Below are 56,922 nucleotides of genomic sequence, written 5' to 3' on the forward strand. Positions count from 1 at the left end.
CCGGGGGGCCCCCGCCCCCCCCCGCGGGCGCACCCGCCCCGGCCCCCCCGCCGGGGGGGGGGGCCCCCTGGCCCGTTCGGAGTAGCGGGGGCAGGATTCGAACCTGCGACCTCTGGGTTATGAGCCCAGCGAGCTACCGAGCTGCTCCACCCCGCGTCGGTGAGACCACCCTACACCCGGTCGCGGGGCGGGGGTGCACCGGGTCGGCACACCCCCGCCCGCACACCCCGCCCGCGCGGCTCAGCCGGTCGGCGTGGCCGGCGCCGCGGCCGCGCCCTGGGCCGCCTCGTAGGCCTCGACCGCCCGCTGCAGGTCGGCCAGCGCCTGGCCCTGCGCGGCGAAGTCGCCGCTGCGCTGGGCCTCGGCCAGCCGCTGCAGCGCCGCGTCGAGGTCGGCGACCGCCTGGTCCAGCGCCGTGTCCGACCCGTCGGCCGGCGGCGTCGTCGGCTCGGCCGGGGCGGTCGGCTCCGCGGGCGTGGTCGGCTCGGCCGGCGTCGGCTCCTCGGTGTCCGGGGTGGTCCCGGCGTCGTCGGAGTCGGTCGCGGTGTCCCCCGCCCCGGCCCCGAAGACCTGGTCCAGCGCGTCGGAGAGGGTGTCGGCGTACCCGACCCGTCCGCCGTAGTTGACCAGCACCTTGCGCAGCAGCGGGAACGAGTTCTGCCCGGTCCCCTCCACGTACAGCGGCTGCACGTAGAGCAGGCCGTTCTCCCCGATGGGCAGCGTCAGCAGGTTCCCGAACACCGCCTGCGAGTCCTCGCTGTTGAACAGCGTCAGGTCCCGGGCGACCTCGTCGTTGGTGTTGAACGACTGCTGCACCTGCTGCGGCCCGCGGAAGGGCGTGTTGCCGGGCAGCCGGAGCACCTGGATCGAGCCGTAGGTGTCCGGGTCGCTGGAGGCGGAGATGAACGCCGAGAGGTTCTGCCTGCGAAAGGCGTTCAGCGCGCTGGTCAGCTGGAACGTCGCGTCCGGCTCGCCCGGCCGCGCGGCGAGGATGTAGTACGGCGGCTGCGCCTCCTCGGTCTGCGTGTCCTGCGTCGGGTCGGCCGGCACCGCCCAGCGGTCGTTCTGGCTGTAGAAGTCGCCCGGGTCGCTCACGTGGTAGCGGGTGAGGACGTCCCGCTGCAGCTTGAACAGGTCCTCCGGGTAGCGGACGTGGCCGATGAGCTCGTCGCTCATCTCCGACCGCTCCTCGATCACGCCCGGGAACGCGGCCATGTAGGCCTTCAGCACCGGGTCGTCCTCGTCCCACTCGTAGAGCCGGACGGTGCCGTCGTAGGCGTCCACGGTGGCCTTGACCGAGTTGCGGATGTAGTTGAACTGCTCGTTCGGCAGCGCCGCGGTCCCCTGGCCGGTGAGCGCGTCCTGCGCCGCCTCGCCGAGCTCCATCCGCTCGGAGTACGGGTAGGCGTCCGACGTCGTGTAGCCGTCGAGGATCCACTGCACGCGACCGTCGATCACCGCCGGGTAGGGGTCGCCGTCGACGGTGAGGAACGGCGCGGCCTTCTCCACCCGCTCGCGCGGGTCGCGGACGTAGAGCACCTTCGAGGCGTCGTTGACCGCACCGGAGAGCAGGAAGTTGCGCTCGCGGTAGTAGATGGCGAACGTCAGCTGCCGGAAGAAGCTGCCGATCGCGACGCCGCCCTCGCCGTCGTAGGTGTTGTTGACCTCGCCCTCGGAGCCGTCCTCGGGCCGGTCGAACTCGCGGGCGTCGGCCCCCTCGGGCGCCCCGACGACGGAGTAGTCGTCGATCAGCTCGCCGTAGTAGATCCGGCCCTGCTCGACCTCGATGTCACCGGTGGTGGGCAGGTCGCGGCTGGTGAAGTTCGGCTCGCCGCCCTCCTGCCCGGTGACCACCTGGTTGGCCGGCGCGGCGACGAACCCGTTGCCGTGCGTGTAGACGGTGTGCCGGTTGATCCAGGTGTCCTGGTTCTCCGACAGGCTGCCGCTGTCGAGCTCGCGGACGGCGACGACGTAGTCGCGGGTCTCGCCGTCGATCGTGTACCGGTCGATGTCGAGCTTCTCGGGGAAGCCGTACACGTTGCGGATCTGCTGGCGCGCGGTGAACGTCCCGGCCAGCACGTTCGGGTCGAGCAGGCGGGCGTTCGGGATCGTCGCGTCGTCGTTGCGCAGTTCGGCCAGCGCGGCGTCGGTGTCGACGTCCTCCCCGGTGTTCTCCTGGGCGAAGTCCGTGTACTCGACCTCGGTGAGGTCGTAGGCCTCGCGGGTGGAGGCGATCGCCCGCTCGATGTAGTCGGCCTCGCGCTCGTTGGCGCTCGGGCGGACGACGAACTGCTGCACGATCGCCGGGTAGGCCACGCCGATCACCAGGCTGGACAGCAGCAGCAGGACCAGCGCGGCGGCCGGCAGCCGGAAGTTGCGGACGACCACGTTGGCGAAGAACGCGACGGCGCAGAACGCCGCCGCGAACACCAGGATCGTCTTGGCCGGCAGCAGCGCGTTGACGTCGGTGTAGCTCGCGCCGCTGAACAGCTCGCCGCGGTCGGAGTAGACCAGCCCGTAGCGGTCGAACCAGTAGGCGACCGCCTTGAGCGCCACGAACAGGCCGAGCAGCACCGACAGCTGCACCATCGCCGCGCCGGTGAGCTTCTGCCCCGGCGTCTGCAGCCGCAGGCCGCCGAACACGTAGTGGGTGAGCAGCGAACCGATCAGCGCCAGCAGCACGATGGCGAAGCCGAAGCTCAGCAGCAGCCGGTAGAAGGGGTACTCGAAGACGAAGAACGACAGGTCGAGGCCGAACTGCGGGTCGACGTCGCCGAACGGCGTCGAGTTGCGGAAGGTCAGCCAGGTCTCCCAGCTGCCCTGCGCGGTGAACCCGGCGAACAGGCCGACGACGACCGCGACCGCCGACAGCACCAGGGTGCGGCGGGGCTCGAGCGACTGCCGGTAGCGCTCCAGGTTCTGCTGCTCCAGCGACATCGGCCGGAACGCCGGGCGGAACCGGTAGGCCAGGTAGACCGCCAGCGCGGTGAGCCCGCCGGTGGCCACGCCGGCCACGGCGAACAGCAGTGCCCGGGTCTGGAGCTCGGTCCAGAAGACCTCGGTGTACCCGGTCTCGTCGAACCAGAGGTAGTCGACGTAGACGTTGGTCAACGTCCCGATGGCCGTGAACAGCACCAGCAGCACGGCGATGGACCCGATGACCACCTTCGCGCGCCGCGACAGCGTCGGCACGGACACGGGGGGCCGCATGGCCACGAGCGGTCTCCTTCAGTTGCAGGTGCGGCGGGCCCCGGGGGGCGCCGTCGCGGTGTGGCGACCGCGTGCGGTCGGACGTGTGGGGCGCCGGTCGGCACGGGCGCCGGGCTGGCGCACGAGCGGCCGGTGTCGCCCCTGACCAACGCTCGGCGCGGCACCGGGTTCCCCGGGGAGCCCGTGCTGGCCGACAGCATCCCCCACGCGGGCCGTCCCGGGACGGGTGGCGGTCAGCAGCCGGCGGGAGTGCGCCCCTCCCGCACGTCCTCGAGGGCGGTCAGGGCGTCGTCGAGGGTGGCCACCCGGGCCAGGGTGAGGCCGGTGGCCGGGGACCCGAGCGCGTCCGGGCAGTTGTCGGCCGGGACGAGGAACAGCTCGGCGCCGATCTCCTGGGCGGCGACCATCTTCAGCTGGATGCCGCCGATCGGGCCGACGGTCCCCTGGGCGTCGATCGTGCCGCTGCCGGCCACCACGGCGCCCTCGGTGAGGTCGGTGTCGCCGACCAGGTCGAGGATGCCGAGGGTGAGCATCAGGCCCGCCGACGGGCCGCCGACGTCGGCGACGTCGATGTCGACGTCGAACGGCGCCGAGGGCTGCTCGCCCACCACCACGCCGAGCACCGAGCCCTCGCGGTCGGAGGACCCGCCCGTGGTGACCGTGGCCGTGCCCGCCCGGCCGAGCCGGGTGTAGGCGACCTCCACGGTCGTGCCGGCCGGGATGGCGGCGAGGACGGCGGCCAGCGCGTCGGAGTCCGGCGTCGGCCGCCCGTCGACGGCCTCGATCGCGTCGCCCTCCTCGAGCAGCCCGTCCGACGGGGAGTCGTCGCCGGAGAGTCCCCGGACGACGACCTTCACCGGGTACCCGAGGTGGCCGAGCGCCGCGGCCTCGGCGGACTCCTCGGAGGTGAGGAAGGCCTGCCGGTTGGCCTGCTCGATCTCGTCCTCGGTCTGGTCCGGCGGGTACACCGACTCCTCGGGCACGACGCTGATCTCGTCGTCGAACCAGCCGCGGACAGCCTCGACCAGGCTCAGGCCCGCCCGGCCGACGCCGACGGTGGTGAGGTTGAGGTTGCCGGTGACGTCGTTGCGGTCGCGGCCGCGGACGGAGATGACCGGGTCGCCGTCGATGTCGCCGAGGGTGTTGAAGGTCGGGCCGGGCACCTGGGCGACGTAGGGCACCGGCAGGGCCGCGCCGAGGACGCCGGCGACCAGCAGCAGCACCACACCGACGGCGAGGACGGCGATCCGACGGGTCACGACCGGCCAGCGTAGAACCTCGGGCTGGCAGCGTCCGCCGAGAGCGGACGCCGGAGCCCGCGCTCGGGCTCCGGCGGGGTGATCACGCGTCTACCGTGGGGGCATGAGTGACGTGCCGTTCGGATTCGGGCTCCCCGACCGCGACCCCGAGCGCCGGGACCAGCCCGGTGCCGGCGACCCGTTCGGCTTCGGCGCCCTGTTCGGGTTCGGCGGACCGGGCGGTGCCGGGGGCGGCACCCCGGAGGAGCTGCTGGGCAAGATGCCGCTGTTCGCCGAGCTGCAGAAGCTCATGAACTGGTCGGGCGGGCCGGTCAACTGGGACCTCGCCCGGCAGGGCGCGATCAGCTCCCTGGCCACCGGCACCCAGCCGACGTCGGAGGCCGAGCGGGCCGCCGTCACCGAGGCGGTGCGCCTGGCCGACCTGTGGCTGGACCAGGTCACCGACCTGCCCTCGGGCGCCGACCGGGCGCTGGCGTGGTCCCGGGTGGAGTGGGTCGAGCAGACGCTGCCGGCCTGGGGCGCGCTCATCGACCCACTGGCCGAGAAGGTCGTGGCCGCCATGACCTCCGCGCTGCCGCAGGAGGCCATGGCCGTGGCCGGCCCGCTCGCCGGGATCATGGGGCGGATGGGCGGCCTGATGTTCGGCGCCCAGGTCGGGCAGGCCCTCGGCCGGCTCGCCGGCGAGGTGCTCACCGGCACCGAGGTCGGCCTGCCGCTGCCCCCGGCCGGCTCGGCGGTGCTCGTCCCGCAGAACGTCGCGGCGTTCGCCGGGGGCCTGGACCGCCCGGCCGACGAGGTCCGCCTGTTCCTCGCGCTGCGCGAGGCCGCGTCGCTGCGGCTGTTCGCCCACGTGCCGTGGCTGCGCCAGCAGCTGCACGACGCCGTCCACGCCTACGCCCGTGGCATCACCATCGACCGCGAGGCCATCGAGCGCGGGCTCAACGACGCGATGGGCTCGATGGGCGGCGGCTTCGACCCGTCCGACCCCGAGGCGCTGCAGGAGCTGCTGGGCAGCGGGCTGCTCGAGCCGGAGGAGACGCCGGAGCAGCAGATGGCGCTGCGCCGGCTGGAGACGCTGCTGGCACTGGTCGAGGGCTGGGTCGACGCCGTCGTCGCGGCCGCGGCCGGCGAGCGGCTGCCCGGGCACGGGGCGCTGGCCGAGACGATGCGCCGCCGCCGCGCCTCGGGCGGCCCGGCCGAGCAGACCTTCGCCACGCTGGTCGGCCTGCAGCTGCGGCCGCGCCGGCTGCGCGACGCCGCCACCGTCTGGGGCGCCATGGCGCAGCAGCACGGCACCGGGGCCCGCGACCGGCTCTGGTCGCACCCGGACCTGCTGCCCACCTCCGACGACCTCGACGAGCCGCTGGACTTCGTCGCCCGCCAGGGCCTCGACGACGAGCTGCGCGCGCTGACCGACCCGACCGAGGACACCGACGGCGGCAGCGGCGACAGCGGCGACAGCGGTGACAGCGGTGACAGCGGCGAGGGCCCGGACGGGGACTCCGCCACCCGCTGAGGACACCCCGCGAGGAGTGGGGGCCGGAGGCTCCCGCGATCGCGTGGCGGTCGGCCCCCCTCGCAGGTCGCCGCCGCGAGCCTGCCAGCGGCGGGGGCGAGGGGTCCTCCGTCAGTCGACCAGGTCGCCGTGGTCCTCGCGGGCGCCGTCGGCCCGGGCCGACTCGACGCCCTCGAGGAAACCGCGGGCCCGCTCGGCCTGCGGGTAGCGGGCCACCAGCGCCCAGAAGCGCGCGTCGTGGGCGGCCTCGAGCAGGTGCGCCAGCTCGTGCACCAGCACGTAGTCGACGACGTACTCCGGCATCGACCGCAGCCGGCTCGACAGCCGGATGCTGCCGTCGGCGGGGGTGCACGAGCCCCAGCGGCGCTGCTGGTTGTCCACCCACCGCACGCTGGTCGGCTGCGGCACGCCGTCGAGGTGCGCGGCCGACAGCGCGCGGGCGCGGCTCATGAGCTCGTCGTCGCCGCCCAGGGAGCGGCGGCGGCGCTCCTCCCGGGTCTGCAGCTTGGCCACCATCTGGGCCACCCAGCGCCGCTCCTCGGCCGGCGTGAACGCCGCCGGGATGAGCACGATCGTCCGCCCCGACTCGCGGTAGGCGGTCACCGTCCGACGGCGGCGCGCGCTGCGGCGCACCTCGACCGGCCCGTCCGTGGACAGGGGGCCGCGCGAGGGGGCGGGGGTCGATCCGGGCACGGGAGGACGGTAGCCACCGGCCGCCGGCGACGCGCGGAGGGGCGCCACCCGCTCGGGTACGAGTCGCACGGACGGTGGACAGCCGGAGCCCGTCGGCGACGCGCCCCGTCCACAGCGGCGCCAGACGTGTCCGCGCAGGTGACGGGCGTGGAACGGGCCGGCGACGGGCGGGTGGGCACCGGCCCCTCCCCCGGCTGCACACAGCGACACGCCGCGGGGTCCCCACCGTCTCCACAGTGCTGTCCACAGGCTGTGGGCACCGCGGCGGGACGGGCTCCCCGGCCGGACGGGTCGGACGGGACCGCCCGGGTAGCGTTCGCGGAGGCGGCGCCCGGACGGGTGCCGAGCAGCTGGAAGAGGAGGCACCGTGGCGGAGAGCTACAACGGCTACTGCGTGAAGTGCAAGGAGAAGCGGGACTTCGACGGCGAGGTCAAGGTCAGCGAGTCCGGCCGCCGGATGGCCCAGGGCACCTGCCCGGTCTGCGGCACCAAGATGAACCGGATCCTCGGCAAGGCCTAGGCACTGCCTCCTGACGGCGGCGTCCCGCACCGCGGGCGCCGCCGTCGTCGTCCCCGGACCCTGTGGACGACGGCAGCGGGAGCCGGGCCGGTCCTGCCACCCTGCGCGGGTGTCCGACACCGCCCACCCCCTGCTGCCCCCGGGCACGCCGCTGCTGCGCCGCTCCCCCGACGCCGTCCAGGTCGGCGGGGTCGAGCGCGACGGCGTGCTGGTCGGCTCCGCCCCGGCCGCGGTGACCGCCCTGCTGCGCGGCCTCGACGGCCGGCGCCCCCAGCGGACCGTGCTGGCCGACGCCGCCGGCGACGGTCTCGACCCCCGCGCGGTCGCCGCCCTGCTCGACCACCTGCGCGCCACCGGCACGCTGGTCGACCTCGAGGCCGCGGACCTGCTGGCCTCCGACGCCGGCCCGGCCGCCGCGGCCCGCACCGCCGCGGAGCTGCCCGCCGCGCGGGACCCCGACGGCGCGGTGCGCTGGCACGCCCGGCGCGCCGCGACGGTCGTGGTCGAGGGCGCGACCCGGGTCGGCGTCCCCCTGGCGACGCTGCTGGCGGCCAGCGGCGTGGGCCGGGTCGACGTCCGCGACGACGGCGTCGCCACCGCGGCCGACGCGGTCGCCGGCGGGCTGACCGCGGCCGACGAGGGGCGGGCCCGCTCGCTCGCCGCCGCGGACGCCGTCCGCCGCGCCAGTCCGCTCACCGACCTGCGCCCGCTGCCACCGGGCGCCGTCCCCGACCTCGTCGTCCTCGCCCGGCCGTGGGCGGCCTCCGACCCGCTGGTCGCCGGGTTGCGGGACGCCGGCGTCGCGCACCTGGTCGCCGCCGTCCGCGGCGAGACCGGCGTCGTCGGGCCGCTGGTGGTCCCCGGCGTCACCGGCTGCCTGCGGTGCGCCGACCTGCGCCGTCGCGACGCCGATCCGCACTGGCCGGTGCTCGCCGCCCAGCTCACCGCCGCCGACGTCCCCGGCGGGTCCACCCTCGCCTGCTGGGCGACCGCGCTGGCCGCGGCGCAGACGGCGCTGGCCTACCTCGAGGGCAGCGGCAGCCCGGCGGCGCTGGCCGGCACGGTCGAGCTGGCGCCCCCGGGGTTCGTGCCGCGGCTGCGCCGCTGGTCGCCGCACCCGTCCTGCGGGTGCGGCGACGTCCGCCCCTCCGGGTGACGCCCACCGCGGCTCCGTCAGCGGCCCGGGCTCCGCGTCGGGGACAATGGCACGGTGACCGACGACGCACGGGGGATCCCCAGGGGCTCGATCTCGCGCACCGCGCGGCTGGCCTCGCTCCCCCTGGGTGCGGCCGGCCGCGCCACGCTGGGGATCGGCAAGCGGCTGTCGGGGCAGTCGTCCGAGGCGGTCGCCGCGGAGCTGCAGCAGCGCACCGCCGAGCAGCTGTTCGCCGTCCTGGGCCAGCTCAAGGGCGGGGCGATGAAGCTCGGCCAGACGCTGTCGGTGTTCGAGGCCGCCGTCCCCGAGGAGGTGGCCGCCCCCTACCGCGAGGCGCTGGTCAAGCTCCAGGAGGCGGCACCGCCGATGCCGGTGCGCACCGTGCACGCGGTGCTCGCCCAGCAGCTCGGCGGCACGTGGCGCACCCGCTTCCGCGAGTTCGACGACCAGCCGGCCGCGGCCGCCAGCATCGGCCAGGTGCACCGCGCCACCTGGCGCGATGGCCGCGACGTCGCCGTGAAGATCCAGTACCCGGGTGCGGCCACCGCGCTGATGGCCGACCTCAACCAGCTGTCCCGCTTCGCCCGGCTGTTCGCCGCGCTGTTCCCCGGCATGGACGTCAAGCCGCTGATCGCCGAACTGCGCGCCCGGGTGATCGAGGAGCTCGACTACGGGCTCGAGGCCGACGCGCAGCGGCAGTTCGCCGCCGCCTACGCGGGCGACCCGGAGATCGTCGTCCCGCGGGTGGTGGCCAGCGCGCCGAAGGTGATCGTGTCGGAGTGGCTGGAGGGGCTGCCGCTGTCACGGGTCATCACCGAGGGCACCCGCGAGCAGCGCGACCGCGCCGGCCACCTCATGGCGGTGCTGCACTTCTCCGCCCCGCAACGGGCCGGACTGCTGCACGCCGACCCGCACCCGGGCAACTTCCGGCTCGTCGACGGCGGCCGCCTCGGGGTCATCGACTTCGGCGCCACCGCCCGGCTGCCCGACGGGCTGCCCGAGCCGATCGGCCGCCTGGTGCGCTGGGCGCTGGAGGGCCGCGCCGAGGAGGTGCTCACCGACCTGCGCGCCGAGGGGTTCGTGCGGCCGGGGATCGAGGTCGACGCCCAGGCCGTGCTGGACTACCTGCGGCCGATGCTCGAGCCGGTCGAGAGTCCGGGCTTCCGCTTCACCCGGGCCTGGATGCAGGAGCAGGCCGCCCGCCTCGCCGACCCCCGCAGCGAGGCGAACAAGCTGGGCCGCCAGCTCAACCTGCCGCCGGCCTACCTGCTCATCCACCGGGTGACGATCGGCTCGATCGGCGTGCTCTGCCAGCTCGACGCCGCCGCCGACTACCGCGGCGTCCTCGAGGAGTGGCTGCCCGGCTTCAAGGCCTGACCGGGGCCCGACGGTCCCCGACCGGGCCCGGGACGACGAGAGGCCGGGCTCCCGACGCACCGGGAGCGTCGGGAGCCCGGCCTCGACCGGGAGGGCCCGGCGTGCTGCCGGGCCCCTGAGGGGGCGCCGCCGTTCAGCGGACGGCGGCGCTGGCCCGCGCGGCACGCCGGCTGGCGTACTCCGCGCGGCGGGCCCACCGGCGGGCGGCCCGCAGCCGGCGCACGCGGCCGGCGGCGTCGGCCTCGGCGCGCAGCTCGCGCAGCCGCGTGGTGGCCAGGTCGTACTCGTACGTGGTCATCTCGGGTCCTCGGTGCTCGTCGGGCGTCGGTGCCCGATCGGATGGCTGTCGCTGTCGGCTGTCGCCGTCACGGCTCACGCCGCGACGACCTTGCGGGGACGGCCCCGCGGGCGCTTGCGCGGGATGACCACACCCCGCTCGAAGATCTCGCCGCCCCAGACGCCCCACGGCTCGCCGCGGTCCAGGGCGCCGGCCAGGCAGGCGTCGCGGACCGGGCACTCCCCGCACAGGACCTTGGCCTGCTCGAGCAGCGCGGGGCTCTCGGCGAACCACAGGTCCGGGTCGTCGGTCCCGCGGCACGGCAGGGGGCGCCGCACCGGAGCCGGGGCCAGGGGGACGTGCGGCGTCCTCGGGGTGGCGCCGCCGGTCCGGGGGAGCCCGGGTCGGCGGTGGGACGTCGGGCGGTCGATCGTCTGCTGCACTGCCGCTCCTCCTCGTACTCGTCGTCTGCGCGGCCGGCGGGGGCCCGCCGACCGGGTGGTCGGGGCCGGGTGCCGCGGAGGAAAGACGAAGGCCGCGGATCCCGGGGTTCGGGTTCCGCGGCCTCGAGGAGGACCGGTCGAGCGGCTAGCTCTGCGGTCTCCCCGGGGAGTGGATCCCGAGGGTGTGGCGCTGCTTGGAGATGTGGGTGCGGAGGGCATCGGTGCCGCCGACGCCGGGGCCGAACTCGCCGCCGGTGGGCAGACCGGTCCCCTGGACCGGAGCGGTGGGCGCAGCGACGGCGGTGCCGGTCAGGTCGAACGGCGTCATCGACCGGACCACGGCGTAGCGCGGCCGCGCGGACGGGACGGCGCCGGTCAGGGCCGGACGCACGTCGAGGGCGCCCCAGGCGGAGACCCCGGCGGGGGCGAGGACGCAGCGCATGTCGATCATCGGTACCCCTCCTCCCGGGGTCGGAGTCCGGCGGTCGGGCCGGGCTCGGTCTGGCGCGCCCGCGGTCGTCCGTCGGGCGCAGGCAGGACAGTAGGGAAGGTCACCGCAGCGGCGCAACGCAATTAACGGGCGCGTCCTCCGATGGCGTGGGACGCGCCGGTCCGGCCGTGCGGTGGGCACGGCCGGTGACCGGTCAGCCGCCGACGGTGGCGAGGACGTCCTCGCCGTACATCTCCAGCTTGCGGGCGCCGATGCCGGGGAGCCCGGACAGCTCGCGGATGCTGGTCGGCTTCGCCTCGGCGATGGCCTGCAGGGTGGCGTCGGTGAACACGACGTAGGCGGGCACCGAGGCGGCCTGCGCGGTGCTGCTGCGCCAGGCGCGCAGCCGCTCGAAGATCTCCCCGGCCTCCCCCTCGAGCACGACCTTGGCCCGCTTGGTCCTCCGGGGCGGCGGCGGGGCCGACGGCGTGGAGCCGGGCACCAGGCCGTCGAGGAAGCGGCTGCGCGGCCGGGCCCGCTTGGCACCGGGGTTGCGCGCCAGCGACCAGGAGAGGGTGAGCTGCTCGCGGGCGCGGGTGACCGCGACGTAGAGCAGCCGGCGCTCCTCCTCCACCGCCTCCGGCCGCGACAGCGACTGAGAGATGGGCAGCACGCCGTCGACCAGGCCGACCACGAAGACGGCGTCCCACTCCAGGCCCTTGGCCGCGTGCATCGACGCCAGCGTCACGCCCTGGACGGTCGGCGCGTGCTGGGCGTCGGCCCGTTCGGCGAGGTGGGCGACGAAGCGCGGGAGGTCGGTGGTCGGGTCCTCGGCCACCAGGTCGACGGCGAGGTCGACCAGCGCGGCCAGCGACTGCCAGCGGTCGCGGGCCGCTCCCCCGGCCGGCGGGCGGTGCTCCACCCAGCCGGTCGAGGCGAGCACGTCGCGCACCGTGGGCACCAGCGCGCCGGGCTCGTGGCCGCCGGCGGCCGCGCCGCGCAGCAGGACGACCGCCTCGCGGACCTCGGGCCGCTCGAAGAACCGCTCCCCGCCCTTGAGGACGTAGGGCACGCCGGCGTCGGCCAGCGCCGACTCGTAGACCTGGGACTGGGCGTTGATGCGGAACAGCACCGCGATCTCCGACGCCGGCGTCCCGCTCTCGACGAGCGCGCGGCAGGCCTGGGCGACCGCGGCGGCCTCGGCGGGCTCGTCGGTGTGCTCGAAGAAGCGCGGCTCGGGGCCCTCGGCCCGCTGGCCGAGGAGCTTGAGCCGGAAGATGCTCTTGCGTTCCGGCGCCTGCCCGATGAGCTTGTTCGCCAGCCCCACCACCTGCGGTGTCGAGCGGTAGTCGCGCTCGAGCTTGACCACCGCGGCGTCGGGATAGCGGTCGGCGAAGCCCAGGAGGTAGTCGGGGTCGGCCCCGGTGAAGGAGTAGATGGTCTGGTTGGGGTCGCCGACGACGCAGACGTCGGCCCGCCCGCCCAGCCAGGCGTCGAGCAGCCGCTGCTGCAGCGGGTTGACGTCCTGGTACTCGTCGACGACGAAGTGGCGGTACTGCGCGCGCACCTGCCGGGCGACGTCGGGGTGCTCCTCCAGCGCGAACGCGGTGACCAGGAGCAGGTCCTCGAAGTCCAGTGCGCCGTCGCGCTGCTTGGCCGACTCGTAGGAGGCGTACACGCGGGCGACGGCGGCGGCGTCGAACGGCGGCTCGCGCCCGGCGGCCGCGGCCCGGGCCGGGTAGTCCTCCGGGGTGGCCAGCGTGGTCTTGGCCCACTCGATCTCGCTGGCGAGGTCGCGCAGGCTGGTCCGGTCGGTGGTCAGCCGGTTGCGGGTGGCCGCCGAGGCGACGACCCGCAGCTTGTTCTCGATCAGCGGCGGCAGCGGGCCGCCGAGCACGCGCGGCGCGAAGTAGCGCAGCTGGCGCATCGCCGCCGCGTGGAAGGTGCGGGCCTGCACCCCGCCGACGCCGAGACCGGCCAGCCGGGTGCGCAGCTCCCCGGCCGCACGGGCGGTGAAGGTCACCGCGAGCACCTGCTCGGGGACGAACGCGCCGGTGTGCACGCCGTAGGCGATGCGGTGGGTGATCGTGCGGGTCTTGCCCGTCCCCGCACCGGCGAGGATGCACACCGGGCCGGTGACCGCCGAGGCGGCCTCGCGCTGCTCCTCGTCGAGCCCGGCCAGGACCGCCTCGGCGCCGGCGGAGGTCCCCGCGGACCCGGGGGTCGCCAGGGGCGCGTCGGCTGTCCGGGGCATGCGGCGGTTCCTCCGAGGGCACAGGGGACGGCGGCCGGCGGACCGCTCCTGCGAGTGTCCCAGCCCGGGACGACAGACGGCGGGGACACCCCGGCGCCTGGGGACGGCCGGTGCGCCCGGGGACGGGGAGGCCGGGAAGAGGCGACGGGCCCGCGGTGTTGGCCCCCTGGGACGTCGTCGCGTCCCCGCCCCGATCCCTGGAGGACCCCGAGTGACTGCCGCGCCCGCCGCCGTGACGATGTACACCACCACCTGGTGCGGGTACTGCGTGCGGCTCAAGAAGCTCATGCAGGTCGAGGGCATCGGCTACGCCGAGGTCGACATCGAGCGCGACGCCGCCGCGGCGGAGGTCGTCATGAACGCCAACGGCGGCAACCGCACCGTCCCGACCCTGGTCTTCGCCGACGGCAGCGCGCTGACCAACCCGAGCATCGACCAGGTCAAGGCGCGGCTCGCGCAGCAGTCGGACGCCTGATCGGCGGGTGCTGCAGGGGCCGCGGCCCCCGGCGGTGCATCATCGTCCCCCGGCGGGTCGCGACCGTGGCACGCCGACGTCCCCCCGGCCCACCGGCCGAGCACCCGCGGGAGCCGCTGTCGTGACCTCGGACGCCGTGCACCTCCCCGTGTCCGCAGCGACCTCGGAGGAGCCGCCCGCCGACCGGCCCTCCGTCGTGCTCGCCCGGACCGGCCGCGGCTGGAGCGTCCTGTCCCCCGGCCGCGCCGACGACGTCGCCGACCTGCTGGAGGGGCTGTCGCTGGCCGACCTCGTCGCCGAGGAGCTCGACGGCCCGGCCGATCCCGACCGCGCGACGCGCCGCGCCGCCCGGGGGACGGCCGACGCCGGGCCGGACGGCGACCCCCGGGACGCCCGGATCGCCGCGCTCGAGCGGACCGTCGCCCAGCTGGAGCACGCGCTGGCCTCCCGGGTCGCCACCGAGCGGGCCATCGGCGTGCTCGCCGAGCGGCAGGGCACCACGCCACGGGCGGCGTTCGAGGCGCTGCGCACCCAGGCCCGGTCGCTCGGGCGGCCGGTGCACGAGCTCGCCCGCGAGGTGCTCGAGCCCCTCGACGGGGTGGCCGCCGAGCCGGCCGCGGCCCTGCCGCCGGTCCCCCGCCGCCCGCCGGGCCGGCGGGTCCCGCACGCGCCGGGCCGCCCCGGCCCCGCCGTGCCCGCGGACGGCCGCCGCTGAGCGGTCCGCAGCCGCTGACCCCGGGCGCGCTGGCCGACCGGCTGGCCGCCCTCCTCGCCGACGTCGGACCGGAGCCGGGCGCGGCCGCCCTGCGCGTCGCCGTCGACGGGCCCGACGTCGCCGAGCCGGAGGGCCTGGCCCGGGCGGTCGCCGAGCGGCTGCCCGCGCTCGGCCGGCCGGCCGTCGTCGTCCCGGCCGCCGGGTTCCTCCGGCCGGCCTCCCTGCGGTTCGAGCACGGCCGCACCGATCCCGACGCCCGCTACACCGACTGGCTCGACGCCGGCGCGCTGGCCCGCGAGGTGCTCGACCGGGTGGGTCCCGGCGGGCCGGCCGAGTACCTGCCGGTCCTGTGGGACGTCGACCGCGACCGCGCCGCGCGGGCCGGCTACCGCCCGATGCCGTCGCGGGGGGTGCTGCTGGTCCCCGGCCCGCTGCTGCAGGGCGTGGGGCTCGCCTTCGACGTCGTCGTGCACCTGCGGGTGGCGCCGGCCGCGCGCAGGCGGCGCTTCCCCGCGGAGCAGGCGTGGGAGCTGCCCGCCTTCGACCGCTACGACGACGAGGTCGACCCCGTGCTGCTCGCCGACGCCGTGGTGCTGGCCGACCGCCCCGAGCACCCCGCGCTGGTCCTGCAGGGCCGCTTCGCCTGACTCAGTCGAGCTCGCCGGCCACCCAGCGGTCGATGATGTGCCGGGCGATCGAGACCGGCGGCGGCAGCGCGGCGGGCCCGCGGCCCGAGCGCAGCTCCTCGCGGGTCCACCAGCGGGCCTCCTCGATCTCGGTCGGGTCCAGCCGCAGCTCCAGGTCCCCCTCGGCGCGCGCCACGAAGCCGAGCATCAGCGACTGCGGGAACGGCCAGGGCTGGCTGCTCACGTAGCGGACGTCGGTGACCGCCAGCCCGACCTCCTCGGCGACCTCGCGGGCCACCGCGCCCTCGGCGGACTCCCCCGGCTCGACGAACCCGGCGAGGATCGAGAACCGCCCGGGCGGCCACACCGCCTGCCGGCCCAGCACGCAGCGGTCGCCGCCGTCGTGGACCAGCATGATCACCGCGGGGTCGGTGCGGGGGAACAGCTCGGTGCCGGTGACCGGGTCGCGCTGCACCCAGCCGGCCCGCTCGATCGTCGTCGCGGCACCGGACAGCGGGCTGAACCGGGCCCGCTCGTGCCACTCCAGGATGCCGACGGCCTCCGCGAGCAGGCCGGCGTCGAGGTCGCCGAGGTCGGCGCCCACCTCGCGCAGCCCGGTCCACAGGTCCACCGGGCGGCCGTTGACCGTCAGCGCCCGCTCGCCGCGGACCGCCGCGTAGGGGACGCCGCCGGCCTCGCCGAGGTACACCGCGCCCGCCGGCAGGGCCGGCTGCTCGTCCCACACCAGCTCGGGGCCGCCGTCGGTCTCGCGCACCGGGACGGCGCGGCGCTCGTCGACGGTGAGCACCCGCACCGGCCGCCCGCGGCTGGGGTCCTCCAGCGACCGGCCGAGGTGGTCGCGGTCGTGCGCCGAGCGGGACAGCACCGGCACCGTGCCCGTCGTGTCGGGCGTGCCGGCCGGCCAGAACCCGCGCACGGCCTCCGGCGAGGCGACGTCGTCGGGCGTGCTGCCGCCCGGCGGGACGCTCACGCCGGGTCCGGCGCGGCTGCGGCGCTGGCGGTGACGTCGACCGGGCCGAGGGCCCGCAGCGCGTCGGTGACCCGCTCGGCGTCCCCGACGACGACGGCGGTCAGCGCGGCCGGCGCCAGGTGGCGGCGGGAGGCCTCCTGCACCTGCTCGACGGTGACCTCGGCCAGCGCCCGCTGGTGCTCGGCCAGCCACTCCGCGGACAGGCCCGACCCGGCCAGCGCGGACAGCGTGCCGGCCAGCCCGGCGTGCGTGGCGGTCGACAGCGCCATGCTGCCGAGCACGTAGCGGCGGGCGGCGTCCAGCTCGGCCTCGGTGACCGGCGCCAGCGCCATCCGGCCCAGCTCGGCCCACGTCTCGAGGAACGCGGCGCCGGTGACCTCGGTGGCGACGTCGGCCTCGACGAGGAACGACGAGGCCGCGGCCAGGTGGTCGACGGCGCTGCGCGGGCTGTACGAGTAGCCGCGCCGCTCCCGGATGTTCTCGACCAGCCGCGAGGAGAAGTAGCCGCCGAACACCGTGCTCGCCAGCCGGACGGCGGGCAGGTCGGGGTCGGTGCGGCCGGGCGCCGGCCCGCCGAGGCGGATGTTGGACTGCACCGCGCCCGGCCGGTCGACCACCTCGAGGTGGCCCGGGGCGAGCGTCGGGGCGGGCTTGGCGCCGGCCGCGGCGCCCTCCCCCGTCCAGCCGCCGAGCGCCTCGGCGACGGCGTCGGTGGCCGCGGCGACGTCGAGGTCGCCGACGAGCACCAGCGTGCTGCCGGCGGGCAGCAGCCGCTCGCGGTGCAGCTTGCGCAGCGCGGGGGCGGTCACCTTGCCGACCAGCTCGGGCGCGGGGAGCTGCGCGGCGTAGGGGTGGGTGCCGTAGCGGCGGGCGGCCAGCGCGGTGCGGGCGATGACGCCGGGCTGGGAGCGGGCGATGGCGATCCGCTCGGCCACCCGGTCGCGCTCGGCCTCGACCTGGTCGCCCGGGTAGGCGGCGTCGGTGAGCACCTCGGCGAGCACCCCGAGGACCGGGGCCAGCCCCTCGGACAGCAGCGTGGTGGAGAACAGCAGCCGGTCGGGGTCGGCGGCCACGGTCAGCTCGGCGCCGTGGCCCTGCAGCGCCTCGGCGACGGCGGTGGCGTCGCGCCGCCCGGTGCCGAGCAGCACCGCGCCGGAGAGCACCGAGGACCGGGCGGCGTGCTGGAGGGCGCCGCGCGGGGAGGTCGCGGCGAACGGCACGCGCAGCCGCAGCTCGACCAGCGGCACGCCGGGCCGCGGCACGACGACGACGGCCAGCCCGTTGGGCAGCGTCGTCGTCGCGACCTCGGGGACCGGCTGCGGGCGCGGCTCGCCCAGCGGCGGGATCAGGCCCAGGTCGAGGACGGGGGCGCTCATCGGGCTCCTCCGGTGGCGCGCAGCTCGAGGATCGCGGCGGTGCCGGGATCGAGTCCCTTGGCGGCGACCTGCACCGCGTCGGGGGTGACCGCGGCCAGCCGGGCGGCGAGCTCGCCGGCCAGCTCGGCGCGGCCGTGGACGAGCTCGGCGCCGGCGAAGGCCAGGGTGCGGCCGAGCACCGAGTCGGCCTGGCGCAGCAGCTGCGCGCTGGTGCGGGCCTGCACCCGGGCCAGCTCCTCGGCGCTCACGCCCTCGGTGGCGACCCGGCCGATCTCCTCGTGCACCGCGGCCAGGACGTCCTCGACCGGGACGGCGGCCGGGTGGTGCACCTGGGTGGTGAGCAGCGTGGCGTCGCGGACGTCGAAGGGGTCGCCGAACAGGCCCACGTAGCTGCTCTGCGCCACGGCCAGGCGGTCGTCGTGCACCAGCCGGCGCTCCAGCCGGGAGGCGTCGCCCTCGCTGAGCAGCTCGGCGAGCAGCACGGTGCCCAGGTAGGTGTCGAGGTCGCCGACCGGGTCGGGCACCCGCCAGCCCAGGGCGACGGCGGGCGCGGGGGCCAGCCGGTCCTCGACGACGTCGCGGCGCACCGTCGTCGGCGAGGGCTCGCCGGTGTAGGGGATGGGCGGCACCTCGCGGGCCTCCACCGGGCCGAACCAGCGGCGGACCAGCCGTTCGGTCTCGCCGACGTCGAGGTCGCCGCCGATGCACAGCACCGCGTTGCCCGGTGCGTAGTAGCGGGAGAAGAAGTCCTCGGCGTCGGCGACCGTGGAGCTCTCCAGGTCGACGAAGGAGCCGTAGCCGTCGTGGGTGTTGGCGAAGCTCTCGAACGCGATCTGCGGCAGCTGCAGCCACGGGAAGGCGCCGTAGGGCCGGTTGAGCACGTTGACCCGGATCTCCTCCTTGACCACGTCGATCTGGTTGCGGAGGTTCTCCTCGGTGATGGCCGGGGCGGCCATCCGGTCGGCCTCGAGGAACAGCGCGCGCTCGAGCGCCTCGGCCGGCAGCGCCTCGTAGTAGTTCGTGTAGTCCTGGTGGGTCGAGCCGTTGAACGTGCCGCCGGCGGCCTGCACCAGACGGGCGTGCTCCATCTTCGGCACGTGTGCCGAGCCCTGGAACATGACGTGCTCGAAGAGGTGGGCGAAGCCGGTGCGGCCCTCCGGCTCGTTGCGCATGCCCACGTCGTAGGAGACGGTCACGGCGACGACCGGCACGCTGCGGTCGGGCGCGAGGACCACTCGCAGCCCGTTGTCGAGCGTGAAGCGCTCCACCGGGTGCCGCAGTGTCAGGTCGGCTCCCGCTGCTGTCACGGACCGACAGTAACCACGCGGGACGACGCCGCGCCGGGCGCCTACAGCACGTCGATGTCGGCGACGACCCGGTCGATGGTCCCGTACAGCTCGGCGTGCGTGTTGGGGATCGAGACGTAGAGCAGCGCGGGGTCGGGCCGGCCGACGTCGACGACCAGCAGCGCCGCCCGCTCACCGGTGGAGTCGTAGCCCTCGACGTCCCAGGTGAGCTGGAACTCGACCAGGTGCGCCGCGTGGCCGTCGACGGTCAGCGCCTCGTCGCGCAGCACCTCCCGCTCGTTCGGGTACGGGTAGTAGGCCGCGCGCACGCTGTCGGCCAGCGCCGTCACCGTCGCCTGCTCGCTGCCCGGGCCGGTCCAGCCGTAGCCGTCGGAGACCGGTCCCGACGTGCACTGGGCGATGAAGTTGCCGCCGTCGGGGGTCTGCTCCTGGGTGATGAAGTACTGCCCGGCGATGGTGCGGGTCTCGGGCATGGAGCCGAGGTCGTACTCGTACCAGCCGTTGCCGAGGAAGGGGTAGGAGATGCCCGCCTCCTCGTCGATGATCCGCACGGTGCCGGGCGGGAACGTCGGGCCGGCCGGCGGGGAGCCGGCGACCGGCGGGTCGGTCTCGGTGCCCTGCCCGGTGGCGCTGCCCCCGGACAGGCCGACGACCAGCGCGACGACGACCACGGCGACGACGGCCAGCAGCGATCCCCCGACCCACCAGGCCGTGCGGGGCCGCCGGACCGGCTCCGACGACGGGCCCGGCTGCCAGGACCCGCCGTCCCGGGGCGACGGGGGCGCGGCCACCGGCGGCGCCTGGACGGCGACCCCGGGTCCGGCCGGCGTCGTGACGTCGGACCACGTCTCCCCGTTCCACCAGCGCACCACCCCGGGAGCGCCGTCGGGGTCGGGGTACCACCCCGCGGGTGCGCGCGTCAGCCCAGGTCCGGTCACGGGGGGCAGCGTAGGGCGGGAGGCGCGCCGTCCCGGGCTGCCGCGGCGTGCAGGTCAGTCGTGGCCGCGGTCGGCGTCGTCGTCCCACCAGCCGCGCAGGGTGGAGAGGCCGTCCACGCCGCCGCCGCGCAGCTCGGCCACGGCGTAGGTCCCGAGGTCGTCCCACGTCCAGGCGAACACGGTGTCCCCCTCGTCGTCCACCCAGCAGGCCGCCCGGCCGACCTCGGTGCCGTCGTCGTCGAGGACGGGGAACCAGCCGGTGGGCCCGGGGGCGCCCTCGTACTCCGGTCCGCAGTCGAAGCGGTCGTCGAGCCGGTCGAGCCCCCGGGTGTCGGCGGCGAGGGCCCGTGCGGCGCCGTCGCCGTCGTGCGCCGCGTAGGTGACCGCGGACGGCCCGTCCTCCTCCGGGTCGCCCGGGCAGCTGAGCTCCCGGAGGACGCCGTCGGCGGGCTCCTCCGCGGTGCACGCCGCGGGGTCGGTGCCGGCCGCCAGTGCGGTGGCGACCAGCCGCTGGCCGGCCGCCCGGGCGTCCTCGCGGGCGTCGTCGAGCCGGAGGACCACCGCGGCCAGCGCCCCGGCGAGCGCGAGAGCGAGGACCGCGCCGAGCCCGGCGAGCACCCACGGCAGGCGGGCGGGCCGCCGCGGGACCGGTGGGCGCGGCCCGACGGGAGTGGGCGGCGCGGCCGGGTGGCCCGTCTCCTGCTGCCGGGTGACCGCGCGGGCCGGGGCGCCGTCGGCGGCCGGGCCCACCGCCGTCCCGGCGTCGCTCCCGGGGACGGGGACGCCGCTCTCGGCCAGCGCGGCGCGCGCGGCGGCGGCCATGGCCCCGGCCGTGGGCCAGCGCCGGTCGCGGTCCTTGGCCAGGCCCCGCAGGACCACCGCGTCCAGCGCCGGCGGGACACCCGGGGCCAGGGACGACGGCGGGGGCGGCGGCTCGTGGACGTGCGCGGCCATCAGCGCCACCGGGTCGTCGCCGGCGAACGGCCGCCTCCCGGTGAGCGCCTCGAACAGCACGCACGCCAGCGAGTAGACGTCGGCGCGGGCGTCGAGCGGGCCGGAGCCGAACCGCTCGGGCGCCATGTACTCGGTGCTGCCCACGGCCATGCCGGTGCCGGTCAGCGCCGGGCCGGTGGCGTCGGCCGAGGTGCGGGCGATGCCGAAGTCGGCGAGGTAGCAGAAGTCCTCACCGGGCGCCGACGCCGCCAGGTCGCCGCCGTCGGCGCGGGCGACCAGCAGCACGTTGGAGGGCTTGACGTCGCGGTGCACCAGGCCGCCGGCGTGCGCGGCGTCGAGCGCGCGGGCCACCTGGCCGACGACGTCGACCGCGCGGGCCGGGGACAGCCGCCCGGCGCGGCGCAGCAGCGAGGCGAGGTCCTCCCCCTCGACCAGCCGCATGTCGAGGAACAGCTGGCCGTCGACCTCGCCGTACCGGTGGATGGGGACGACGTGCGGCTCGTTCAGCCGCGCGGCGATGCGGGCCTCGCGGCGGAACCGCTCGCGGTAGCTCTCGTCGGCGGCCCACTGCGGGTGCAGCACCTTGAGGGCGACGTCGCGCTCGTGCTCGCCGTCGTGGGCGCGCAGCACCTGGCCCATGCCGCCGCGGCCGAGCACGCCGAGCACCCGGTAGGGGCCGAAGCGCCCGCCGCCCGCCGGCGCGGTCACCGCGCGGCCAGCTCCCGCCACAGGTGGGCCGCGGCCTCGGCGCCGCGGTGCAGCATCGGCAGCAGCACCCGCTCGTTCGGTGAGTGGATGCGGTCGGTGGGCAGGCCGGCGCCGAGGAAGACCAGCGGCGCGCCCAGCACCTCGACGAGGTCGGCCTCCGGGCCGCTGCCGCCCTCGCGGGTGAACAGCACGTCGTCCGGGGCGGTGTCGAAGGCCTGGCCGATGGCGCGCAGCAGGGCGCCCGTGTGGGGCGAGTCGAGGTCGCTCGCGCACGGGGCGACGCCGCCGGGCGGGGTGTGCACCTCGGCCGTGATCCCCTCGGGCAGGTGCTGCTCGACCCACGCGCGCAGCATCGGGCCGACGTCCTCGGGCCGCTGGTCGGCGACCAGCCGGAAGGTCAGCTTGGCGTGCGCCTCGGCCGGGACGATGGTCTTGTGGCCGGGGCCGGTGTAGCCGCCCCACATGCCGTTGACCTCGGCGGTCGGGCGGGCGCCGATCCGTTCCAGCGTGCTGAACCCGGCCTCGCCGGCGGTGGCGCGGGAGGCGGCCGGCCCGGCCAGCCAGGCGGCCTCGTCGAAGGGCACGCGGGCCATGAGCTCGCGCTCGCGGTCGGTCAGCTCCCGGACCTCCGCGTAGAAGCCGGGGAGGGTGACCCGGCCCTGCTCGTCGTGCAGCGCCGCGAGCAGGGACGCCATCGCGTGCAGCGGGTTGGGCACGCCGCCGCCGAAGGACCCGGAGTGCAGGTCGACGGCGGGGCCGCGCAGGGTGATCTCGGCGTCGGCCAGGCCGCGCATGGCGACGACGGCGCTGGGCACGTCGGGGGCGGCCATGCCGGTGTCGCTGACGACGACGACGTCGCAGGCCAGCCGGTCGGCGCGCTCGCGCAGCAGGTCGGCGAAGTGCGGCGAGCCGGACTCCTCCTCGCCCTCGACGAGCAGCTTCACCGTGACGGCCGGGGTGTCGCGGCCGGTGGCGGCCAGGTGCGCGCGGATGCCGAGCAGGTGGAAGGCGACGTTGCCCTTGTCGTCGATGGCGCCGCGCGCGTGCAGCTCGGGGCCGGCCGGGGTCTCGACGCGGGTCGGCTCGAACGGCGGGTGGTCCCACAGCTCCAGGGGGTCGACCGGCTGCACGTCGTGGTGGCCGTAGACCAGCGCGACCGGCGCGTCGTCGTCGGCGCTGGGCCACTCGGCGTAGACGGCGGGGGCGCCCGGCGTCGGCCAGATCTCGACGACGGGGAACCCGGTGCGGCGCAGCGCCCCGGCCAGCCACTCCGCGCTCGCCGCGACGTCGCCGGCGTGCGCCGGGTCGGCCGAGACGGAGGGGATGCGCAGCCAGGCGTCGAGGTCGGCGTGGAGATCGTCGAGGTGGGCCTGCACGAAGTCGCGTTCCGGGCTCGTCACGAGCGCGACGGTAGCGGCGCACCGGCACCGGATACGTTGCGACCCATGGCCGGAGAACTGCTGCGGGTGGACGTCGGTGACCTGACCTTCGACGTGCGGGCCGACGGCCCCGGGGACGGGCGGCCGGTGGTGCTGCTGCACGGCTTCCCCGAGACCTCGGCGTCGTGGGCCGCGGTGACGCCGCGGCTGGCCGAGGCGGGGCTGCGCACCTACGCCGTCGACCAGCTCGGCTACTCCCCCGGCGCGCGGCCGCTCGACGTCGACTCGTATGCGCTGCCCCACCTCGTGCAGGTCACCGCCGACCTCATGACGGCGATGGACGTCCCGGTCGCCGACGTCGTCGGGCACGACTGGGGCGCCAACGTGGCCTGGGCGCTGGCCGGCTGGCACCCCGACCGGGTGCGGTCGCTGACCGCCGTCTCGGTGCCGCACCCGACGGCGTTCACCGCGGCGTACCGCTCCGACCCGGAGCAGAGGGAGCGCTCGTCCTACATCCGGCTGTTCTGGCAGGAGGGCAAGGCCGAGGAGGTGCTGCTGGCCGACGGCGCCCGCCGGCTGCGGCGGATGTACGGGGACGCGGTCGCCCCCGAGGCGGTCGACGAGTACGTGGCCGTGCTGTCCGCGCCGGGGGCGCTCACCGCCGCGCTCAACTGGTACCGGGCGATGAGCTCGTCGACACCGGTGGACGACGTGACGGTGCCGACCACCTTCGTGTGGAGCGACGCCGACATCGCCATCGGCCGGATCGCCGCCGAGGGCTGCGGGTCCTTCGTCGCCGGCGACTACCGCTTCGTGGAGCTGCCCGGCGTGAGCCACTGGATCCCCGAGCAGGCGCCCGACCAGCTCGCCGCCGCGATCCTGGACCGCATCGCCTCCTCGTGACCGTGCGGCTGCGCGTCCCCACCGCCGAGGACGCCGACGCCTGGACCGACCTGTTCGACGACGCGGAGGTCATGCGGTACGTCGGCAGCGGCGAGGTGCGGGACCGGGCGTGGTACGCGGCGTTCGTGGCACGGCAGCAGGCGCTGGCGGTGAGCACCGGCCTCTGCCTGTTCTCCGTGCTCGTCGGGGACGAGGTCGTCGGCTTCACCGGCGTCCAGCCCTGGGCGCAGCCGTGGGGACCGACCGGGGTGCCCGAGGTCGGCTGGCGGCTGGGCCGCCGGTTCTGGGGGCGCGGCCTCGCGACGGAGGCGGCGGCGATCGCGCTGGACCGGGCTCGGGTGCTCGGGGTGCCGCGGGTCGTCGCGATGGTGCACGCGGACAACGCCGCATCGCTGGCGGTCGCCCGGAAGGTCGGTCTCACCGAGGAGGCGGTCCTCCGGGCGCCGTCCGGGGTGCCCGTGCTGCAGTACGGCACGGCACCGGCCTCGGTGAGCACCGACACCCCGGACGCCGCCCCCGACGCCTGATGCCCGCCTGAGCCGTCCGTTCCCCGTCCACGGGCCCTGCCGCGCCACGCACCCGATCGCAGGGTCCGGTGCGCACCGGCCGGGCCCGCGTCCGCTCGGGGCACGTCGCCGTGGAACGGGCGGGGAGTCAGAGCAGCCGGTAGTAGCGGACCAGCGGGAGTGCGGTGAAACCGGCGGCCTCGTAGGTCCGCCGGGCCGGCGCGTGCCCCGGGTCGCCGCCGGTGCCGATCGCGACGATCCGGACACCGGCGCGACGCAACTGGTCGACGCCGTCGTCGAGGAGCGCACGCCCGATGCCGCGCCGCTGGACCACCGGGTCGACGGCGAGCATCTCGACCTCCCCGCCGTCCGGCTCGTCGTGCGTCTCGTCGTGCACCACGACGGCGACGAAGCCGACCGGCCGGCCGTCGTCGACCGCCACCCGCACGCGCATCCCCGCGTCGCGCAGCACCCGGGCGACGGCGGCCGCCTGGGAGGCCCGCCAGTCGGGGTACAGGTGCCGGTACACCGCCCGGCCGAGGACCGCCTCGAAGGACGCGAAGACCGGCGCCCACGCGCGCAGCGACAGGGCGACGACGCCGTCGACGTCGGCGTCCTCGAGGTCCCGGATCACGACGGTCACCCCGTCAGGCTGGCCCGCACGTCAACCGGGTCCCCGGACGGCAGGACCGGGCCGGCGACCCGGTCGGTCCCCGTCGAGGTCGAGGAACTCCCCGGACTGCGGGAGGTGCCGGCGCAGCTCCTCGACGGTCAGCGGCACCGACCAGCACCGGCGTCCCGGCGCGACGAGGTGCCGAGGAGCCGCTGCAGCAGCTCGCGGGCGGGCGGGCGGGCAGCCGATCGAGCACAGCCGGTGGCCCGTCCCGGTGCGGACCTCCTCGGCGACGTACCCGACGGCGAACGCCCGGGACGGCGTCTCCAGGACCTCCGGCCGGACGCCGCCGCGGTGGTACGGGATCGCGGTCTGAACACGGCGTCTCCTCCCCCGTGCGCCCCGCCCCGGGGCCGTCACGGGTTCCGGCGTCCGCTCACGTCTCCTCCTCGGGCGGCGGGGGCAGCTCCTCGTCGTCGGGCTCCGGCGGCGGGGGCAGCTCGTCGTCGGGCTCCGGCGGCAGCTCCTCGTGGGTGGCCTCCCCCGTGACCAGGGCGAGCAGGCCGGCCTCGTCGAGCAGGTCGACCGGGCGCACGGTGACGCCGGCGGCGACGTGGTGGAAGCCCGCGCTCACCTTCTCCACCGGGACGCCGGTCAGCCGCGACCAGCCCAGCCGGTAGGCGGCCAGCTGCACCGCTGCCGCCGAGAGCTCCGCGCCCGACGGCGGCGGGCCGGTCTTCCAGTCGACGACCTCGAAGCCGCCGTCGCCGTCGGCGAAGACGGCGTCGATGCGCCCGCGCAGGGTGAGAGGACCCAGCGGCGTCTCGAACGGCACCTCCACCTCGACCGGCTGCCGGTCGGCCCAGGGGCCGGCGAGGAACGCCGCCTGCAGGGCGCCCAGCGCGCCGTCGGGCGCCGCGGACCCGTCGCCGGAGCCGGGCAGCTCGTCGAGGTCGAGCAGCCGGGAGACGCCGAAGCGCTCCTCCAGCCAGGCGTGGAACGCCGTCCCCCGGCGGGCCAGCGGCGCGGGCGCCGACGGCATCGGCCGGCGCAGCCGGCGGGCCAGCTCGGCCGGGTCGCGACGCAGCGCGACCAGCTCCGACACCGACAGGTGGCTGGGCAGCGGCACCTCGACGGTCGGCCGCGCGGTTCGGCGGCGCTCGCGCAGCAGCAGGTCGGCCTCGCGCACCCACTGCTCGACCACCGGGTCGGACGTGCCCAGCGCGGCCGCCGGGTCCAGCGGGTGCGGGGCGGCGCCCGTGACCAGCTCCGCGGCGGCGGTGAGCGCGCGGCGGCGCGGCGGGGACAGCGGGTCGGCCGGCCACACCCCGACCGGCCACTCCTCCAGCGCGGGGTTGGTCGCGTCCTCCTCCGGCCGCTCGGCCCAGGCGACGACCACGCCCGCGCCGGCGGTGCACGCCCGCCGGACGGTGTCGAGCAGCACCGAGGGCCCGTTGGGCTTCACGCCCTCGCGCCACCAGCTGCCCGAGCACAGCAGCAGGTGCTTGGCGCGGGTGACCGCGACGTAGCCCAGCCGGATCTCCTCGGCCTCGCCGAAGGCCTTCCACTCCTCCACGTAGTCCTCGAGCGCCGCGCGCACCGCCGCCTGGTCGCCGGAGCCGGGCACCGGCAGCCGGAGCTGCGGCAGCTCGGCGCGGTCGGTGGTGCGCAGGTCGACCGGGATCGCGCCGGGGTCCTTGACCCAGGAGTCGCTGGTGTCGGTGCGCGAGGGGAACTGGTCGGCGGTCATGCCGGGCACGGCGACGACGTCCCACTCCAGGCCCTTGGCCGAGTGCACGGTGAGCAGCTGCACCGACTCGGGGTCGACCGCCACCTCGCCGGGCTCCAGGCCGCGCTCGCGCTCCTCGGCGTCGCGCAGGTAGCCGAGGAACGCCGGCAGCGAGGGCAGCTCGGCCAGCTCGGTGAACTCGGCGGCGACGGCGTGCAGCGCGTCCAGGTGCGCCCGCGCCGCCCCGGGGCTCACGCCGGGCGTGCTGGCCAGCTCGGTCTCCAGGCCGAGGGTCCGGGCGACCTCGTCGACCAGGTCCGGCAGCGACTCCCCCAGCCGCCCGCGCAGGTGGGCGAGCTCCCCCGCGAGCCGGCGCAGCCGGCGGTACGCCGCGCGCGAGTAGGCGCCGGGGTCGCCGAGGTCGTCGAGCGCCTCGACGATGCTGCCCCGCTCGGAGCGCCGGACCGGCTCGTCGTCGTCCCCGTCCGGCCTGCGCGCGTGCACCAGCGCGCGGGCGCGGGCCTCCAGCGCCGCGAGGTCGCGCGGGCCGATCCGCCACCGGGCGCCGGTGAGCAGCCGGCCCAGGGCGTCGCCGGCGGAGGGGTCGACCAGGACGGTGAGGGTGGCGACGACGTCGGACACCTCGGGCACCTCGAGCAGCCCGCCGAGCCCGACGACGGTCACCGGCAGCCCGCGGGCGCGCAGCGCGGCGGCGATGCCGGGCAGCTGCTTGCGGGTGCGGACGAGCACCGCCGTCGTCGGCGGGCGGCCGCCGGGCCGGGGCGGCAGCGCGGGGTCCTCGCCGCGCCAGCAGGCGGCCAGCCGGTCGGCGAGCGCCTCGGTCTCCTCGGCCACCGTCGCGTACAGCCCGGCGAGGACGGTGCCGGGCCCGGCGGCGGGCCGGGCGGTGAGGTCCGGCAGCGCCACGACCGGCGCGGGCAGGAGCCCGGCGACGGCGTTGGCGACGTCGAGCACCGCGCCGTCGTTGCGCCAGCTCGTGGCCAGCGTGAGCCGCTGCGCACCCTTCCCGCGGGCGCCGGGGAAGGTGCGGTCGAAGCGCTCGATCGTCCCGGACGAGGCGCCGCGCCAGCCGTAGATCGACTGGCGCGGGTCGCCGACGGCGAGCACCGCGTGCCCGGTGGCCCGCCCGAACAGCGCCTCGAGCATCCGCAGCTGGCCGACGCTGGTGTCCTGGTACTCGTCGAGGAGCACGATCCGCCAGCGCGCCCGCTCGCGGCGGCCCACCTCGGGCGCGGAGACGGCGATCCGCGCGGCCAGCGCGACCTGGTCGGAGTGGTCGATCGCCCCGGCGGCGCGCTTGCGCCCCTCGAACGCCTCGACCAGCGGCAGCAGCGCCACCCGGGCGCGCTGCCGGGCGAGCATCTCGACCACCGGCTTGTAGGGGCCGCGCTTGCCCTTCGCGTCGGGGTAGCCGGCCACCTGCGCCTCCAGGCGCGCGGTCCAGGTCCGCAGCGCCGCGGGGCTGACGTCGTGCTCGCCGAGCTCGGCGGCCAGCGCCAGCACGTCCTCGGTGGTGGTCAGCGGGCTCAGCGGGACGTCGTCCATGTCGCCGGTCCAGCCGGACACGACGGCGGCCGCCTGCCCCCAGCACATGGCGGGGCCGAGCACGCCGGCGCCGGGCTCGACGCCGATCCGCAGCCCGTGCTCGGAGACCAGCGAGGCGGCGTACCCGTGGTAGGTCGACACCGTCGGCACCGCGACGGCCAGCCGCTCCCTGAGCTGCGGGTCGGTCTCGGGGTGGCGGGCGAGGGCACCCAGCCGCAGCCGGATCCGCTCGTTGAGCTCGCTGGCCGCCTTGCGGGTGAACGTGAGCCCGAGGATCTCCTCCGGCGCGACCAGCTCGTTGGCGACCAGCCAGCACACCCGGGCGGCCATCGTCTCGGTCTTGCCCGATCCCGCCCCGGCGACGACGACCAGCGGCCGGTCGGCGGGCGCGGACACCACCCCGGCCTGCTCCGGCGAGGGCGCGTACGACAGCCCGCAGCGGGCCGCCACCTCGGCCGGGTCGAGCAGCCGCCTCGGCTTCACCGGCTCGGCGACCGCCGGGCCCAGGAGGTCGTCGAAGGAGAGCTGCTCGTCGGGCGTGGGCGCGCGCCGGCTCACCGGCGTCCCCGCCGGGTCACGCGGTGACCTGCCGGCCGCGCTCGTGCAGCGGGCAGCTGCGCCGCGCCGGGCACCGCCCGCAGTGGCTGCCGGTGCGCACCTCGAAGGTGGCCGCGCCCATGCCCTCGCCGACCTCGGCGACCAGTTGCCCCGCCCACGTCTCCCCCAGCGGCACGTTCGGCGGCAGCGCGTCCTGCGCCTGCTCCTTCGCCCTCGTCCCGGTACCCACCTGCAGCAGCGAGGCCCCGCCCGGGGCGCTGCCGTGGTCGCCGAACGCGCCGGCGGCCACCGCCACCTGGTAGGCGGCCAGCTGCCCGTGGGTGTCGACCTCCTTGGCGTGCGTGCGGCCGGTCTTGAGGTCGACGACGACCAGCCGGCCCGCGGCGTCGCGCTCCAGCCGGTCCACCTGGCCGCGGATGCGCGCCCGCCCGACGGTGACGTCGAAGTCGGCCTCGGCGGCGAGCAGCTCGCGGCGGTTGGCGGTGTGCCAGCCGAGGAAGCGCTCGAGCATGTCGCGGGCGGCGACCCGCTGCCGCTGGTCGGCCCAGCCGGGGCCGAGGTCGAGGGCGTCGAGCTCCTCGGCCAGCGCGGCCCGCGCCTCGGCGGGCGGCAGCCCCTCGGCCACCTTCTGCGCGACCGCGTGCACCGCCGAGCCGACCGTGCGGTGCGACTCCGGGGCGGCCTCGGCGCCGACCGCGCCGAGCACCCACTTCAGCGGGCAGCGCTGGAAGGTCTCGATCGCCGAGGGGCGCACCCGCACCACCTGGTCGTCGGGCACCAGCGGGGCGTCGTCGGACAGCGGCGCCAGGCCCCACCAGTCCTCCGGGGAGGCGCCGGGCACGCCCTCGGCGGCCAGCCGGCGCAGCACCGCCGCGGCCGCCGAGCGGCGGGCCGGGTCGGTCTGCGGGTCGCTGACCGCGCGGCGCAGCTCGGCCACCAGCGCCGGCAGCGTGAGCGAACGCGGCAGCGGCGTGAGCGGCCGGCCGTCGTCCGGCGGGGCGACGACGAGGTCGAGGAAGCGGGAGGCGGTGGCCCCGGCGTCGGGACCGTCCAGCGCGCCCTCGACGGCGGTGACCACCAGCCGCTTCCGGGCGCGGGTGGCGGCGACGTAGAACAGCCGCCGCTCCTCGGCGAGCATCTGCGTGCGCCGGTCCACCGACGTGCCGTCGATGCCGGCCACCCGCTCCACCAGCAGCTCGGTGCCGAGCAGCGTGCCGCGGTCGCGCAGGTCGGGCCAGATGCCCTCCTGCACACCGGTGACGCACACGACGTCCCACTCCAGACCCTTGGACGCGTGCGCGGTGAGCAGTCGGACGGCGTCGGTGGCGGCGTCGCGCTCGGCGCCGGTGAGGCCCGGCAGCTCCTGGGCCGACAGGTGCTCGACGAACGCGCCGACGGTGGCCGACGGCAGCCGGTCGACGAACCCGGCCGCGGCGTCGAACAGCGCGACGACGGCGTCGAGGTCGCGGTCGGCGGCGGCGCCGGCGGCTCCCCCGGCGGCGCTGGCCCGCGCCCACCGGCCCGCCAGGCCGCTGCGCTGCCACATCGCCCACAGCACGTCCTCGGCGGACCCGTCGCGGGCGAGCGCGACCCGGCCGGCGGCGAGCACCGCGGCCACCCGGCGGGCCGGGCGGGCCACCGCCTCGGGCAGCTCCTCCAGCAGCGGCGCGTCGGCCAGCGCGGTGGCCAGCGGGGTGCCGCGCTCGTCGGCGTCCACGCCGCGCTGGGCCTGCGCGATCCGCACCGCCCGGCGCAGCCGGCGCAGGTCGAGGACCGTGGCGCCGCCGAGCGGGGACGCCAGCAGCGCCTCGGCGCCGGGCTCGTCGAGGGCCAGCGCCCCGGGCTCGTCGCCGGGCCGGGGCAGCAGCGCGGTCAGCGCCGCCAGCAGCGGCGCGACGGCCGGCTGCGCGGCCAGCGGCAGGTCGTCGGTGGACACCTCGACCGGCACGCCCGCCGACGTCAGCGCGCGCCGCAGCGGGCCGATGGCCAGCACGGTGCGGACGACGACGGCCATGTCCGACCACGGGACGCCGTCGACGAGGTGGGCGCGGCGCAGGGTGTCGGCGACGTAGGCGGCCTCGACGGCGGCCGAGCCGAACACGTGCACCTCGGCGCGGCCCGCGTCGGCGCCCTCGACCGCCTGCAGGCGGCGGTGCTCCCACGGGCCGGGGAGCGCCTCGGCGACCCGGCGGCTGACCTCCAGCAGCGCCGGACCCGAGCGGCGGCTGACGCCGAGCGAGAGCCGCTGCGCGGGCCGGCCGTCGACGGTGCGGAACCGGTCGGGGAACTCGACGATGCCGCGCGGCTCGGCGCCGCGGAACGCGTAGATCGCCTGGTCGGGGTCGCCGACGACGACCAGGTCGCCGCCGCCCCCGGCGAGCAGCTCCAGCAGCTCGACCTGCGCGGGGTCGGTGTCCTGGTACTCGTCGACGAACAGCCAGCGGGCCCGCGCGCGCTCCTGGCGCAGCAGCTCGGGGTCGTCCTCCAGCTCGGCGATCGCGGCCCGGACCAGCTCGGCGGGGTCGTAGCCGGAGGCGTCGCCGCCGCCGGCCGTGGAGAAGGCGGTGACCGCCTCGTACTGCTCCTGGAACGCCGCGGCGTGCAGCCACGCGTCGGTGCCGGTCTCGCGGCCCCACGCGGCCAGCAGCTCGGGGTCCACGCCGCGCTCGGTGGCCCGCAGCAGCAGCTCGCGCAGCTCGCCGCGGAACCCGGCGGTGGCCAGCGCCGGCAGCAGCGACGCCGGCCAGCGGACCGCACCCTCCCCGGCGAGGTCACCGCGCAGCAGCTCGGCGACGACGGCGTCCTGCTCGGCGGCGGTGAGCAGCCGGGGCGGGGCCTCGCCGCGCAGCAGCGCCGCCCGCCGCAGCACGCCGTACGCGTAGGAGTGGAAGGTGCGGGCCAGCGGCTCGCGGATGGTGCGGGCGACCCGCGCGGTGATGCGGGTGCGCAGCTCGGCGGCGGCCTTGCGGCTGAAGGTCAGGACGAGGACCTGCTCGGGGTTGACGCCGCGGTCGATGCGGGCGGCGACGGCCTCGACGATCGTCGTCGTCTTGCCGGTGCCGGGGCCGGCGAGCACCAGCAGCGGGCCGCCGGCGTGGTCGACGACGGCCTGCTGGGTGGGGTCCAGCCGCGGCGGCGCCACCGGTTCCCGGTGCGGCTGCACGAGCCGGTAGACCGGCGCACCCTCGTCCCCCCGCAGTGCCACCCTCCGATGACACCACGACTCACCGACAGCGCCGCAGAGCGCTTCGTCACGCGGGCGGGTCCCCGACCCGGTACCGGTGCCCGGTCTGGCCGGGGAGGCGGTCCGGCAGCACCTCCTCCACCGGCCGCCGGAGGCGCCCTCCTGCCCGGTGCCCCGGTTCCGGTCGTCGCCGCCGAGGGTGCGGGCGCCGACCGGCACCGCGCCGGCGCGGGCCACGAGCCGGCCCGCCGTCGGGTCCGGGGCGGCCAGCTGCGGGGTCGGCCAGGCCGTGTCGCCGCCCGGGCCGGCGATGGAGCCGCCCGGCCTCAGGGCCAGGCGACGGCGGCCAGGTCGACCCGGCCGTCGCGTACCGGCACGCCCTCCCCGGCCAGGAGCTGCAGCTGGCGCACCCGCACCGGCTCGGCGCAGGTGCCGTCGGCGCGGACCACCCGGTACCAGGGCACCGCCGCCCCGCCGCCGCCACCGGACAGCGCGCGGGCCACCCGCCGGGGCCCGACGCCGACCAGCCGGCCGATCGCCCCGTAGGTGCTCACCCGGCCCGGCGGGATCGACTCGACGGCGTCGTACACCGCCTCGTCGACGTCGGCGGCGTCCACCGCGGACGGGCGGCGCGGCTCCCCGGGCGGCCGGGGGCTCACAGCCGGTAGTCGCTGTGCGCCTGCCACCAGGCGTAGAGCGCGGCGAGGTCGGCCTGCGTGCCACCCGGCGCCCCGACGATGCCCTCGACGAGGGCCGCGTCGTCGGTCCAGGTGATGACCACCGCGTTGTTCTCGGTGTCGATGGCGCACGCCACCAGGCCGCTGTTGCTCCCGCCGCCCCACGAGCCGATGCCGGTCGTCGCGGTGCAGTCCTGACCCTCGGGGAGCTGCGCCAGCCCCTGGTTCGAGGCGTCGTCCGTGAACACCGCGTCCATCGTCGCCTTGTCGGGGTACTGGAAGAACTCGGCCTGCTGCGGACCGGGCTGGGTGGTGCTCGCGCCGCACGACGCGTGGGCGACGTCGCCGTCGCCGGCGAGCGCGGCCTCCGTGCAGTCGGTGAAGTCGACCGGGAGGATCGCCAGCAGGTCCCCGCCGGGCCCGGACCCACCCGTCGTCGGGGCCGCGCTGGTCGACGACGACGGCGCACTCGGGGACGGGCGTGACGACGTGCCGGCCGACGACTCGGCCGAGGTGGTCGTGGCGCCGGCCGCGGGGGCCGGGTCGTCGTCCCGGAGGACGACGAACAGGACGACCGCGGCGGCGACCACGAGGACCAGAGCGGCGACGAGGCCGATGACCAGCCCGCGCCGGTTGCGTCCCGGTCCCGGGCCCCCGGGCTGCCCGTACGGGGCCGGCTGCCCGTACTGACCGGGCTGGCCGTACTGGCCCGGCGGCCCGTACGGACCGGGCTGGCCGTACTGGCCCGGCTGGCCCTGGCCGTACTGGCCGGGCTGGCCGTACTGGCCGGCCTGGCCCGGCTGGCCCTGGCCGTACTGACCCGGCTGGCCGTACTGACCCGGCTGGCCCTGGCCGTACTGGCCCGGCTGGCCCTGACCGTACGGATCCGGCTGACCGGACGGGCCGTAGGGCGGCTGACTCATGGGGACCTCCCGCTGACGTGCCCCGGAGGATAGGGAGACGTCGGGTGCGGCGGACCCCTCCGACGCGTCGCGGCGGGCTAGGCCCGGCGGCCGAAGCGGGCCAGCAGGCGCCGCTGCGGGGCGGCGCCGTCGGGCAGCTCGACCGCCGGCGCGAACAGGCCGGGCACGCCGTCGGCGGGCAGCCGCGCGGCCATCGCCTCCGCCGCACGGACCAGCGCCGGGTCCAGCGCCTCGTCCCCGCCGGTGGCGCGCGCGAGGTCCCAGGCGTGCACGGTGAGGTCGGCGGTGAGCTCCTCGACGTACTCGCGGGCCGGCGTCGGGCCGCGGGACAGGTGCACGGTGCCGGCCGCCAGGTCGGCGGTGGCGACGGCGGCCAGCGCCTCGTCCGCGACGGTCTCCCACGCCGTGAGCGGGTCGTCGCCGAGCAGGGCGTCGGTCCCGGCCGGCACGCGCGCGGCGACGGCGTCGAGGGGCTCGCCGGCCAGCAGCCCGGGCACCCAGTGCGCCTCGCCGACCAGGTGCGCGACCAGGTCGGCCACCGTCCAGCCGGGCAGCGCCTCGAGGTCCCACTGCCCCGGCTCGACGGCGTCGACGCGGTCGGTGAACGTGGCCTGGGCGCGCTGGAAGAGCTCCAGCAGCTCGGTCGGTGACGTCGGCTCGGGCACCGGACCAGTCAACACGGACGCCGAGGGCCCGGCACCCGTGACGGGTGCCGGGCCCTGGCGAGGCGCTGGAACGGCCTCGTCCCCGGGTCCCGCGGCGCGCGCAGCGTGTCGTGGGGAGGGACGAGGTCCTCCTAGTAGGTGGGCAGCGCCTTGTCGATCCGCGTGGCCCACGCCGTCACGCCGCCCTGGACGTGCACGGCGTCCTTGAAGCCGGCGTTCTTGACCGCGGCGAGCACCTCGGCCGAGCGGACGCCGGTCTTGCAGTGCAGCACGATCGGCTTGTCGTTCGGCAGCCGCGACAGGGCGCGGCCGGAGAGGATCTCGTCCTTGGGGATGAGCGTCGCGCCCGGGATCGAGACGATCTCGTACTCGTTGGGCTCGCGGACGTCGATCAGCTCGAAGTCCTTGCCCGCGTCCATCATGTCCTTGAGCTCGTCGACGGTGATGGTCGAACCGGCCGCGGCCTCCTGGGCCTCGACCGACACGACGCCGCAGAAGGCCTCGTAGTCGATGAGCCCGGTGATCGGCTCGGCCTCGGGGTCCTTGCGCACCTTGATCGTGCGGAAGGTCATCTCCAGGGCGTCGTAGACCATGAGCCGGCCGAGCAGCGTCTCGCCGATGCCAGTGATCAGCTTGACCGCCTCGGTGGCCTGGATGGCGCCGATGGTCGCGCACAGCACGCCGAGCACGCCGCCCTCGGCGCAGGAGGGGACCATCCCGGGCGGCGGCGGGACCGGGTACAGGTCGCGGTAGTTGGGCCCGTGCTCGTTCCAGAACACCGAGACCTGGCCGTCGAAGCGGTAGATCGAGCCCCACACGTAGGGCTTGCCCAGCAGCACGCACGCGTCGTTGACCAGGTAGCGCGTGGCGAAGTTGTCGGTGCCGTCGACGATGAGGTCGTACTGGCTGAAGATGTCGAGGACGTTGTCGCTGTCCAGGCGCGTCTCGTGCAGCCGGACGTCGACCAGCGGGTTGATCTCCTTGATGGAGTCGCGCGCGCTCTCCGCCTTCGACCGGCCGACGTCGGACTGCCCGTGGATGATCTGGCGCTGCAGGTTCGACTCGTCGACGACGTCGAACTCGACGATGCCGAGCGTGCCGACGCCCGCGGCGGCCAGGTACATCAGCACCGGCGAGCCCAGGCCACCGGCGCCGACGGCGAGCACCTTGGCGTTCTTGAGCCGCTTCTGCCCGTCCATCCCGACGTCCGGGATGATCAGGTGGCGGCTGTAGCGGCGGACCTCGTCGATCGACAGGTCGGCGGCGGGCTCCACCAGGGGTGGCAGGGACACGCTTGCTCCTCGGGTCTCGACCAGCGGCCCCAGGACGGCGGGGCCTGCGTTCGACGGTCCAACAGGGTGGCACGCGGGTCTGTTCCCGCCCTCCCCGCCCCGGCGTCCGGGGCGGGCCGGGTCAGGGGTACGGCCAGGCGTTCTTGGCGCACCCCTCGAGGCCGAGGGTCTGCTGCTGCATCACGGGGGCGACCTGGCCGGGACCGGGGCAGTCCTGGTGGCCGTTGCCCAGCGCGTGCCCGACCTCGTGGTTGACGACGTACTGGCGGTACGTGGCGACGTCGCCCTGGTAGTCGGGGACGGCGGTCTCCCAGCGGGCCAGGTTGACGACCGCGCGCTCGCCGTAGCGGCAGGAGGTGTAGCCGCCGGTGCCCACGCCCGGGCAGTAGCGCTCCATGCTGCCGGGGCTGACGAGGCTGACCCGGAAGTCGTAGGAACCAGCGTCGGTGGTGTCCACGCGCTGGAAGGACATCCGGCCGCCGTTCCCCCACGAGCGGGGGTCGCCGAGGGTGGCCTCCACCGCGGCCGCGAACGCCGCCCCGTCGACGCCGATCCCGTCCTCGACCTCGACGACGAAGCGCTGCAGCGGCCCGGTGCCGTAGACCCCCGAGCTGCCGGGGACGACCGCCACGGTGCCCGCGCCCTGCTCCACGTACGTGCCGGCCGCGGGCGCCGGGAGGCCGGTCGGGCCGGCGTCGCCCTCCGCGGGCGCGGTGGGCGCGGGGGTGTCCGTCGGGGTCGCGCTCGGCGGCGAGGAGGCCGCCGACGTGGCGGTCGCCGTCGAGGAGGTCACCGACCCCGTGCTGCCGGCGGTCGCGCCCACCCGGGCCGGCGTGCCCGGACCGAGCAGGTCGAGCACCGTCAGCACGGTGGCGACGACGAGCAGCGGGATCGCGTAGGCGCGCCAGCCCCACCGGGCCACGAACCGGCCCACCGGGCCTCGCCGGCGCCGCTGCGGCCGCGCGGCCCGGCGACCGGCGGCCGGAGGCGCGCCCGGCTCCGCGGGCCGCGGGGGACGGGGCCGCGCCGGCGGGTCGCGGCGGTCGGCTGCCGGCGACGGGGGGCGCGAGGACGGCGGGCGGGCGGGCAGCGGCGGGAGCGGCGGGAGGCCGCGGGCCGCCTCCCGCCCCGTCCGGGCCCCGGGGGGCCGGCCGGGCGGAGGACCTGCCACGGTGCCGCCTCCTCGCCGTGTCGGGCCTCGCGGCCGCCGGGCTGCCGGTCGTCCTTCCGGTCACGCAGTGTCGCGGGCGGCGTCACCGCGCGTCCAGGTCAGGTTCTCACGCGTCACACGAGACCCGTGCGACCCGCTGGTGGCGCGTCGCGCGGTCCCGGCTCAGCCGGCCCGCGCCTCCGGCTCGTCGTCGTCCCCGGCCTCCGCGGCGCCGTGGCGGTCCCCCGCGTCGAGGTCCTCGAGCAGGCCGAGCACCGCCCGGGCGGTCTCCTCCGGCGCCTCGAGCATCGCCACGTGGCCGACGGTCTCCAGCACCAGCAGCCGCGCGTCGGGGACGGCCGCCGCCAGCCGCGGGGCCAGCCGCGGGTCGACCAGCCGGTCGCGGTCGCCCCAGACGACCAGCGTCGGCATCCGCAGCGCGCGGGCCAGCCGCCAGGCGTTGGCCCGGCCGACCCGCAGGAAGGAGGTGATCAGGCCGCGCATGCTGCGGGTCAGCGCCCGGTTGGCCCACTCCTGCCGCGCCCGCTCGCGGGTCTCCGCGACGGCGGCGTCGATCCGCTCCGGCGGCACCCGCCCGGGCTCGCCGAAGCACATCTGCAGCATGCCGCGCACCGACTGCTCCGGCGTCACGCCGGCCAGCCGCCGCTCGGCGACGCCCGGCACGCCCGGCAGCAGGAGCAGCAGCAGCGCGCGGCTGAACGCCTGCGGCACGCGGTAGACCGGCATCGCCGGGGAGACCAGCGTCAGCGACGCGACGAGGTCCGGCCGGCGGGCGGCGACCAGCAGGCTGACCAGGCCGCCGAGGCTGTTGCCGAGCAGGTGCACCGGCCCGCCCTGCCCGTCGCCGGGCTGGTCCCGGACGTGCTCGAGGACCTCGACGACGGCGCGCACGTGGCCGCGGATGGAGTACGACCCGCCGGTCGGCGGCTGCGAGCGGCCGAACCCCGGCAGGTCCACCGCCCACCCCGCGCAGCGGACGGCGAGCAGCGCCGCCAGGTCGGTCCAGTTGGTGGACGCGCCGCCGAGGCCGTGGACGTACAGCGCGCGCTCGCGCGGCGCCCCGGGCGGACCGGCCCACGGGGTGGTGCGGACGTACACGGTGCCGCCGCTGACCGGCAGCTCCTCGCCGGGCCAGGCGTCCGGCGGCGCGCCGGGGACGGGCAGGGGCGCCGTCGACAGCCGGGCGGTGGACGACGGGGCGATCGACGGGGGCGCCGGCGGGCGGCGGCGCGCACGACGGACCTCGGGCACGCGGCGAACGGTATGCCAGCCGGAGGTGTCGCGTGTGGCGGGTGACCCGCCGGTAACATCCCCGGGACCATGCAGTCCTCCCGACCGGCCCCCGTCCGCCGCACGTCGCGGCTGCCCCGCGGCGCCCGGCGGCTGCAGCTGCTGCAGGCCGCCCAGGAGGTCTTCGTCGCGCACGGCTTCCACGCCGCCGCGATGGACGACATCGCCGACCGCGCCGGCGTCAGCAAGCCCGTCCTCTACCAGCACTTCCCGGGCAAGCGGGAGCTCTACCTGGCGCTGCTCGAGCAGCAGGTCACCGAGCTCACCGACCGGGTGCGCGAGGCGATGGCCGGCACCGAGGACAACCGGCAGCGCGTGCACGGCGCCGTCGGCGCCTACTTCGACTTCATCGACGCCGAGGGCGGCGCGTTCCGGCTGGTCTTCGAGTCCGACCTGCGCAACGACGACGACGTGCGGGCGCTGGTCGACCGCGGCAACCGGGCGTGCGTCGAGGCGATCGCCGAGGTGATCGCCGGCGACACCGGCAGCTCGCCGGAGCAGGCGCACCTGCTGGCCTCGGGACTGACCGGCCTGGCCGAGACCAGCGCCCGGTGGTGGCTGGCGCAGAAGGGCACGGTGTCCCGCGACGAGGCCGTGTCGCTGATGTCCGCGCTGGCGTGGCGGGGCATCTCCCGCTTCCCCCGGGTCGAGGGCGAGCCGGCCGCGGGCTGATCCGGTCCCGCGCCGTGCCTGTTCGCTGAGGGCACAGGCGCACGCCGGGGCCGGGCACCCGGCGCTGGACTAGCGTGGTCGGCAGCCGTGCAACCCGAGGAGGCATCCCCCGTGGAAGTCAAGATCGGTGTCCAGCACTCCCCCCGGGAGCTGGTCGTCGACAGCCCGAAGACCCCTGACGAGATCGCCGCCGACGTGGCCGCCGCCGTGTCCGGCGGCACGAAGGACGGGCTGTTGACCCTGGAGGACGAGCGGGGCCGCCGTGTCCTCGTCCCGGTCGACCGGATCGCCTACGTCGAGATCGCCCAGGCCGACCAGCGCCGGGTGGGCTTCGTCGCCGGCGCCTGAGACCCGCACGTCCCGACGGGGCGTCCCCGCACTGCGCGGGGGCGCCCCGTCGACGTGTCGCGGGACTCCACGACGTGAGCCGCCCCGCGAGGGTCGTGCCCGGTGGCGGGCCCGGAGGGTCCCCGCGGGTGCGACGGAACGGCTCAGCGCGACTGGGGAACGGCACGTGGCCGCGGTGCGATCCGGGAGGATCGCAGTGTCACGGTGTCAGGGGTTGAGGCCCAGGGTCTTCATGCGCTCGGTGTGCGCGGCGGTGATGCGGTCCACCAGCCGGACGACGCCGGTCAGGTCGCCGGTGCCGCCGATGATCAGCCGGGCCAGGCCGTCCCGCTCGGCGATGACCGCCTGCGACTGGGAGATCGCCTCCCCCACCAGCCGGCGCCCCCACAGCGCGAGCCGGCCGGCCAGCGTCCGCTGCGCGGCGATCGCGGCCCGGACCTCGCGGACGGCGAAGTCGGCGTGGCCGGTGTCGGCGAGCACCTCGAGGATCAGCGACCGGTCCGGCTCGGGCAGGGAGCCCGCGATCTCGCGGTAGAAGTCGGCGGCCAGGCCGTCGCCGACGTAGGCCTTCACCAGCCCCTCGAGCCAGGTGCGGGGCCGGGTGCCCTCGTGGAAGCCGTCGAGCGCGGCCACGAACGGGCGCATCGCCTCGGTCGGCTCCGCGCCCAGCTCGGTCAGCCGCTGCGCCAGCCGGTCGTGGTGGCCCATCTCCGCGGCGGCCATGCGCGCCAGCGCGGCGCGGCCGGCCAGGGTGGGCGCCATCCGCGCGTCCTCGGCCAGCCGGTCGAACGCGGTCAGCTCCGCGTAGGCGAGCACGCCGAGCAGGTCGACGACGGCTCGGGTGTCGACCGTGGTCACGTGCCACCTCCGGGTGGTGTCGGGGCGGACGGGGCCGCGCGGCGACCGAGGCTAGCCGCTGTCCGCGCTAGCATGGGGAACAGGCGGGCCGCCAGGCGCGCTGGTATCTGTGCGCTGACGAACGTCGGACGACGCCCTGAGGAGCCCCCACCGGGCACCGGGTGCGTCCCGGTCCTCCCCGGTCCGCTGGCCGCGTCGGCGCTGGAACGCATCCCGCGACACCCGACCGCGGAGCGCCCGGGCGACGACGCCGTCGCCCCCGGCAGCTCCCCCAGCCGACCAGAGGCGAGAGCACTGACCTCCACCGAGAACACCCCCACCGAGAACACCCCCGCCGGGACCGGCACCCCGGGCACCGAGCTCGAGCACGCCGAGACCGGCGCGCCGGCCCCCGAGCAGGTCGAGCAGACCGTCGAGGCGCTCGGCGGCGCTCCCGTCGAGGAGACCGCGCCGCTGTTCAGCGACTTCGACGTCCACCCCGACGTCGTCGCGGCGCTGGCCGAGGCCGGCATCACCCGGACCTTCGCGATCCAGGAGCTCACCCTCCCGCTGGCGCTGGCCGGCAACGACCTCATCGGGCAGGCCCGCACCGGCACCGGCAAGACGCTCGGCTTCGGCGTCCCGCTGCTGCAGCGCGTCGTCCCCGCCGCGGAGGGCGGCGACGGCGTCCCGCAGGCGCTGGTCGTCGTCCCCACCCGCGAGCTGTGCGTCCAGGTGGCCCGCGACCTCGGCACCGCCGGCGCCAGGCGCGGCATCCGCGTGCAGGCGATCTACGGCGGCCGCGCGTTCGAGCCGCAGGTGTCCGCGCTGCAGGCCGGCGTCGAGGTCGTCGTCGGCACCCCCGGCCGGCTGCTGGACCTGGCCGAGCAGGGCCACCTGATCCTCGGCAAGGTCCGCGTGCTGGTCCTCGACGAGGCCGACGAGATGCTCGACCTGGGCTTCCTGCCCGACATCGAGCGGATCCTCGGCATGGTCCCGGCCCAGCGGCAGACGATGCTGTTCTCGGCCACCATGCCCGGCCCGATCGTCACGCTGTCGCGGTCGTTCATGACCCAGCCGACGCACATCCGGGCGCACGGCAACGACGAGGGCTCGACCGTCCCGCAGACGACGCAGTTCGTGTACCGGGCGCACAACCTCGACAAGCCCGAGCTGCTCGCCCGCGTGCTGCAGGCCCGCGGCCGCGGCCTGGCGATGGTCTTCTGCCGCACCAAGCGCACCGCGCAGAAGGTCGCCGACGAGCTGGTCGACCGCGGGTTCGCGGCCGCCGCCGTGCACGGCGACCTCGGCCAGGGCGCCCGCGAGCAGGCGCTGCGCGCGTTCCGGAGCGGCAAGGTCGACGTCCTGGTCGCCACCGACGTCGCCGCCCGCGGCATCGACGTCACCGGCGTCAGCCACGTCGTCAACTACCAGTGCCCCGAGGACGAGAAGACCTACGTGCACCGGATCGGCCGCACCGGCCGCGCCGGGCGCGAGGGCGTCGCCGTCACGCTGGTCGACTGGGACGACATCCCGCGCTGGCAGCTGATCAACAAGGCGCTGGACCTGCCGTTCGTGGACCCGCCGGAGACCTACTCCACCTCGCCGTGGGTCTACACCGACCTCGACGTCCCCGAGGGCGCCAAGGGCCGGCTGCCGCGCGCGCAGCGGACCCGCGAGGGCCTCGACGCGGAGGTGCTCGAGGACCTCGGCGAGACGGGCAAGAAGACCAGGGGCGCCGGCCGCGGTCCCGCGCGGGAGGAGTCCCGCACCGAGGGCGAGCGCCCGGCCCGGTCCCGCTCGCGCCGCCGCACCCGCGGCGGCGCCGCGGCCGAGGCCATGGCCGCCGCGCCCGCCGACGCCGCGTCGGGTGAGGCCGGGTCCGGCGAGGCCCCCGCGTCCCCGGCCGGGGCCGCGCCCGCCGGCTCCGGCGAGGGCGCGGCCGGGCCGCGCCGCCGTCGCCGCCGCGGCGGCCGGGGTCGCTCCGGCGCCTCCGCGACCTCCGGCGCCGAGGGACAGGACGGCGACGGCGACGGCGGCGACTCCGAGTCCGCCGCGTAAGACGCCGCGTGGCGCTGCGTCCCCCGCCGCTGCGGGTGTGGGTCTGGACGGCGGCCGCGCTCGCGCTGGCCGTCGTCGCCACCCTGCTGTGGCGGGGGTCGAGCGTCGCCGCGACCGACAGCACCACCGCCGGCGAGCCGCCGGTCCCCTCGACCGCGCCGGCCGGTGAGCTCGCGCCCGCCTGGTCGGCCGACGTCGACGTCCCGCTGCCGGACGCCGTCGTCGAGGGCGGGCGGGTGGTCGTGCCCGTCGCCGACGGCGTCACGGCGCTGGACCCGGCCACCGGCGAGGAGGCCTGGCACTACCGGCGCACCGACGCCGCGCTGTGCGGGCTCTCCGCCGGCGACGGGCTGGTCGTCGCCGTCTTCCGCACCGCGGACCGCTGCGACGAGGCGCTGGCGCTCACCGCGGCCACCGGCGTGCGCTCCTGGACCCGCAACCTGAGCCTGCGCGGCGACGCCACCGTCACCGGCGCCGACCAGGTGGTCCTCGCCAGCAGCGACACCGGCGTCGTCGTCCTCGACCCGGTCGGGGACAACGTCCGCTGGCGGGCGGGCGCGGAGTCCGGCTGCACGCTGCTCGACACCGCCGCGGGCAGCGCCGGCGTCGCGGTGCTGCAGCGCTGCACCGGCTCGGCCGCCGTCCAGCTGCGGCTGTTCGACTCCTTCTCCGGCGAGGCCCGCTGGACCCGCGACCTGGCCGTCGCGGACGGCGCCGACGTGCGGCTGGCCGGCGTGGACCGGCTGGTCGCCGTCGTCACCGGCGACGCCCTGCTGGTCCACCGCCCCGACGACGGCACGCAGCTGCAGGAGCTCGTGCTCCCGGCCGCGACCGACGGCGGCGCGGAGGGCGATCCCGTGCTGCAGTCCGGGACCGGCGACGTCGCGCTGGTGTGGGCGCGCGGCACCGTCCGGGCGCTGGACGGCACGAGCGGCGCCACCCTGTGGTCACTGCCCGCCCTCGGCCTGCCCACCGCCTCCGCCGCCGGCAAGGGCGAGGCCGGGCAGGCCGGCGTCTGGGTGCCCGAGCCCGGCGGCCTCGTCCTGCGCGACCCGGCCACCGGCGCCGAGCTCTCCCGGGTGGCGCTGCAGGACCCGCCGGCGCCCGGCGGGCGCGCCGCCGTCGCCGGGCCGGTGCTCGTCTACGCGCTCCCCGACCGGGTGCTCGGGTACGCATAGCCCCCGCGCGGCGGCGCGGCCGCCGACGGCGAGGTTCACTGGGGACCATGGTCCTGCCCGGCACCTCGCACAGCCCCGACCTCGCCATCGCCGCCGACGACCTGCGCCAGCTCGCCGACCACGACGCGACGGCGCGCACCCTCCCCGGGCGGGCCGGGCCCCTGGCCGCGCTGGACACCGGCGGCGACGGGCCCAGCGGCACGGTGCTGCTGGTCGCCGGGTACACCGGCAGCAAGGAGGACTTCGCCCCGCTGCTCGCGCCGCTGGCCGCCGACGGCTACCGGGTGGTGGCGATCGACCAGCGCGGGCAGTACGAGTCCCCCGGCCCCGACGACCCCGCCGCCTACTCGGTCGCCGAACTCGCCGCCGACGTCGTCGCCGTGGCCTCCCTGCTGCGCGAGGAGACCGGCACCCCGCACCTGCTCGGGCACAGCTTCGGCGGGCTGGTCGGCCGCGGCGCCGTCCTCGCCGATCCCGCCGCCTTCCGCTCGCTGACCCTGCTCGGGTCGGGCCCCGCCCGGCTGGGCGGCCGGCGCGCCGAGCTGCTCGAGCACCTCGGCCCGCTGCTGGACTCCGGCGGCGTCCCCGCCGTGCACGCCACGCTCGAGCAGCTGGCGATGACCGACGAGCGCGCCCAGGCGGTGCCCGCCCCCACCCGCGCGTTCTACGCCCGCCGGTTCCTCCGCAACACCGCGGCGGGGCTGCGCGGCATGGCCGACGCGATGACCACCGAGCCCGACCGCGTGGCCGAGCTGGCCAGCACCGGCGTGCCGGTGCTGGTCGCCCACGGCGTGGCCGACGACGCCTGGCCGCCGGACGTCCAGGCGGACATGGCCCGCCGGCTGGGCGCCCGGCACGAGGTCATCGACGGCGCGATCCACTCCCCCGCCGTCGAGAACCCACGCCGCACGCTCGAGGTGCTCGAGGCGTTCTGGTCCTCGGTGCCGGAGGGGACCCGGTGAGCGGCGCCCGGCCCTCGGCGCGCGACTGGACGACGGAGGAGGACCTGCTCGGGTTCTTCGGGCCCGACAGCGTCACCTGGCGGGTGCACGCCGACCCGGTCTACAGCGTCGGCGGGCTGCGCGCGCTGCTGCTGCAGGCGCTGCACCCGGTCGCGATGGACGGGGTGGCCCGCAACTCGGTCTTCCGCGCGTCGCCGTGGCAGCGGCTGGTGCGCACTGCCGAGTACGTCGACACGCTGACCTTCGGCACCCGCCGCGAGGCGGTCCGCGCGGTGCGGCGGGTCCGCGGCGTGCACCGGCGCCTGGGCGGCACCGAGGAGACCACCGGCCGCACCTACCGCGTCGACGACCCCGACCTGCTGCTGTGGGTGCACAACTGCGAGGTCGACTCGCTGCTCGACGTCGCCCGCCGCGTCGGCGTCGTCACCCCCGCGGAGGCCGACCGGTACGTGGCCGAGCAGGTGACCGCCGCCGAGCTCATCGGGATCGACCCCGCCGACGTCCCCGACTCGGTGGCCGCGCTCGCCGGCTACTTCGAGCGGCTCCGGCCCGAGCTCACGCTCACCGCGGCCGGGCGGGAGGCGTGGCGCTTCCTCGTCGTCCCGCCGATGCCGCGCTGGGTGCAGTTCCTGACCCCGGCCCGGCCGGCCTGGGGGTCGCTGGCGTCGCTGGCGGTGGCCACCCTGCCGCCATGGGCGCGCCGGATGGCCTCGCTGCCCGGGCTGACGCTGACCGACACGGCGGCGACGGCGGCGCTGCGGGCGTTCCGCACCGGGATGCTCGCGCTGCCCGAGCGGGCCCGGCACTCCCCGATCCGGCGCGCCGCCTTCGAGCGGACGGCGGGCGCGGTCGAGGTCGGCGCCTAGCCCTCTCGCGCCTGGGCCCCCGCCGCGTCGTCGTCGGCGGGCAGGAAGCTCCAGGTCTCCCGCGGCGGCGTCGCCGCCTGCCCCACCGGGCAGCTGGGCCGGAAGTCGCACCAGCCGCACTGCCGACCGGGGACGGCGGGGAACGCCTCGTCCGGCGGCACGCCGTCCTCCACCCGCCGGGTGGCGACGGCGATGTCCTCCGCGACGTCCTCGGCCCGGCGCACGTGGTTGGCCAGCGACCGCTCGGTGTGCTCGAAGGAGGCGACCGTCCCGCTGGGCAGGTGGTGCAGCTCGACCCGGCTGCACGGCCGGCGCAGCGTGCGCCGCACGCCGAGCACGTAGGCCGCCAGCGCGGCCGACCCGCGCGCCTCGTCGTCGGTGCTGGGCACCCGGCCGGTCTTGTAGTCGACGACGACCAGCTCGTCGCCGCGCTGGTCGATGCGGTCGACCCGCCCGGTCAGCGCCAGCCGCTCGGTGGTGCACGAGACCTGCCGCTCCAGCCCGACCGGCTCCTCGGCGGGGTCCAGCGCCTCGACGTAGCCGGTGACCCAGCCGGCCGCGGTGGCGCGCCAGCGGGCGGCCTGCTCGTCGTCGCGGAAGCCGTTGGCCGACCAGACGCCGTAGAGCAGCTGCCGGGCGGCGACGGCGGTGCGGCGGGCCCGCGGCAGGTCCCACCACGAGCGCAGCGCGGCGTGGACGGCGGAGCCGACCGTGTTGTGCGCCCACGGCGGGCCCTTGGGCGGCGTCGGCCGGTCGACGTAGGCGAAGCGGTAGCGCCGCGGGCAGTCGGCGAAGGTGGCCAGCTTGCTCGGCGTCGCGGGGAACAGCCGGCGCGGCATGCCGGGCATCTCGAGCTGTGCGCCGTCGGACTGCCTCACCCGGCCACGCTAACCGGCGACGGCGCCCCGGTCGGCCAGGGGCACGCTGCCGGTGGACGCGGCCACCAGTGCCTCGTACTGCTCCGGGTCGGTGGTGCACGCGCCGAGCGGCGTCGCCTTGTTCGCGCCGTGGTGGTCGCTGGACCCGGTCACCAGCAGCCCGAGGTCGGCGGCCAGGCCGCGCAGGTGCTCGCGCTGGGCCGGGTCGTGGTCGGGGTGGTCGACCTCCAGGCCGACCAGCCCGGCGTCGGCCATCGCGGCGATCGCGGCGTCGTCGACCACCCGGCCGCGCCGGGTCGCCAGGCCGTGGGCGAACACCGGCACGCCGCCGGCCGCCCGGACCAGCCGGATGCCCTCGAGCACGTCGGTGTCGGCCTTGGTCACGTGGTACGGGCCACCCTGGTGCAGCAGCGTGGTGAAGGCCTGGTCGACCGACGCGACGACGCCCGCCTCGACCAGCGCCCGGGCCACGTGCGGGCGGCCCACCACCGCGCCGCCGCTGGAGTCCAGGACCCGCTGCCACTCCACCGGGTAACCGGCCGCGGCGAGCGCGGCGACCATCCGCTGGCCGCGGGTCAGCCGCTCCTCGCGCAGCCGCCGCAGCTCGCCGGCCAGCTCCGGGTGGTCCGGGTCAAACAGGTAGGCCAGCAGGTGCACGCTGACCGGCCGCCCCTCGGCGGGGAACCAGCGCGCGGACAGCTCCAGGCCCGGGACGACGGTCAGCCCCTCCGGCCGGGCCGCGGCGGCCGCCGCCCACCCGTCGGTCGTGTCGTGGTCGGTGAGCGCGACGACGTCGAGGCCGGCGGCGCGGGCAGCGGCCAGGAGCCGGGCCGGGGTGTCGGTGCCGTCGGAGACCGACGAGTGGGTGTGCAGGTCGATGCGCATCGGCGTCCAGCCTCCCCCAGGCGGGCGCGCGCTGCTCAGGCCCCCGGCAGGCGCGGGATCGGCTGGGTGTCGTGCCGGGGCGGCGCCGCGGCGGGGCGCCCGTTGTCGTCCGGGTTGCCCTCGTCGTCGCCGGCCGCGGCGCCGCCCCCGTCACCGCCGAACAGCAGCTCGCTCACCTCGCGGTAGAGCAGGTCCGCGCGCGGCAGGTGGGTGATCTGCGACAGCGCCTGCTGCGAGCCGGCCGACTCGAACCGGAAGGTGCCGTAGCCGAGCAGCTGCCCGGGGACGGTCTCCTTCCACGTCAGGTCGGTGATCCGGCGCAGCGGCAGCAGGCTGACCGTGCGGGCGACGATCCCCGAGGTCAGCAGCACGCGGCGGCGGGTGACGATGAAGTGCCGCATCCACCACTCGCCGGCCCGCAGCGCGAACCAGCCGAGGGCGCCGAGGACGACGAGCAGCCCGACGCTCGCGCTGACCCGGTTGTCCGGGTCGAGGGTGAGCACCCACAGCCCGGTGAGCAGGACGGCGACCGCCTTCGCGCCCGGCCAGAGCAGCACCGCCCAGTGCCGGCGGGTCGCCACGACCGCCTGCTCACCGGGGAGCAGGTACTTGGCGGCGTCCTTGGCCCACCGCGGCGGGCGGCCGCCGGCCGGGCCGCTCACGGCGGGGTCAGACGAGCGAGCCGACGAAGGCCGCGATCGACGACGCGGCGCTGCCGAGCGCCTCCCCGGCGCCGCGCACCACGTCGGCCGAGGCCTCGGGGCGCTGGATGACGTAGAACACGACGAAGGCCACCGCCAGCCAGACGAGCACCTTCTTCAGGTTCACCGCCACCCCCGGGGGATCCGCTCGGACCGGCGGACGACGTGCCCGCGCGGGTCGGCCCGGAGGCCGGCCCCATGGGTAACACAGGCCCCAGTGCCCTCCGCCGGGACACGCCGGGCGGCGGACGGACGGGTCAGTCCCCCGGCAGCAGGTGCTCGCTGGGCGGGCCGAGCGGAAGGTCCGGGTAGAGCCGTTCGCGGAGGTCGAGCAGGCGCATCTCCTCGGCCAGCAGCCAGGCCGCCGACATCGGCCACATCACCAGCCACAGCCACACGCCGAACGCCTCGCCGACGAAGGCGGCCCGGTCGTCGGAGGTGGGCACCGCCCACAGCGGCGCGTGCTGGCCGGCGGCCTCCACCGACGCCGACGAGGGGCCGGTGATGACGTCGCCGGGGTCCAGGCCCGGCAGGCCGGCGTAGCCGCAGCCCACGCCCATGCCCGGCTCCTCGGCGACCAGCACCAGCTCCGCCGACCCGCCCAGCGGCGCCGGGCCGGCGCAGCCGACGACGATCGCCCGCGCCCCGGGTTCCCCGCCCCAGGCCAGGCCGGTCACCGACCAGCCCGGCGGCACCGGGTCGGGCACCCACGCCGGCACCCGGGCGTCGGCGGTCACCGCCGCGATCGCGTCGTGGGCGATGAGCGTGGTGTGGTGCAGCGGGGTGACCGCGCCGTGCACGTGGCACCAGGCCACCGCCGAGTCCCCGGGGCGCACCACCAGTGGTTCGCCACAGCGGGGACAGACCGGGGAGGCGCTCATCGCAAGACACCGTCCTGTCACTCGGGGCTGACGTCAAGCGCTGGCGGACGGCGCCGTGCCGCCGGGCCGGGCCGTCCCGCCGCGGTCCCGGCCGTAGCCTGCCGTCGTGGCTCCCGACTCCCCCGGCGACCGGCTGCCGGTGCAGGCCTGCGTCGGCGCCGTGGTCCTCGACGGGGAGGGCCGGCTGCTGCTGGTCCGCCGGCGCAACGCCCCCGGTCGGGGGCTGTGGTCGGTGCCCGGCGGGCGGGTGGAGCCGGGTGAGACGCTGCCCGCGGCGGTCGCCCGCGAGGTGCGCGAGGAGACCGGGCTGGCGGTCCGGGTCGGCGCGGAGGTCGGCCGGGTGACCGTCCCCGGCGACGGTGTCGTCTACGACGTCGTGGACTTCGCCTGCACCCTCGAGGCCCCGGCCGCGACGCCGGTCCCGGGCGACGACGCCGACGCGGTCACCTGGGCCGGCGCCGCCGACCTCGGCCGGCTGGCCTGCACGCCGGGACTGGTCGCGACGCTGCGCGGATGGGGTGCGCTGCCGTCCTGACCGGTCCGGCAGCGCCCCCTGCCCTCAGGGGCGCGGCTTCGGCTCCGGGCGGCCGGGCTGCTCGCCGCCGCGGGCCTCGCCGTAGGAGCGCTTGGGCACCATGACCTTGCGCCGGAAGACGCAGACGACGGTGCCGTCCTGCTTGTAGCCGATCGTCTCGACGTACACGACGCCGCGGTCGTCCTTCGACCTCGACTCCGTCTTGTCCAGGACGGTGGTCTCGCCGTAGACGGTGTCGCCGTGGAAGGTCGGCGCCACGTGCCGCAGCGACTCGATCTCCAGGTTGGCGATGGCCTTGCCCGACACGTCGGGCACGCTCATGCCGAGCAGCAGCGAGTAGACGTAGTTGCCGACGACGACGTTCTTGCCGAAGTCCGTGGTCTCCGCCGCGTAGTGGGTGTCCAGGTGCAGCGGGTGGTGGTTCATCGTGATGAGGCAGAACAGGTGGTCGTCGTACTCGGTGACGGTCTTCCCGGGCCAGTGCTTGTAGACCGCCCCGACCTCGAACTCCTCGTAGTACCGACCGAACTGCATGTGCGCTCCTCCGACGTCGTCGTGCGGTGGACGGTGCCGACGTCGTGCGCGGGCGCAGGGGCCGTCCCGGGCCGGGCAGGCCAGTTGCCCACCACGCGGCGTCGGTGACCCATCTGGACGGGCGCCGATCCTACGATGCCCGGGTGGTCCAGCCGTCCCGCGCCGGCGACCCCGCGGAGGCGGACGTCGTCAGGCTCTCCACCGGCGGGCGCCGCGTCCGCCTCGCTGCCTCCCTGGCCGTCCTCGCGCTGCTGCTCGCCGGGACGGTCTGGGGCACCGACGCCTCGTTCCCGTTCGGCCCGTTCAAGATGTACTCGACCCGCGCCGAGGTGAACGCGCCGGTGGTCTCCACCCGCGTGGTCGGCCTGACCGGTGAGGGCGAGGAGGTGCGCCTGTCCGGCGGCGAGGTGGGGCTGCGCCGGGCCGAGTTCGAGGGGCAGCTCCCGCGGCTGGTCGACGACCCCGTGCTGCTGGTGACGCTGGCCGAGACCTACGCGCGCCGGCACCCGGACGCCCCCGACCTCGTCGAGGTGCAGGTGGTGCAGCGGCACTTCGAGCTCGCCGACGGGCAGCCGACCGGCGCGTGGACCGACCGCGTCCTCGTCGAGCAGGACCTGGGGGCCGGCGCGTGAGCTCCTCACCGGTCACCTCCCTCGTCTCCGCGGTCCGCGGCCTGCGCGGCTTCTGGACCCGCCCGGTCCCGCTGGCCCGCGTCGCGGTGTTCCGCACCATCGCCTACCTGTTCGTGCCGGTCGACGTCTTCCTCACCACCGCCTGGGTGCGCGCGCACGCCGAGGTGCCGACCGTCTGGTACCAGCCCCTCGAGATCGCCCGCGTGCTGCACCTGCCCACGCCGACGTCGACCGTCGTCCACGTCGTGCAGTGGGGGCTGGTCCTCACCGCCCTGGCCGCGGCCACCGGCCGCGCCCCCCGTCTGCTCGGCACGGCCGTGTTCGTGCTCTACCTCGAGTGGATGGTCATCGCGATGAGCTACGGCAAGGTCGACCACGACCGCATCGCCTACCTCGTCGCGCTCGCCGTGCTGCCCACCATCGGCCGGGTCCGCTGGCGCGACCGCCGCCGGTCCGAGGCCGCCGGCTGGGCGATGGCCGCCGTGATGGTGACGGTGATGCTCACCTACTTCCTCGCGGCCTGGGCGAAGATGCGCTTCGGCGGCTGGGACTGGGCGACCGGCTCGACCATCACCCGTGCGGTGATCCGCCGGGGCACCGCCCTGTCGGACTGGACGCTCGACGTCCCCGGCCTGCTGGTGACCGTGCAGTGGGTGATGCTCGTGTTCGAGTTCGCCGCGCCGCTGATGCTGCTCGTCCGGTCCGACCGGGCCCGCGTCGCCCTCGTCGTGTTCCTGCTGGGCTTCCACCTCATGGTGTTCGGCGGGCTGCGGATCATCTTCCTGCCGCACTGCGTGGCGATCCTGTCGATCCTGCCGTGGGAGCGGGCACCCGAGGCCGTCGCCGCGGTGCGCCGGCGCCTGCAGCCCGGGCGGGCCGCCACGCTGTCCGCCGCGGCACCACCCGGCTGACCCGGCGTCAGATCAGCGCACCGATGCGGGCGGCCACGTCCGCCTCGTGCTGCTGGTAGGACGCGGCGACCGCGGTGAGCAGCCCGCCCATGCCGGTGAGTGCGTCGCTCACCCCCTGGGCCGAGACCCGCCACTGCTCGTAGAGCGCGCTGAACTGCACCGCGGCCTGGCTGTCGGTCCAGCCGTCGAGCACCGAGCTCGTGACCGTGCTCGACAGCGTCGCGTGCCGCGCGGCGGTCTCGGCCGCCTCGGCCTGGCACCGCCCGGCCATCGACTGCAGCGTCCCGATGTCGACCCTCATGGCTCCTCCTGTCCGTCCCGGGTCCCTCCCGGGTGGCTGCGGACGCTAGGCCGCACCCGTCCCGGAGGCGCCGACGCCGTCCACAGCCCCGGCCCCGTCCACAACCCGGGCCGGCGGGCACCGCGGCCGGCCCGCGGCCGGGAGCGTCGCGCCCGTGTCCGCTCCCCTCCCCGCCGGCGCCGAGGCCCGCTGCTGGACGGTGGTCGGCCCCGACGGCGCCGTCGACGTCGAGGTCCGCGCCCCCGAGGACGCCCGGCTCGACACCGTGCTGGTCCCGCTGACCGCCGCCCTCGGCACCGCGGCAGCGGGGCTGTGGTCCGGCAGCACCCGGCTGCCCGGGGAGCTCCTCCTCACCGACGACCGCCTGGTCCACGGCGCGGTCCTGGGCCTGGGCCGCCCGGTCCCCCCGTCCGGCGAGCCGGCCGCCAGCCCCCTGGAGCTGCACGTGGTCGGCGGGCCCGCCGCGGGCACCGCCGTCCCGCTGGCCACCGGCCGGCACGTGCTCGGCCGCGGCGCCGGCGCCACGCTGTCCCTCCCCGATCCCGGGGTCTCCCGCCGGCACGTCGCGCTGGACGTCGGCGCCGGCGGCATCACCGTGACCGACCTCGGCTCGACCAACGGCAGCCGGCTCGACGACGCCGACCTCGACTGCGCGGCGCACCCGTGGCGCCCCGGGGCGGTGCTGCGGCTGGGCGCGAGCTCGGTGACCGTCACCGGACCACGGGACGGGCGCGCGGCACTGCGGCCCGGGCCGGGCGGCCGCCGGCTCGTCCGCCCGGGCGTCCCGCCGCCCGCGCACCGCCCGGAGGCGGAGGTGGCGTGGCCGGACCCGCCCGCTGCCGCACCGCGGCGCCGGCTGGGCTGGGTGGCCGTCGTGCTGCCGGCGGTCGCCGGGGTCGCGCTCGCGCTGGTGCTGTCGGCACCGACCTTCCTGTTCTTCGCGCTGCTGGGCCCGCTGGTGGCGGTGGGCAGCTGGGCGTCGGACCGGTGGAGCGGGTCGCGCACCGGCCGGCGGGCGGCCGCGGCGCACGCCGGGGAGGTGCGGGAGGCCCGCGCCCGGCTGGCCGAGGCGGTCCGGGCCGACGTCCGGGCGGCGCGGGCGGCCGCTCCCGACCTGGCGGCGCTGACCGCCGCGGCGCGCCGGCGGACCACCCTGCTGTGGTCCCGCCGCCCCGGGGACGCGGCGGCGCTGACCGTGCGGGTGGGGACCGGCGCGGGCCCCACGCGGGTGGTCCGCGTCGAGGCGGGCCGGCGGCTGCCCGAGGCGGCGGCCGACCTGCCGGTGACCGTCGACCTGCGGCACACCGGGGGCCTGGCCGTGACCGGCCCGCGGGAGCCCGCGCTGGGGGTGGTGCGGGGGCTGCTGGCGCAGCTGGTCGCCCTGTCCGCACCCGGCGACGTCGACGTCGCGGTCCTCGCCTCCGCCGGGCGTGCGGCCGACTGGTCCTGGGCGCGGTGGCTGCCGCACCTGCCGGCGGGCGCGGTATCGGTCCACCTCCCGGGGTCCGGAGCCGACCCGGCGCTGCCCTCGTGGCTGACCGGCCTGGCCGACGGGTGCGGGGACGCCGAGGGGACGCCGGTCCTCGTCGTCGACCGGCCCGTCGACCCCGCGCTCGCGGAGCTCCTGCGCCGGTGCCGCGAGCGGGGCGCGGTGCTGCTGGCACTCGCCCGCCGCGGCGAGGACCTCGGCGGCTGCGTCCCGGCCGTCCTCGAGGTCGGGGGCGAGACCGGCGACACCGGGCGGCTCGGCCTCGGCGACGGCGCGCTCCCCGCCGACGTCGTCGTCGACCGGCTGCCCCTCGCCGCCGCGGCACGGCTGGCCCGCGACCTGGCTCCCCTGGCGCCCGCCCGGCAGGGCGCGGGGCTGCCGCGCACCGTGCGCCTGCTCGACCTGCTCGCGGACGGCCGGGACCTGCCCGCCGGGGAGGTGCCGGGCGCGTGGTCGGCCACGCGGTCGTCGCTCACCGCCCGGCTGGGCGTGACCGCGGACGGCGCAGCCGAGGTCGACCTGGTGCGGGACGGGCCGCACGCCCTGGTGGCGGGGACGACCGGATCGGGGAAGTCCGAGCTGCTGCAGACGTTGGTGGCCGGGCTCGCGCTGGCGCACCCGCCCGACCGGTGCTCGTTCCTGCTGGTCGACTACAAGGGCGGCGCCGCCTTCGCGGAGGCCGTCGCGCTGCCGCACACCGTCGGCCTGGTGACCGACCTGGACGGCGCGGCCACCGCCCGGGCGCTGCGGTCGCTGACCGCGGAGCTCTCCCGCCGCGAGGCACTGCTGGCCGCAGCGGGGGTCCCCGACCTCGCGGCGCTCCCGCCGGAGGTGGAGCTGGCGCGGCTGGTGATCGTCGTCGACGAGTTCGCGGGCCTGGCCGAGGAGCTGCCGGAGTTCGTCACCGGCCTGGTCGGCATCGCCCAGCGGGGCCGCTCCCTCGGCGTGCACCTGGTGCTCGCGACCCAGCGCCCCGGCGGCGTGGTGTCCCCCGAGATCCGGGCCAACTGCTCGCTGCGGCTGTGCCTGCGCACCACCGACGAGGCCGACTCGCGCGACGTGCTCGGCAGCGGGGTCGCCGCGACGGTGCCGGCCGACCGTCCCGGCCGCGGGTACCTGCGGACCGGCAGCGGCCGCCCGGTCCCGTTCCAGGCGGCACGGGTGTCGCTCGGCCCCGCGGCGGCTGCCGACCCGACGGTGACCCGCTGGTGCTGGCCGGCGCCCCCGGCGGGGACCGCGCCCGGGACGCCCGCCGGCCCGACCGACCTCGCCCGGGTCACCGCGGCGACCACCGGCCACGCCGCGGCGTCGGGCGCGCGGAGGCCACACCGGCCCTGGCAGCCGGCGCTCCCGGAGGAGCTGAGGACGAGCGACCTCCCCGTCGCGGGCGGCCCTCCGACGCGGCTGGTGCTGGGGCTCGTCGACCGCCCCGACCGGCAGGCGCGCGAGCCGCTGCTGCTCGACCTCGACCGCGGCGGCGGCTGGCTGGCCGTGGGGGGTCCCCGCAGCGGCCGCACCACACTGCTCCGCACGGTGCTCGCCGAGGCCGTGGAGCGGCTGTCCCCCGGCCGCCTGCACGTGCACGTCCTCGACCACGCCGGTGGCGCGCTGGCCGCCGAGGCCGCCGGCCTGCCGCACACCGGGACGGTGGTCGGCGGGGGCGACGCGCTGCGCACCGTCCGGCTGGTGTCCCGGCTGGCCGGGGAGGTCGCCGGGCGGCGGGCCGGAGGAGGTGCGGACGCCCCGGCGGTCCTGCTCCTGGTCGACGGGGTGGACGCACTGCTGGCGCAGTTGGACGAGGCGGTCCCGGGGCAGGGCGCGGCCGAGTTCCTCCGGCTGGTCCGCGACGGCGGCGCCGCCGTGCTGACCTGCGTCCTGACCGCCGACCGCGCCGTGCCCGGGGGACGGCTGGCCGCCGCCGCGGGGACCCGCCTGGTCCTCCCGCTGCTCGACCGCGCCGACTACGCCGTGGCCGGCGTGCCGGTCCGCGCGGTCCCCGGCGCGCGCCCGCCGGGCCGGGCGCTGCTGGGCGAGGAGGCGCTCGAGTGCCAGCTCGCGCTGCCCCGGCCGCTGTGCCGCACCGCGCCGGCCGCCCCACCGGGCGCCGGGCCGCTGGTCGTCCCCGAGCTGCCGCCGGACCCGCCGCCGGTGCAGCCGCCTCCCGGGGAGGGCACCGACCTGCTCCGCCGCGTGCCGCTGGGTCCCGGCGGCGACGAGGGGGAGCTGCTCACCGTCGACCTGCTGCGCACCGGCGGGCTGCTCGTCGTCGGCCCGCCCGGCAGCGGCCGCACCAGCACCCTGGCGGCGCTGGGAACGACGCTGACGGCGGTCGGCGTCCCCGTCGTGCGGGTGGCCCGGGGCGGCCGGTCCGCGCCGGACGGGCTGCCGGTGCTCCCCGCCGACGACGTCGCCGGCTGGCGGGCGTGGTGCGCGGGCCTGGCCGGGCGCCCGGGCGCGGTGCTGCTGGACGACGCCGGGACGCTCGCCGACTCACCCGTGGGCACCGCCCTCACCGGCGGCGACCGCACCGACGGCGAGGTGCTCGTGCTCGCCGCCGGGACGGCCGGGGAGCTCTCCCCCGCCTTCCGCGGCCCGGTCGCCGAGCTGCGCCGCGGCCGCAGCGGCCTGCTGCTGTGCCCGGGCCCCGGCGACGCGGACCTGCTGGGCACCCGGCTGCCCCGGACGCCGGTGCCGGTCCGGCCGGGGTCGGGCTGGCTGGTCACCGCCGGGAACCCGCAGCGGGTCCAGGTCGCCCGCACGCTGCGGGCGGGCCCGTGACCGGCCGGTCAGAGCAGGTCGAGCGCCGGGCCGATCTCCTGCGTGGCGTACCAGGCCAGCTCGTGCCCCTCGGCCTGGTCGACGACGAACTGCGCCTCCTCGCTGCCGAGGTCGGCCTCGAGCACCACGGCGACCGCGGCGCGCACGTCCTCCTCGGCCTCCGCGCCGTCGACGTGCGCGCTGGCCACGTCGGCGAGCGCGACGTCGGCGGTGACCCGCACGGCGCCGGGGTCGGTGTCCGGGTCGTCGATCTCGGTGACCGCGCCGTCGGGGACGTCGGCGGCGAGCACCACGCGGCGGCGGGCGGCCGTGGGGTCGACGTCGACCAGCCGCAGGCTGGCCCGGGCGGCGGCGAGCAGCGCCGCGTACTCCAGCTCCTCGACGTCGGCCGCGGCGTCGCTGAGCGCGTAGTGGTCGCGCAGCCGCGGGGTGACCGCGAAGCCGGTGTGCGGACCGCTCAGCCGGCCCTCGTCCACGAGCGTGCGGAGGACGCTCGTCGTCGCCGGCAGGTAGATCCGCACCCGGCCGCTCCTCTCCTGTCGGGGAAGGCGACCGTATCCCGCACCCCCCGGCGCGGGTCCGCCGCCGGGTCAGCGCACGGAGTCGGCGAGCGCCCCGACCTCCTGCTCGACGAGGTCGGCCAGCACGTCCACGTCCCCGACGCCGTCCCGGTCGGCGTTGAGCCCGACGTAGACGTGCCCGTCGTAGCTGGTCATGCCGACCGCCAGACCCTGCCCACCGACGAGCGGGACCACGGGGAACACCTCCAGCATCCGGCTGCCGGCGGCGTACAGCGGCACCTGCGGGCCCGGGACGTTGGTGACGACGAGGTTGAACATCCGCCGCGACAGCCCCCGGGCCGCGCGCGCACCGAGCGCGTGCAGCGTCGGCGGGGCGAAACCGGTCAGCGCGACGAGCGTGTCGGCGCGGACCGAGCGGCCCGAGCCGGTCACCCCGCGCATCGCGTAGCTGAGGCGGGCCAGCCGCACCCACGGGTTGGGCTCCCCGACCGGCAGGTCGACCAGGTAGGCCGCCACGCTGCTGCCCGGCGCGTCCTGCTCCTCGCCCTGCACCGACACCGGCACCAGCGCGCGGACGGCGGTCGAGCCGAGCACCGGCTCGCCGCGGGACAGCAGCCAGTCGCGCAGGGCGCCGCTGAGCACGGTCAGCAGGACGTCGTTGATCGTGCCGCCGTGCGCCTTGCGGATCGCCTTGAGGTCCTCGAGGTCGGCGCGCGCGACGGCGACCCGCCGCTGGTTGCCCAGCGTGCGGGCGAGCGGGCCGTGCGGTGCCGGGACGACCGCCGAGCGGGCCGCCCGCACCAGCCCTCCGGCCACGCCCCGCACCCGCGCCGCGGTGGAGCGCAGGTCACCGACCGCCGACCGTGCGGTCTCGAGCACCGCCGTCGGGCGCTGCACGTAGTCCCCGAGCGCGTCGCGGACCAGCTCGACCGGGCCGGGCACCCGCCGCGGCGCCCAGTCGTCGGCCGACGGGACCGGCGCGTCCGGCGAGGGGTCGAGCAGGACCTGCGCGATGTCCACGGCGCCCAGGCCGTCGACCAGCGCGGGGTGGGTCTTGGTGACCACCGCGACCCGGCCGCCGGACAGGCCCTCGACGAGGTAGATCTCCCACAGCGGCCGGCCGCGGTCCAGCGGGCGCGAGGTCACCCGGGAGACCAGGTCGAGCAGCTGCGCCTCGGTGCCCGGGCGCGGCACCGCCGACCGCCGGACGTGGTAGGCGACGTCGAATTCGGGGTCGTCCGCCCACACCGGGTTGGCCAGGTGGCCCGGCA

Annotated in this window: 51 protein-coding genes and 1 tRNA gene (1 of these 52 only partly in view); 19 read left to right on the plus strand and 33 right to left on the minus strand. The window is 77.2% G+C overall.

Features of this window, described 5'->3' with window-relative positions:
* Positions 1–82: 82 nt before the first annotated feature.
* The 3 genes from ACI8AB_RS15615 to ACI8AB_RS15625 form a co-directional block, all read right to left on the minus strand.
* A tRNA-Met gene (locus ACI8AB_RS15615) sits at positions 83–156 on the minus strand.
* 84 nt (positions 157–240) lie between these two features.
* The gene (locus tag ACI8AB_RS15620) at positions 241–3,210 is read right to left on the minus strand and encodes a UPF0182 family membrane protein (RefSeq protein WP_456950929.1); all 2,970 of its coding nucleotides are present in this window, start codon (positions 3,208–3,210) and stop codon (positions 241–243) included.
* A gap of 233 nt (positions 3,211–3,443) precedes the next feature.
* A complete protein-coding gene (locus tag ACI8AB_RS15625; RefSeq protein WP_456950852.1) occupies positions 3,444–4,469 on the minus strand; it encodes a YlbL family protein in 1,026 nt (341 codons plus the stop codon).
* A 103-nt stretch (positions 4,470–4,572) separates the two neighbouring features.
* Between ACI8AB_RS15625 and ACI8AB_RS15630 the strand changes: the two genes are divergently transcribed.
* Entirely contained in the window at positions 4,573–5,985 is a 1,413-nt protein-coding gene (locus ACI8AB_RS15630) for a zinc-dependent metalloprotease (RefSeq protein ID WP_456950853.1), read from the plus strand.
* 111 nt (positions 5,986–6,096) lie between these two features.
* Here the strand turns inward: ACI8AB_RS15630 and ACI8AB_RS15635 are convergent, their stop codons facing one another.
* Positions 6,097–6,678, minus strand: coding sequence for a M48 metallopeptidase family protein (locus ACI8AB_RS15635; protein ID WP_456950854.1), 582 nt, complete (start codon positions 6,676–6,678; stop codon positions 6,097–6,099).
* A 367-nt stretch (positions 6,679–7,045) separates the two neighbouring features.
* Here ACI8AB_RS15635 and ACI8AB_RS15640 point away from each other — a divergent pair, with 367 nt between their 5' ends.
* The 3 genes from ACI8AB_RS15640 to ACI8AB_RS15650 all read left to right on the plus strand — a co-directional run bounded on the left by ACI8AB_RS15640 (position 7,046) and on the right by ACI8AB_RS15650 (position 9,731).
* Entirely contained in the window at positions 7,046–7,198 is a 153-nt protein-coding gene (locus tag ACI8AB_RS15640) for a DUF5679 domain-containing protein (protein WP_012950213.1), read from the plus strand.
* A 109-nt stretch (positions 7,199–7,307) separates the two neighbouring features.
* Positions 7,308–8,354 (plus strand): ThiF family adenylyltransferase, encoded by a 1,047-nt coding sequence (locus tag ACI8AB_RS15645; RefSeq protein WP_456950855.1) that lies wholly within the window; start codon positions 7,308–7,310, stop codon positions 8,352–8,354.
* Between the two features lie 54 nt (positions 8,355–8,408).
* Positions 8,409–9,731 (plus strand): ABC1 kinase family protein, encoded by a 1,323-nt coding sequence (locus tag ACI8AB_RS15650; RefSeq protein WP_387990333.1) that lies wholly within the window; start codon positions 8,409–8,411, stop codon positions 9,729–9,731.
* A 133-nt stretch (positions 9,732–9,864) separates the two neighbouring features.
* On the opposite strand, the gene ACI8AB_RS15655 is transcribed toward ACI8AB_RS15650, so the two are convergent.
* The 4 genes from ACI8AB_RS15655 to ACI8AB_RS15670 form a co-directional block, all read right to left on the minus strand.
* Positions 9,865–10,029 carry a hypothetical protein gene (locus tag ACI8AB_RS15655; protein WP_456903407.1) on the minus strand — a complete coding sequence of 55 codons (165 nt, stop codon included), beginning with the start codon at positions 10,027–10,029 and terminating at the stop codon, positions 9,865–9,867.
* 74 nt (positions 10,030–10,103) lie between these two features.
* Complete coding sequence (locus ACI8AB_RS15660; protein WP_456950856.1) at positions 10,104–10,451, minus strand: WhiB family transcriptional regulator; 348 nt, start codon at positions 10,449–10,451, stop codon at positions 10,104–10,106.
* 145 nt (positions 10,452–10,596) lie between these two features.
* Entirely contained in the window at positions 10,597–10,902 is a 306-nt protein-coding gene (locus ACI8AB_RS15665; protein WP_456950857.1) for a hypothetical protein, read from the minus strand.
* Between the two features lie 193 nt (positions 10,903–11,095).
* On the minus strand, positions 11,096–13,135 hold the full coding sequence (locus ACI8AB_RS15670) for an ATP-dependent helicase (RefSeq protein WP_456950858.1): 2,040 nt from the start codon (positions 13,133–13,135) through the stop codon (positions 11,096–11,098).
* A 211-nt stretch (positions 13,136–13,346) separates the two neighbouring features.
* Between ACI8AB_RS15670 and ACI8AB_RS15675 the strand changes: the two genes are divergently transcribed.
* From ACI8AB_RS15675 to ACI8AB_RS15685, 3 genes are all read left to right on the plus strand, one after another.
* Positions 13,347–13,610 (plus strand): mycoredoxin, encoded by a 264-nt coding sequence (locus ACI8AB_RS15675; protein ID WP_456950859.1) that lies wholly within the window; start codon positions 13,347–13,349, stop codon positions 13,608–13,610.
* A 148-nt stretch (positions 13,611–13,758) separates the two neighbouring features.
* Positions 13,759–14,325, plus strand: a complete 567-nt coding sequence (locus tag ACI8AB_RS15680) for an ANTAR domain-containing protein (protein ID WP_456950860.1) — start codon at positions 13,759–13,761, stop codon at positions 14,323–14,325.
* A gap of 311 nt (positions 14,326–14,636) precedes the next feature.
* Positions 14,637–14,972: a hypothetical protein gene (locus ACI8AB_RS15685; RefSeq protein ID WP_456950861.1), complete on the plus strand. Its 336-nt coding sequence runs from the start codon at positions 14,637–14,639 to the stop codon at positions 14,970–14,972.
* 1 nt (position 14,973) lies between these two features.
* Here ACI8AB_RS15685 and nudC read toward each other — a convergent pair whose 3' ends face one another.
* From nudC to ACI8AB_RS15715, 6 genes are read right to left on the minus strand one after another with little or no spacing between them, the layout of a single operon-like run.
* Positions 14,974–15,942, minus strand: a complete 969-nt coding sequence (gene nudC, locus ACI8AB_RS15690; RefSeq protein ID WP_456950862.1) for an NAD(+) diphosphatase — start codon at positions 15,940–15,942, stop codon at positions 14,974–14,976.
* Positions 15,939–17,318, minus strand: coding sequence for a M16 family metallopeptidase (locus ACI8AB_RS15695; RefSeq protein WP_456950863.1), 1,380 nt, complete (start codon positions 17,316–17,318; stop codon positions 15,939–15,941). Before ACI8AB_RS15695 ends, nudC begins: the two co-directional genes overlap by 4 nt.
* Positions 17,315–18,625, minus strand: coding sequence for a M16 family metallopeptidase (locus ACI8AB_RS15700; RefSeq protein WP_456950864.1), 1,311 nt, complete (start codon positions 18,623–18,625; stop codon positions 17,315–17,317). The genes ACI8AB_RS15695 and ACI8AB_RS15700 overlap by 4 nt, the downstream gene beginning before the upstream one ends.
* Before the next feature lie 41 nt (positions 18,626–18,666).
* Positions 18,667–19,563, minus strand: coding sequence for a DUF2510 domain-containing protein (locus tag ACI8AB_RS15705; RefSeq protein ID WP_456950865.1), 897 nt, complete (start codon positions 19,561–19,563; stop codon positions 18,667–18,669).
* A gap of 54 nt (positions 19,564–19,617) precedes the next feature.
* Positions 19,618–21,225: a serine/threonine-protein kinase gene (locus tag ACI8AB_RS15710; RefSeq protein WP_456950866.1), complete on the minus strand. Its 1,608-nt coding sequence runs from the start codon at positions 21,223–21,225 to the stop codon at positions 19,618–19,620.
* Positions 21,222–22,625: a M20/M25/M40 family metallo-hydrolase gene (locus ACI8AB_RS15715; protein WP_456950867.1), complete on the minus strand. Its 1,404-nt coding sequence runs from the start codon at positions 22,623–22,625 to the stop codon at positions 21,222–21,224. Before ACI8AB_RS15715 ends, ACI8AB_RS15710 begins: the two co-directional genes overlap by 4 nt.
* 45 nt (positions 22,626–22,670) lie before the next feature.
* Here ACI8AB_RS15715 and ACI8AB_RS15720 point away from each other — a divergent pair, with 45 nt between their 5' ends.
* Both ACI8AB_RS15720 and ACI8AB_RS15725 read left to right on the plus strand, forming a co-directional pair.
* Entirely contained in the window at positions 22,671–23,507 is an 837-nt protein-coding gene (locus tag ACI8AB_RS15720; protein WP_456950868.1) for an alpha/beta fold hydrolase, read from the plus strand.
* Positions 23,504–24,034, plus strand: coding sequence for a GNAT family N-acetyltransferase (locus ACI8AB_RS15725; protein ID WP_456950869.1), 531 nt, complete (start codon positions 23,504–23,506; stop codon positions 24,032–24,034). Before ACI8AB_RS15720 ends, ACI8AB_RS15725 begins: the two co-directional genes overlap by 4 nt.
* A gap of 127 nt (positions 24,035–24,161) precedes the next feature.
* Here ACI8AB_RS15725 and ACI8AB_RS15730 read toward each other — a convergent pair whose 3' ends face one another.
* The 9 genes from ACI8AB_RS15730 to ACI8AB_RS15770 form a co-directional block, all read right to left on the minus strand.
* Positions 24,162–24,656 carry a GNAT family N-acetyltransferase gene (locus tag ACI8AB_RS15730; RefSeq protein WP_456903396.1) on the minus strand — a complete coding sequence of 165 codons (495 nt, stop codon included), beginning with the start codon at positions 24,654–24,656 and terminating at the stop codon, positions 24,162–24,164.
* A 406-nt stretch (positions 24,657–25,062) separates the two neighbouring features.
* The gene (locus ACI8AB_RS15735) at positions 25,063–28,479 is read right to left on the minus strand and encodes an ATP-dependent helicase (protein ID WP_456950870.1); all 3,417 of its coding nucleotides are present in this window, start codon (positions 28,477–28,479) and stop codon (positions 25,063–25,065) included.
* A 16-nt stretch (positions 28,480–28,495) separates the two neighbouring features.
* Positions 28,496–31,684 carry an ATP-dependent helicase gene (locus tag ACI8AB_RS15740; RefSeq protein ID WP_456950871.1) on the minus strand — a complete coding sequence of 1,063 codons (3,189 nt, stop codon included), beginning with the start codon at positions 31,682–31,684 and terminating at the stop codon, positions 28,496–28,498.
* Positions 31,685–31,989: 305 nt separating this feature from the next.
* Entirely contained in the window at positions 31,990–32,322 is a 333-nt protein-coding gene (locus ACI8AB_RS15745; RefSeq protein WP_387990390.1) for an MGMT family protein, read from the minus strand.
* Positions 32,319–33,263 carry a hypothetical protein gene (locus tag ACI8AB_RS15750; protein WP_456950872.1) on the minus strand — a complete coding sequence of 315 codons (945 nt, stop codon included), beginning with the start codon at positions 33,261–33,263 and terminating at the stop codon, positions 32,319–32,321. The genes ACI8AB_RS15745 and ACI8AB_RS15750 overlap by 4 nt, the downstream gene beginning before the upstream one ends.
* A gap of 77 nt (positions 33,264–33,340) precedes the next feature.
* On the minus strand, positions 33,341–33,928 hold the full coding sequence (locus ACI8AB_RS15755) for a TIGR03086 family metal-binding protein (RefSeq protein WP_387990396.1): 588 nt from the start codon (positions 33,926–33,928) through the stop codon (positions 33,341–33,343).
* Between the two features lie 131 nt (positions 33,929–34,059).
* Positions 34,060–35,220: an adenylyltransferase/sulfurtransferase MoeZ gene (moeZ, locus tag ACI8AB_RS15760; RefSeq protein WP_456950873.1), complete on the minus strand. Its 1,161-nt coding sequence runs from the start codon at positions 35,218–35,220 to the stop codon at positions 34,060–34,062.
* A 121-nt stretch (positions 35,221–35,341) separates the two neighbouring features.
* On the minus strand, positions 35,342–36,154 hold the full coding sequence (locus ACI8AB_RS15765; protein WP_456950874.1) for a DUF3152 domain-containing protein: 813 nt from the start codon (positions 36,152–36,154) through the stop codon (positions 35,342–35,344).
* 399 nt (positions 36,155–36,553) lie between these two features.
* On the minus strand, positions 36,554–37,642 hold the full coding sequence (locus ACI8AB_RS15770) for an alpha/beta fold hydrolase (RefSeq protein WP_456950875.1): 1,089 nt from the start codon (positions 37,640–37,642) through the stop codon (positions 36,554–36,556).
* Between the two features lie 69 nt (positions 37,643–37,711).
* Between ACI8AB_RS15770 and ACI8AB_RS15775 the strand changes: the two genes are divergently transcribed.
* Together ACI8AB_RS15775 and ACI8AB_RS15780 are read left to right on the plus strand one after the other, a co-directional pair.
* A complete protein-coding gene (locus tag ACI8AB_RS15775) occupies positions 37,712–38,353 on the plus strand; it encodes a TetR/AcrR family transcriptional regulator (protein WP_387991603.1) in 642 nt (213 codons plus the stop codon).
* 111 nt (positions 38,354–38,464) lie between these two features.
* Positions 38,465–38,701, plus strand: coding sequence for a DUF3107 domain-containing protein (locus ACI8AB_RS15780; RefSeq protein ID WP_387991600.1), 237 nt, complete (start codon positions 38,465–38,467; stop codon positions 38,699–38,701).
* A gap of 207 nt (positions 38,702–38,908) precedes the next feature.
* On the opposite strand, the gene ACI8AB_RS15785 is transcribed toward ACI8AB_RS15780, so the two are convergent.
* Positions 38,909–39,559 carry a ferritin-like fold-containing protein gene (locus ACI8AB_RS15785; RefSeq protein WP_387991597.1) on the minus strand — a complete coding sequence of 217 codons (651 nt, stop codon included), beginning with the start codon at positions 39,557–39,559 and terminating at the stop codon, positions 38,909–38,911.
* Between the two features lie 72 nt (positions 39,560–39,631).
* Here ACI8AB_RS15785 and ACI8AB_RS15790 point away from each other — a divergent pair, with 72 nt between their 5' ends.
* Genes ACI8AB_RS15790 through ACI8AB_RS15805 form a run of 4 tightly spaced genes read left to right on the plus strand, consistent with a single transcriptional unit; the run spans position 39,632 to position 44,605 of the window.
* Positions 39,632–41,599, plus strand: coding sequence for a DEAD/DEAH box helicase (locus tag ACI8AB_RS15790; protein WP_456950876.1), 1,968 nt, complete (start codon positions 39,632–39,634; stop codon positions 41,597–41,599).
* Between the two features lie 8 nt (positions 41,600–41,607).
* Positions 41,608–42,777, plus strand: a complete 1,170-nt coding sequence (locus tag ACI8AB_RS15795; RefSeq protein ID WP_456950877.1) for an outer membrane protein assembly factor BamB family protein — start codon at positions 41,608–41,610, stop codon at positions 42,775–42,777.
* Between the two features lie 47 nt (positions 42,778–42,824).
* The gene (locus ACI8AB_RS15800) at positions 42,825–43,739 is read left to right on the plus strand and encodes an alpha/beta fold hydrolase (RefSeq protein WP_456950878.1); all 915 of its coding nucleotides are present in this window, start codon (positions 42,825–42,827) and stop codon (positions 43,737–43,739) included.
* Positions 43,736–44,605, plus strand: coding sequence for an oxygenase MpaB family protein (locus ACI8AB_RS15805; protein WP_456950879.1), 870 nt, complete (start codon positions 43,736–43,738; stop codon positions 44,603–44,605). Before ACI8AB_RS15800 ends, ACI8AB_RS15805 begins: the two co-directional genes overlap by 4 nt.
* On the opposite strand, the gene ACI8AB_RS15810 is transcribed toward ACI8AB_RS15805, so the two are convergent.
* The 5 genes from ACI8AB_RS15810 to ACI8AB_RS15830 all read right to left on the minus strand — a co-directional run bounded on the left by ACI8AB_RS15810 (position 44,602) and on the right by ACI8AB_RS15830 (position 47,950).
* Positions 44,602–45,483, minus strand: coding sequence for a RecB family exonuclease (locus ACI8AB_RS15810; protein WP_456950880.1), 882 nt, complete (start codon positions 45,481–45,483; stop codon positions 44,602–44,604). The genes ACI8AB_RS15805 and ACI8AB_RS15810 overlap by 4 nt on opposite strands.
* Before the next feature lie 9 nt (positions 45,484–45,492).
* Positions 45,493–46,368: a PHP domain-containing protein gene (locus ACI8AB_RS15815; RefSeq protein ID WP_456950881.1), complete on the minus strand. Its 876-nt coding sequence runs from the start codon at positions 46,366–46,368 to the stop codon at positions 45,493–45,495.
* Between the two features lie 35 nt (positions 46,369–46,403).
* The gene (locus tag ACI8AB_RS15820; RefSeq protein WP_456950882.1) at positions 46,404–47,030 is read right to left on the minus strand and encodes a PH domain-containing protein; all 627 of its coding nucleotides are present in this window, start codon (positions 47,028–47,030) and stop codon (positions 46,404–46,406) included.
* A gap of 7 nt (positions 47,031–47,037) precedes the next feature.
* Positions 47,038–47,202: a hypothetical protein gene (locus ACI8AB_RS15825; protein WP_387991580.1), complete on the minus strand. Its 165-nt coding sequence runs from the start codon at positions 47,200–47,202 to the stop codon at positions 47,038–47,040.
* 124 nt (positions 47,203–47,326) lie between these two features.
* Complete coding sequence (locus ACI8AB_RS15830; protein ID WP_387991578.1) at positions 47,327–47,950, minus strand: DUF6758 family protein; 624 nt, start codon at positions 47,948–47,950, stop codon at positions 47,327–47,329.
* Positions 47,951–48,056: 106 nt separating this feature from the next.
* Between ACI8AB_RS15830 and ACI8AB_RS15835 the strand changes: the two genes are divergently transcribed.
* The gene (locus tag ACI8AB_RS15835) at positions 48,057–48,485 is read left to right on the plus strand and encodes an NUDIX hydrolase (RefSeq protein WP_387991575.1); all 429 of its coding nucleotides are present in this window, start codon (positions 48,057–48,059) and stop codon (positions 48,483–48,485) included.
* Between the two features lie 24 nt (positions 48,486–48,509).
* Here ACI8AB_RS15835 and ACI8AB_RS15840 read toward each other — a convergent pair whose 3' ends face one another.
* Positions 48,510–49,019 (minus strand): MaoC family dehydratase, encoded by a 510-nt coding sequence (locus ACI8AB_RS15840; protein WP_456950883.1) that lies wholly within the window; start codon positions 49,017–49,019, stop codon positions 48,510–48,512.
* Positions 49,020–49,162: 143 nt separating this feature from the next.
* Here ACI8AB_RS15840 and ACI8AB_RS15845 point away from each other — a divergent pair, with 143 nt between their 5' ends.
* Positions 49,163–49,651 carry a hypothetical protein gene (locus ACI8AB_RS15845; protein ID WP_456950884.1) on the plus strand — a complete coding sequence of 163 codons (489 nt, stop codon included), beginning with the start codon at positions 49,163–49,165 and terminating at the stop codon, positions 49,649–49,651.
* A complete protein-coding gene (locus tag ACI8AB_RS15850; protein WP_456950885.1) occupies positions 49,648–50,562 on the plus strand; it encodes an HTTM domain-containing protein in 915 nt (304 codons plus the stop codon). Before ACI8AB_RS15845 ends, ACI8AB_RS15850 begins: the two co-directional genes overlap by 4 nt.
* Positions 50,563–50,569: 7 nt before the next feature.
* Here the strand turns inward: ACI8AB_RS15850 and ACI8AB_RS15855 are convergent, their stop codons facing one another.
* The gene (locus tag ACI8AB_RS15855; RefSeq protein ID WP_387991564.1) at positions 50,570–50,863 is read right to left on the minus strand and encodes a WXG100 family type VII secretion target; all 294 of its coding nucleotides are present in this window, start codon (positions 50,861–50,863) and stop codon (positions 50,570–50,572) included.
* A gap of 154 nt (positions 50,864–51,017) precedes the next feature.
* On the opposite strand from ACI8AB_RS15855, the gene ACI8AB_RS15860 reads away from it, so the two are divergent.
* Complete coding sequence (locus ACI8AB_RS15860) at positions 51,018–55,130, plus strand: FtsK/SpoIIIE domain-containing protein (protein ID WP_456950886.1); 4,113 nt, start codon at positions 51,018–51,020, stop codon at positions 55,128–55,130.
* Positions 55,131–55,138: 8 nt separating this feature from the next.
* On the opposite strand, the gene ACI8AB_RS15865 is transcribed toward ACI8AB_RS15860, so the two are convergent.
* On the minus strand, positions 55,139–55,651 hold the full coding sequence (locus tag ACI8AB_RS15865; protein ID WP_387991558.1) for a DUF6912 family protein: 513 nt from the start codon (positions 55,649–55,651) through the stop codon (positions 55,139–55,141).
* A 69-nt stretch (positions 55,652–55,720) separates the two neighbouring features.
* On the minus strand, positions 55,721–56,922 hold the 3' portion of the coding sequence (locus tag ACI8AB_RS15870) for a WS/DGAT/MGAT family O-acyltransferase (protein WP_456950887.1). 181 nt of this gene lie beyond the right edge of the window; 1,202 of the gene's 1,383 nt are visible here — the last part of the coding sequence; its start codon lies beyond the right edge, outside the window; its stop codon occupies positions 55,721–55,723.

It is taken from the genome of Geodermatophilus sp. SYSU D00698 (genome assembly GCF_054050335.1).

Coding starts and splice junctions, on each gene's coding strand:
- ACI8AB_RS15620 (WP_456950929.1), bottom strand. CDS start 3,210: ATGCGGCCCCCCGTGTCCGTGCCGACGCTGTCGCGGCGCGCGAAGGTG.
- ACI8AB_RS15630 (WP_456950853.1), top strand. CDS start 4,573: ATGAGTGACGTGCCGTTCGGATTCGGGCTCCCCGACCGCGACCCCGAG.
- ACI8AB_RS15655 (WP_456903407.1), bottom strand. CDS start 10,029: ATGACCACGTACGAGTACGACCTGGCCACCACGCGGCTGCGCGAGCTG.
- ACI8AB_RS15665 (WP_456950857.1), bottom strand. CDS start 10,902: ATGATCGACATGCGCTGCGTCCTCGCCCCCGCCGGGGTCTCCGCCTGG.
- ACI8AB_RS15670 (WP_456950858.1), bottom strand. CDS start 13,135: ATGCCCCGGACAGCCGACGCGCCCCTGGCGACCCCCGGGTCCGCGGGG.
- ACI8AB_RS15695 (WP_456950863.1), bottom strand. CDS start 17,318: ATGAGCGCCCCCGTCCTCGACCTGGGCCTGATCCCGCCGCTGGGCGAG.
- ACI8AB_RS15720 (WP_456950868.1), top strand. CDS start 22,671: ATGGCCGGAGAACTGCTGCGGGTGGACGTCGGTGACCTGACCTTCGAC.
- ACI8AB_RS15750 (WP_456950872.1), bottom strand. CDS start 33,263: ATGAGTCAGCCGCCCTACGGCCCGTCCGGTCAGCCGGATCCGTACGGT.
- ACI8AB_RS15775 (WP_387991603.1), top strand. CDS start 37,712: ATGCAGTCCTCCCGACCGGCCCCCGTCCGCCGCACGTCGCGGCTGCCC.
- ACI8AB_RS15790 (WP_456950876.1), top strand. CDS start 39,632: ATGGGGAACAGGCGGGCCGCCAGGCGCGCTGGTATCTGTGCGCTGACG.
- ACI8AB_RS15800 (WP_456950878.1), top strand. CDS start 42,825: ATGGTCCTGCCCGGCACCTCGCACAGCCCCGACCTCGCCATCGCCGCC.
- ACI8AB_RS15815 (WP_456950881.1), bottom strand. CDS start 46,368: ATGCGCATCGACCTGCACACCCACTCGTCGGTCTCCGACGGCACCGAC.
- ACI8AB_RS15830 (WP_387991578.1), bottom strand. CDS start 47,950: ATGAGCGCCTCCCCGGTCTGTCCCCGCTGTGGCGAACCACTGGTGGTG.
- ACI8AB_RS15840 (WP_456950883.1), bottom strand. CDS start 49,019: ATGCAGTTCGGTCGGTACTACGAGGAGTTCGAGGTCGGGGCGGTCTAC.
- ACI8AB_RS15855 (WP_387991564.1), bottom strand. CDS start 50,863: ATGAGGGTCGACATCGGGACGCTGCAGTCGATGGCCGGGCGGTGCCAG.